Consider the following 57671-nt stretch of genomic DNA (forward strand, 5'->3'; position numbering starts at 1 on the left):
ATTCACTGCTTTTTGTCCTGATCCTGCTTCTTCAATCAGGGAAGGCAAACTTCTATACGCATCCGGACCTACCACAATATCCACCAGTTTCTCTTCTTCCAGTAACTGCGCTTTCAAACGCTCGGCCATACAACCCAGCATGCCGATGAGCAGACCGGGTGTTCTTTCTTTTATTTTCCGGAACTCGGTCAGTCTTTTGCGAACTGTTTGTTCTGCTTTTTCACGGATGGAACAGGTATTCAACAAAATCAAACTGGCTTCTTCCAGGTTGCGGGTGGCACCAAATCCTGCATTATTTAATATGGATGCGATGACTTCACTATCGGCAAAATTCATAGCACAGCCATAGCTCTCGATATAGAAATGTTTTGAATACCGGTTGGGGTCGTTTTCAAACGGGCTAAACGCTTCACCCTGACGTGCCTCATCATGTACTTTGTCTCCAATAGCCATTACATCCATGAACAATAGAATTTGTAGCTTGCAAAATTAACAAAATTGTCTGGTTTTTGTGTCAGTTTGACAGGCTTTAAGGCTTGAAAATTCTGTTAATCAATTAGTTTTGCAGCGAAAATGCCCCCTACACATGAAGAAATGGTTCTACTGGCTGCTTTTCCTTTTATTGAATTCCGCAGCTTTCTCCCAGGATATTGTGGTGAACAAGCTCAGAAGCGAAACCTCCCGTACCATCAAAAAAGAAGCAGATACCAGTAAATGGACCTGGAAAAGAGGGGGTTTATTAAGTGCTAACCTTTCGCAGGGTTCTCTAAGTAACTGGGCTGCAGGGGGTGATAATTTTTCACTGGCCGTGAGTTCCTATTTCAATTTTTTCTATTTCTTCAAAAAAGACCGCCATAACTGGGATAACAATTTCGATATGAACCTGGGTTACGTTCAAACCACCAGTCTTGGCGGCCGTAAGAATGATGACCGTTTTGATTTCCTGAGTAAGTATGGTTATAAAATGGACAGCACAGGAAAAATATTCTTATCAAGCCTGTTCAACTTTCGTTCACAGTGGTTTGATGGTTATACTTTTTCGGGTGGTGTTCCTTCTTTTTCGTCTTCCTTTTTATCACCGGCATATATTATTCTTTCCGTGGGTTTTGACTACAAACCCAATGATAAACTCTCTGTATTCGTTTCGCCCTTAACATCGAGATGGACAGTGGTGGCGAACAATACATTGTCGGGGCAGGGTAAATATGGGGTTCCTGCGGGTAAGACTTCGATTAACGAGATTGGTACTTTTGCTACCGTGAACTATAATAATGCGATTGCAAAAAACGTAACCTATAAAGGGAGGCTCGATATGTTCTCCAATTACAATAACAGGGCGCAGAATATCGACTTCTTTATGACCAATCTTTTTTCTTTCAAGATCAATAAATTTTTCTCCGCAACCTATAGTCTTGATCTTATTTATGATGATGATGTACGCCTCTTCGGCCCCAATAAAACATCACCGGGCCTTCAGACCAAAAGCCTGATCGGCATTGGCTTTCTGAAACCATTGAATGTAAAGAAAGGATAGGAGAATGTAGGATGTCAGATGGCAGATGTCGGATATAAAAAACAAATCAGACATCTGCCATCTGACATCTGACACCCTACATCTCTTATTCTGCTTTTATCTTTAAGAGATGCTTAATTTTATTGGCTTTATGTGTAAGGTCCTGGTAGTCTTTATGCATGATGGTTACATGGCCCATTTTACGACCGGGTTTGGTTTGTAGCTTGCCATAGAGGTGCACAAATACATTGTCAATTTTTAATACTTCTTCGAGGTTTTCATAAACGGCATTACCTGTATATCCTTCTGCACCCAACAGGTTTACAATGGCAGATGGGAGAATGGCATCCGGATTACCCAATGGGTAACCGAGCATAATGCGCCAAAGCATATCGTACTGACTTGAATAATTGGCTTCAATGGTATGGTGTCCGCTGTTATGTACCCTTGGTGCTGTTTCATTAACCAGTACTTCTTCGTTTTTATCAACAAACAATTCAACAGCAAACAGTCCAGGACTTTTCAATGCTTTTACCACACGTAAGGCAATGGCTTCAGCTTTCCAGAGTACCTGTTCAGGAAGTTGGGCCGGACTTACCTGGTAATCTAGTAAGTTCAGTACAGGATCAAATACCATTTCGGCTGGCGGATAGAGCGTGGTTTCTCCTTTTTCATTCATGGCCACGATCATGGCGATTTCTTTTACAATCGGAACCATTTTTTCAAGTACCGCCGGAGCATCAAATCCTTTACTGAAGTCTTTTTCGTCGAGGATAACCTGAACACCTTTTCCATCATAACCACCTTGTCCGATTTTATGAACGGCCGGCAGCAGTGCACTGTGTTGCTGTAATTCTGCTAATGATTGTGTGATAACAAAAGCCGAAGAGGGGATATCATTATCCTGGTAAAATTGTTTCTGTAATATTTTGTTTTTGATGGTGCGGATGGCAGATGGTTTAGGAAACACTTTTACACCTTCTGCTTCCAGTTTTTCAAGCGCATCTACATTCACTGCTTCAATTTCAATGGTCAATACATCCAGGCCTTTTCCAAACTGGTAAACGGTGTCGAAATCATTGATATTACCCTGTACAAAATGATGGCATAGATGTGCGGCAGGGCATTGCGGATCATTTTCGAGTACATATGTTTCAACCGTATAATTGGCGGCCGCCTGTAATAACATACGGCCTAACTGGCCGCCTCCGAGGATTCCTGCTTTCATAGTGCGAAGATACGTTGGGAACAGAGAAATAAGGAACGGCAGAATAAGGAATATGGAAGTGTTTTTTTGTGGATGACCTAACAGGAGTGATAATCCCTTAATTTTGTTACATGCTTCCTGATTATCCTCATAAAATATTTGGCGACAAGCGTTTTTGCTATTGCCTGCTGATGGAAGCCCTTGCCATGGATACGACTGGTTGTTGATAACGATCACCTTGTCTTATTTTCTTCTATTATCCTTTTAAACATATTGTATGGAAACGATTACCAATACTGTGGTATCATCGAACTCAACAAACGATTTTCTTCCTTTGCAGGGAACAGATTATGTAGAATTTTATGTGGGTAATGCCAAACAGGCCGCCCATTTTTATAAAACAGCATTTGGCTTTCAGAGTCTCGCATATGCAGGACCAGAAACGGGTATAAAAGACAGGGCCAGCTATGCAGTAAGACAGCATAAACTCACTTTTGTATTTACTACTGCATTACGCACCGATAATGCCATTGCTGACCATGTGTATAAACACGGCGATGGTGTAAAAGTACTGGCACTAAAAGTAGAAGATGCTACCGATGCCTGGAAGCAGACTACTTTGAGGGGCGGTAAAAGTTATATGGAACCACAAAAGATGACCGATGAACATGGTGAAGTAGTCATGAGTGGCATACATACCTATGGCGATACCGTTCATCTTTTTATAGAAAGAAAAAATTATGCCGGTACATTTTTACCCGGTTTCAGAAAATGGGAAAGTCATTATAATCCAACAGACACCGGTTTATTGTATGTAGACCATTGTGTAGGTAATGTAGGCTGGAACCAGATGAATCCATGGGTGAAATTTTATGAGGATGTGATGGGCTTTAAAAATATCCTCACTTTCGATGATAATGATATTTCTACCGAATACTCTGCGCTGATGAGTAAAGTAATGAGTAATGGCAACGGTTTTGTAAAATTCCCCATCAATGAACCCGCTGAAGGAAAGAAGAAATCACAGGTAGAAGAATACCTCGATTTTTATAATGGGGAAGGTTGTCAGCACGTAGCACTGGCGACCAGTGATATCGTACAAACAGTAACCGCCCTGCAAAACAGGGGTGTAGAGTTCCTGAAAGTGCCTACTACATATTATGATGACCTGCTGGACAGGGTAGGACATATTGATGAAGATTTGAATCCATTGCGTGAATTGGGTATCCTGGTCGACAGAGATGATGAAGGATATTTGTTACAGATTTTTACCAAGCCGGTAGAAGACAGACCTACACTTTTCTTTGAAATCATACAGCGCAAAGGCGCCAAAAGCTTTGGTAAAGGCAATTTTAAAGCCCTTTTTGAAGCCATAGAACGCGAACAGGAAAGTCGCGGGAATCTCTAATAACTGATACAGATCATCATGACATATCATAAAAATCATGATGATCTGTGTTCAATCTCCCACAATATTCGTTGACTGTCCTCGTTTCTTTAACAGGAAATTGAATCTTCCATATTGATCGTTTTGTTATTTTGCAACTATGAAGCGCTCCCTGTTATTTGTTGTGATCGGTTTACTATCTACTCAACTCATGGCCCAGACTGGTTTTATTGAAAATCAGCGGGTATTTCCACGTGTAGCTGGGGCCATTCGTTCTAAAGAAGACACATTAAAAAAACAGTTTGCCTCAGCCAAACTTCAGTGGCCTGCAAAAGACATGTACCTGCGTAGTTTCAAGTACGATAGCCAATTGGAAGTATGGGTAAGAAATACTTCAGCAGAACCTTATAAACTGTTCAAAACCTATAAGATATGTGCTTTGTCGGGTACGCTTGGACCCAAACGTATTGAGGGTGATTACCAGGTGCCGGAAGGTTTTTATTATATCAATGAATTCAATCCCAAAAGCACGTATCATCTGTCATTGGGGCTCAATTATCCCAATGCATCTGATCGTTTGTTGAGTGATTCTATCAAACCCGGTAGTGATATTTTTATTCACGGAAGTTGCGTTACCGTAGGTTGTATACCCATTCAGAACGACCAGATCGAGGAATTGTATGTACTGGCATCACATGCACGTAACCAGGGACAGGATTTTATTCCCGTACATATTTACCCCGTTCGTTTCAGCAATAACCGCAGCCAGGAATATCTGTCACGCAACAGCAAAGAAGACAGCGATTACCAGAAATTCTCCACCCGTTTGAAAGAAGTGTACGATTTCTTCGAGGAAAACAAAAAACTTCCTCTGATTTCGGTGAATAAAAAAGGAGAGTATATTATTTTATGATGTCTGATCTCAGATGTCGGATTTATTAAAGAAAAGAATACCCAAATCTGACATCATACATCTGACATCAGACATTTCTCTTCCATTTATTTCTCACCACTTCATACAACTGCATGGCATCTGGTGTTAGTTTGAGGTAGAAGACTCCACTGATCATAATGAGCGAGAAAACGCTTCCATTGAGTATGATGGAAGTCCAGCCGGTAAATTGGCCGAATGCAAAGTAACAGATAGCATAGGCTGAAAGTCCCAGTAAAATGGCATACACAGTTTTCATGTTAAATGGCTGCATATTAAACTTTCGCCGCAGGAACTCATACCTGATAAAATTGTACGTACCATAAGCAATCAATTCTGCAATGGCTGAGCCTAGTATGCCATAATTTTTTATGAGGTAATAGGTTAATGGTAATCGAAGCCCGATGAGTACAACACCGCTGATGAAATCAAAGCGCCATAAGGTAGATGTATTGATGACCATGGCGTTCAATCCCGTGCCGGCATCAATGATACGTACCATACTAAGTATGAATAAAACGGTCATGCCATCCAGATAATCTGCTTGTATATTAAGTACAGCTATGCCTTCTCTTACATTAAGCCAGATATTACCGAACAGAAATAGGGCCATCAATAAAAGGTTAATACAGGAGCGGGAATAAATACGGTTTATTTCTGCATAGTTTTTATCCTTCCATGCCCTCGATAAAAAGCTGGAGGAAACAGCCTGTATACTTCTTTGCGGCACCTGCAGTACATTGGCTCCGAACTGTGCGAATACAAAAATACCTACAGCCGTCAGCCCCTGAAATTTAGCAATGATAAAGCTATCAATGGTGGCCGCAATAGAGGCGATGATTGTACCACCATATAGTAAAGCCTGCATCGATAATATTTTCTTCCAGAATTTTCTGGTTACACGGCTGATGGTAAACGCAAAGGGAAGGTTACCCGAGCGTATCATATACACCAGTAAAAACAAAAAGATAGCCAGATACTGAAAGGCAAAAAGATGGATGAAGGTTTCGAAACTGATCAACTTGAAATAAAACAACCCAATCAGAATGCTCGTCAATATCCGCAGAATGGTTTCCTTCAGAAAATTAGAGACGATGGATAATTGTAGTGCCCAGCTAAAACCTTCGATGACAGAAAAGAATAAAAGTCCGATCGCAAACGGGAACATCCAGAAATAATACTGGACAATAAGCGGTGATCGCAGCTCATATTTATCAATAAAAAAGGGTTGCAGCGCAAAACTGCTGATCAGCACAACTAAGAAGCCGATGAATGAAGCAACCATTGCCCAGCTCATCAGGTCGATTTTTTTAAATTCGAGGTTGTCTTTGTAATAAGGGTAGAACTTATAGATAACAGGAATGACGCCCATGGCTCCAAAAGCTGTCATGTTTTGTGCAAAATCGAAAAAGATACGGGTGAGCCCAAATTCCCCGGGTGTGAACGATCCGTTACGCGTATAAAAATACTGGTTCACAAAGCCAATAAGGAAGCCGATATAAATCAGCACACTTGAGATAATGGTTTGCTTCCTGATACTTCCCATGCCCGGTTAATGGTTTAATTGGTGTTGGTTTTAAGCCACCATACAAAAAGCATTTCTTTAATACCTGAAATACCGCTTTGTATTCATCGGCTAAAAATAGGATATTCGGGGCAGGATGAAAGAATTGAAAATTATAAAAAATAAATCAATCCTGTTTTGCTTACTGGCATGCTGCTCCACTTTTTGTATTGTGGGATGTGGTAAGAAAGCAGCATCAGATAAAACCGTTTTTTATTACAATGAGTCCACCGGCATAGCCACCCTCGACCCTGCGTTCGCCAAAAACCAATCCATCATGTGGGCCATTCACCAGGTATACAATACACTGGTGGAAATAGACAGTAACCTCAATATTGTGCCCTCCCTGGCCAAAAGCTGGGATATTGATGCCGCAAGAACCACTTATACCTTTCATCTCCGCACCGATGTTTATTTTCACCACAATGAAATATTTCCAGGTGGCAAAGGGCGAAAAATGCGGGCGGATGATGTTGTGTTCAGTCTTAACCGAATCATCGATAAAACTACGGCGAGCAGTGGGGCATGGATATTTAACAACAGGGTAGACAGCCTGCAACCTTTCACTGCGCTTAATGATTCTACCTTTCAGTTAAAGCTACTCCGGCCATTTCATCCCATCATGGGTATCCTCAGTATGCAGTATTGCAGCATTGTACCAAGAGAAGCGGTAGAAAAATATGGGAAAGATTTCCGGCGCAATCCATGCGGTACCGGACCTTTTACATTTGTTTCATGGGATGAAGGTGAAGCATTGGTCATGCATAAAAATGAACAATACTGGGAGAAGGATGAGTCCGGTAAGCGATTACCCTATCTGGATGCTATTCAGGTAAGTTTTTTTGATAACAAAGCCACTGAATTCTTACAGTTTCGACAGGGTAAACTGAGTTTTGTTAATGATATAGATCCTTCTTTTAAAGACGAATTGTTAACCAAAAAAGGAACACTCCGGCAAGAATGGGAGGGGAAGCTGCAGCTCAATAAAACCCCTTATCTCAACACAGAATATTTCGGGATACTGGTAGACGAAAAAAATCCTTTGGTACAAACATCACCAACAAAATTAAAACTGGTGCGGCAGGCAATGAATTATGCCATTAATCGTCCACAGTTGATGATGTATATGCGTAATTCGATTGGTATTCCGGCAGAAGCAGGTTTTGTACCCGGTGGTCTTCCTTCGAAAAATGTTGAATGGGTAAAGGGATACAGGTATGATCCGGTAAAGTCAAGACAATTGCTTCAGCAGGCAGGGTTTGGTGACCGTAAAGCTATTCCGGGCATTAAACTACTGACCATTCCCATCTATGCAGATATTGCCAGCTTTGTGGCCAAGCAGATGGAAGAAGTAGGCATACCCGTTCAGGTGGAAGTAATACAGAAAAGTTTATTACTAGAACAAACTGCCAAATCGCAGGCTTTGTTTTTCAGGGGAAGCTGGATAGCAGATTATCCGGATGCTGAAAATTATATGGCCATGTTTTACAGTAAAAATCCGGCGCCACCTAATTATACAAGGTATAAAAATCCGGATTTTGATCAACTGTATGAACAGGCGCTCCTGGAAACAAATGATTCGTTGCGTTTCGATCTTTACCGGAAAATGGATCAGCTTGTCATTAACGACGCACCTGTTATTCCCATCTGGTACGATATGGCCATTCATTTTGTACAACCCAATATCAGTGGCTTTAGGGCGAATGCTTTAAACCTGCTGGAACTACGTAGGGTAAGATTGAGATGAGGGGTAGAAGTAATAAGCCATTAGCTATTAGCTAATGGCTTATTACTCAGCATTCACGAAATCATCCCTTCTGCTTCAATTTATCCTTAAATACTTTCTCGAATTTTTCCAGCTTAGGTCTGATCACAAATCGGCAATAACCCTGGTTGGGATTGTCATTATAATAATTCTGGTGGTAGTTCTCTGCCGGATAAAAGTTTTTGAAAGGTTCAACAGTTGTTACAATGGGAGCATCCCATGCCCCGCTTTTTTCGAGCAGAGCCTTATATTTTTCTGCTTTTTCCTTTTGAACATCATTGTGATAATATACTACACTGCGATATTGTGGGCCAATATCATTACCCTGCTGGTTTGGCGTAGTAGGGTCATGTGTTTTCCAGAATACTTCCAGTAATTCATCATAACTGATCTTCTTTGGATCAAATACAATCCTGGCCAGTTCCACATGTCCTGTATTTTTATCACAAACCTGTTCATAAGTCGGATTTTCCACAAAACCTCCTCCATAACCACTGATGACTTCCAGTACACCATCCAGGCGCTGAAAAAAAGCTTCCGTACACCAGAAACAACCTTCTCCTAAAGTGGCGGTATCGGTCTGAATGCCTGCATAATTGATCTTTTTATCCATTTTCTTTGATTTTGTTGTGGGTTGCTGTGCACAGGATACAAGGCTCATGCCCAGTACCAGTAAACTCATGACGATTCGCATATTTCCCTGTTTATATAAAATTACGTAATTGATACTATAACAGTTTAGACTGTTGTAAGGTTCTGTACTTACAAAAGAGTTGTTAATCTTTGATTTTGTGATCTTTGATTTTAGGGAGAAGACCAAATCAAAAATCAAAGACCAAACATTCCCCCAAGAGGCACTTCGAACAAAGATTCTCTCCCTTACCTTTGCGGCTTATGCGTTTGTACCCAGATACGGCCCTTACACAACTTGAATTCGATAAAGTACGTGCTTTACTTGAAGGGCATTGTAAAACCCTTTATGCCAAGCAGAAGGCAGAACAATTACGCATACATACCAGAAAAGAATACATTGAACTGGAACTCAAACAGAGTTTTGAGTTCAAATCGATCTTGCAACAGGCGCAATATTTCCCCAACGATTTTACACAACCCCTTCACAAAGAAATTAAGTTACTCGGTATACAGGGGGCATTGATTACAGGAGAGCAGTGGTTGCATATCAGAAAACTGGCAGAAAACACAGCCAATATTTTCCGCTGGTTCGACCAGGAACGCCGGCTCGCTTTTCCTGCCATGTCCAAAGTGGTAGAAGGAAGTTATTATGAAAAGGCCATCATTGAAATGATTGATGAAGTGATCGATGAACAGGGAAATGTAAAAGACAATGCATCGGCCGACCTGCAAAAGATCAGGATGAGTTTATTCCGCAAACGGAGTGAACTCAGACGCATGTTTGAAAAAGTCATCAGCAAACTCGCCAAAGCCGGCTATACAGCAGATATTGATGAAAGCTTCAGCAATGGCAGAAGGTTAGTAGCTGTTTTTTCAGAACACAAGCGTCAGGTAAAAGGTATTTTACATGGCGAAAGCGACAGCCGTAAAACCGCTTTTATAGAACCCGAAGAAACCATCGATCTCAATAACCAGGTATTTACGCTGGAGAATGAGGAAGCCAAAGAAGTACAGCGCATTTTACGTCAACTCACGGCGCGTATATCCGTTTATGCATCTTTATTGGAGCAATACCTTTCGATTGCTGGTGAGTTTGATTTTATCAGGGCCAAAGCAAAACTGGCTATTGACATGAACGGGCAATTGCCTGAATTATCCGATAAAGCACATATTCACCTCATCAATGCCTATCACCCTTTATTGTATCTGTATAATAAAACGGCAGGTAAGACCACCATTCCGGTAACGCTTACCCTTGACGACAAAAACAGGATACTGGTGATCAGCGGCCCGAATGCCGGTGGTAAAACGGTGACCATGAAAACTATTGGCCTGAACCAGCTATTGCTGCAAAGTGGTTTATTGGTACCTGTTAGTCCCGATTCCCAGATGGGAATTTTTAAACAGTTGTTTATTCATATTGGTGATACACAGAACCTCGAATTTGAGTTAAGTACCTATAGCAGCCATTTGCTACACATGAAATATTTTATTGAATCGGCCAATGGTAAAACCATGTTCTTTATTGATGAACTCGGCAGTGGCAGTGATCCGAACCTGGGTGGCGCTTTTGCGGAAGTAATCATGGAAGAGCTCGCAAGACGTCATTCATTTGGGGTGGTTACCACGCATTACCTGAATCTTAAAGTGATGGCCAACCGTACACAGGGCATCATCAACGGCGCCATGCAGTTTGATGAGGTAAACCTGCAGCCCATGTACAAACTTATTGTTGGTAAGCCCGGTAGCTCCTACACATTTGCCATTGCAGAAAGAATTGGATTACCACAACACCTGATTAACCGTGCCAGAAAACTGGTAGATGAAGATCATTTCAAACTGGATCGGTTATTGAACCGTACTGAGCAGGATCTGCAACAACTGGAACAGGAGAAAAAACAGTTGCATAAACTCCTTCGTGAAAATGACCGTTTGAAAAAAGAGATGGAAACGGTGATGGATAAGGAAAAACATCGTCAGCAGGTAGAATTGCTCAAAAACCAGAATAAAATTACCGAAGAAAGACTCGTATACCTGAAAGACATGGAACGAAAATTAAAGCAGGTAGTGTTAGACTGGAAAAAGACAGAGAACAAACAGGATGTTATCAAGAACCTGCAAAACCTCCTGTTCAAACAGAAAGAGGCGATTGTAGTGAATAAGCTTGCCAAAAAAGTAGATCAGAAATACAAGGAACTCAACCAGCATATCGAAGTGGGCTCATTGGTAAAACTGAAAAAGAATTACCAGGTAGGGGAGGTAAAGGAAATCAGAGGAAAGAGAGCCATTGTGCAAATTGGCATTCTGCCTATGAATGTTGATCTCGTTGATCTCGTGGTAGTGGAAAAACTTACGGAGCAAGCATCGAAATAGTGAGTAGTGAGTGGTCAGTAATGAGTATAATACTCCAGCCTCACTACTCACTACTGACTACTCACTTCATAGTTATCCCTTTTTGTAAACCGCTTTTGTTTCAAAATCACCCTGAGGTGTTGTGAGATTGGTTTTGAGGCTCATTGTTTTTCCATCTGCACTGATTTCCCATTTTTCATTACCCTTCATTTCGAAACTCTGTCCGCCGAATTCCATAGAGAGGGTGAATTCCACTTTAAAACTTTGTTCACCATCCCAAGAGAGTTTTCCGGTTTTTTTACTGTTCATCAGACCGGTGTTCTCAGTGTCTTTACCCACGGTATAATTTTCGGTAACATCTGCAGCGCTACCATCAAAACCTGTGTTTGAACGGATCATTTTAAAGGCTTCGGCCGATTGTTCAATGACAATTTTTGAGGAAGCAGCCCTAGCGCCGAATTGTCCGAGTTCACTTGCACTTTCATCCAGGTTCCAGATGCCTGAAAAATTTGCGGCTTTATAAGAAAAAGAGAACAGGAGCGAAAGGCTCATAAATGCGGTGGCGAATAGAAAAAGTTTACGGGTCATGATTGTTAGATTTTCATAAAAATAGGGAAATAACATATTGTTTTAAATGATCAATAGTAGTTTATGGATGAATGGACGGGGCAAAACTATCAGGCAATATCCCAGATTGACCCTTTGGGGTATAGATAACTGCCTGTAAACAAATGTATGAGAAATGTTTTTAGGGCTGTTATCTGCTTCTGTTTGCGTTATAAAAGAATAGACTGCCAAATTTTATTATCTGCGACTGGGAAAACTGTTTCCAGAACTTACTTGTTTATGGCAGCATGGTTATTGCTGATTTGATTTGTACCAGCTCACCTAAAAGCCTGGTTTCTTTCGATAACTCACTCTCATTGTACTGATCAGCAATCCGGGCAATTGTCATATTGAATGTATCGATTTCAGTTTTTCTTTTGTTAATGATATCCTGATAGGTGGAAATGAGCTGACCGTCTGAAGTTTTGCTGATGAGTAGCAAACGTTCCATTACCATTTCAGTGTTTAACAAAATACCTTCTGTTGCAGCAACAGCAATACATTCACCTATGATTCTTTTGGCTAAATTCAATGCATTTTCGTTTCGAAAAAAAATGCCGTTGTCAATTTCCAACAAGGGGCATATTGAATTAAATACACTATTGATGATGGTCTTTGTCCAAATGACTGGCTGAATATTTTCTTCTGCTTTAAAAACCAAATAGGGGTTATCTAAACTTTCAATAATAAAAGCCAGATTTTTCGCATTGCCTTTGATACGGCCAATAGGAGAAACCGAAGCTGGTTTAAACCGCAGTTTATTGTTTTCTGTATACTGCGATGAAGCAAAAAGAACGCATCTGTAAATTTCCTGAAAGGAATGATTGATGAAAGACTTTTCTACATGTAATCCGTTTTGCAAAACAACAATGGGTGAGTTACCTGTTTTGCCCATCAGGCATTCTGCAATCTGCTGGTTGCCATATGATTTAGTCGTTATAACAATGACGCCATTCAAAATGGGATAGTTAATCAAACTACTTACAAGAATATCCGTTTTTAAAATTTCGCCACTTTTTAATTCAACTTCAATATTTTCAACGTGTTCGGGTTGATCAGTGATATGACCGCGAAGCAAAACAACATCTTTTCCAGTTTGTTTGAGGAATACCGCTAATGCCTTTCCGATGGCACCTGCACCAATAACATAAATTGTCGTATTCTTTTCTTTCATAATCGGATTAGTTTATTTCTGCATGGAAATAGTTTTCTTTTTTAATCTTATTGCCATGCAAGCCGTTTAGCATAGCTATTTGTCCAATGTGCGTCAGCATATCTGAAATGGGCCCCTGTAATAATTTTTTACTTAGCTGTATATCGATTTGTATTGAACTAATAGCCAATTGCAATCCCTCCAATTCAATCATAAAACGTTTTGTTTCATTGGTGAAGTCAAGTTGCTGATAGGAGGAAACGGTGAATTCACCGCTTTGCACCATGCTTTTTGTTTTGGTTGCAAGGTCGAGCATATGATGTACTATTTCATTGGGAGATCTGGTATGCTCATTCAGCTTAAATGTCCCGAAATCATCTTTTGAGCCAGCTGTAGCCTTACTGAATCGATAGTGTATCGTTTTTATGATATGACTCAGTACAGGATTATAAGTTTCCATAGTTTGAGTAATTAAATAAAATTATTTTTTATATCATCCCATTCAATTTTCAGGATGCTGTAGCAAAATGTATTTCTTCTAAATCCGTCAGGCATAACCATATGCTCGCGAAGTATACCCTCAAATTTTCCACCAATTTTTTCGATGGCCTTTCTGGATTGCATATTTCTTTCGTCGGTTTTAAATTCCACCCTGTTGGCGTTAAGTGTGTCAAATGCATACTGTAATAAAAGATATTTACACTGCTTGTTTAAGCCAGTCCTATGAAATGATTTACCTATCCAAGTTGCGCCAATTTCAAGCCGGTCATCTGCATTCGAAATATTTAAAAAGGCAGTGCTGCCAGCATAACAATTGTCTTTTTTTGAAAAGATGCTGAAAGAATACCTTGTTTGGTTATTTCGCAATTCGATGGCTGTTTCGATATATGTAGCCAGTAGTTCCTTTGTATATACCTGCCTGGGAGAAAATTGAAGTAAGGTTTTATCAACAGTAGCAACAGTCAACAGGTTACTGCAGTCAGCTACTGATAAAGGTTGTAAAAGCAGACTCTCGTTTTCGAGAACAATATCTGTGGTAAAGTTGAAGTTCATCTTTTTCTTGTATTATCTATCAATCAGGCGTCTGTGGTAATTAATTTGACCCAGATGATATGTTAAATGTGTAGTAAGGTGTACCAGTAAAAAACCAGTGGATGTTTTCTCATCGAATACTAGAATGGGATATTCATTTTCCAGTTCGGTGTCAATAATTTTATCAAGTGAGTCGCTTACCATTTTTATGGTCTTATTGACCTGGTCCAGCAGTTGTGCTCTTGGGATATCTTTTAAAGAAAATTCGTTCTCTCTGTTCCTCATATAACCGGTTTGGCCGATTTCTTTTCCAATATAGGTATTCAGATTTCCAATGAGATGAAGGCAAAGGTTCCCTGCTGAATTTGCAATATGCTTTTCAGTTTTCCAGATGGCCGCTTCATTTTTATACAATTGTATCTCATTGTATAATCTGTTTAAATCCCTTACAAATAATGTTTTTAGTGTTTCTACTATCATATTGTACGTATTTCAGGTAATTGGTTTTTCCAATAAGGATACATGCAGATTTCTGTGTTGTACCGGCAAGTCTTCAGTTCCGGAAGTTGTATACTGCTCAATGAACGAAAAACCATAACTTTTATAATAGGTAATGATTTTTTCATTTTCAGCCCAGGTATCCATTCGCACATAATGGAGACCCTTGTTTTTGGCGAATTGTATTGTCCAGTCAAGTACTTTCTTAAACAATTGTTCGCCGGTGAATTTTCTGTTTAATACTACTCTGTGGAGATAGATTGCATCACCGTTTTCTTTTTCACGCCATATTAATTCATCGGTAAAACAAATACTAAAAATACAGACTATTTCATACTCATTAACAATCTTAAATAAAAGCCTGTTTTGAATATCAGCTTGTATAAATTCTTTATCGTAGCTGTTCCATCCAATATAGTTGTTAGCTTTCTGAAAGCGGATGGCTTCCTCGAAAAGATGATAGATAACTGGCAGATCATCAATAGTGGCATTTGTGATTTTATAACTCATAAAAATTTATTTATGCAATTTTGTTCAGTTTGCTGTTTTTGGCACTATAGAGGAAGTAAATGCTGATGCCGATAAGACTCCACACAAGTAATCTTAGCCATGTTGATTGGTCAAGGCTGAACATGAGCAGCAGATTGAATACAAAACCAAGGCTGGCTACCACAGGGAGGTTTTTCACTTTGAAAGGTCTGTGGAGATTTGGTTGCTTCATTCTGAGTATTAAAACTGCAATGCAAATCATAGCAAAGGCGAACAGGGTGCCGATACTTGTCATTTTAGTGGCTTTTTCAATCGGTGTGAATGCTGCTACGACGGAGGAAATAAGACCCAGGAGAATGGTACTTTTCCACGGAGTTTTAAAGCGTGGGTGAATAGCCCCGAATACCTTTGCAGGCAACAAACCATCTTTAGCCATGTTTAGAAATATTCTGGTTTGTGAAAGAAGCATAACAAGCATCACGGAAATCAACCCAATGACAGCAGCAATAGTGATTAATAACGATGCCCATTTAAGTCCGACTGCGCTGAATGCAGATGCTACCGGGGCGCCAAGATCAAGGTCTGTATATTTTGCCATACCTGTTAAGGTGAGCGAAACGAGTATGTAGAGTGTTGTGCAGATAATCAATGAAGCAATAATAGCAAATGGAATATCCTTGGTTGGGTTTACCGCTTCCTGAGACTGTGTTGAAACTGCATCAAAGCCAATAAAAGCGAAGAAAACGATTCCTGCTGCAGTTATTACACCAGAGATCCCAAAATGGCTGAGGCCTGCATCATCAATAGTTTCAGCGGGTATAAACGGTTGCCAGTTGGCTGGGTTTATATATGCTACGCCTGCTACTATAACAAACAGCACTGCGGCAACTTTTATTGCAACAATGATATTATTGGCTTTTGCAGATTCTTTTATGCCACGAATAAGTATGTAAGTAACCACCCAAACAATGAGTGCAGCAGGAAGATTAATAGAAAAGGAGGGAGGGGCTATACCCAGCTTTAAAGCCTCTTCTCTGGCTGTTACGGGATCGTTTGTTAGCCAGGCAGGTATGTTATTAATACCGATAAGGTTCAACAATTTTATAAAATATTTTGACCAGCTAACAGCTACCGTTGTGGCGCCCATCATATATTCCAATATGAGATTCCATCCTATAAACCATGCAAAAAATTCTCCAATGGTACCATACGAATAGGCATAAGCTGAACCCGATACGGGCAATATGCTTGCAAATTCTGCATAACAAAAAGCAGCAAGTAGACAACCTATACCTGCCAATACAAATGACAATGCTAGTGCAGGGCCAGCGTACTGGTTGGCTGCAACTCCGGTCAAAACAAAAATTCCGCCGCCGATTACGGCACCAACACCAATAGCGGTAAGTTCCCATTTGCCAAGTGTTCTTTTTAACTGGCTTGTTTTAATGTCGTCGTTGTATGCTTCAAGTGGTTTCTTTCGGAATAATTTAGTCAGGTTCATGAATGCTGGTTTATTTAGTTGTTTGATAATGCAAAATCTACTGCGGCTTGTGCATGGATAAGTGTGGTGTTAAACACTGGTACTGAAACATCTTGCTGGTGAATGATGAGTGGAATTTCGGTACAGCCTAAAATGATACCTTCCGCACCTTGCTCAATAAGTCTGTTGATGATGGCTAAGTATTCTTGTTTTGTTTGAGGGAGAATAATCCCTTTACCTAATTCATGTACTAGTGTTTCTTCAATGAAGTCTATTTCAGCCTTTGTTTGTGGGATTAAAATCTCTAAGCCTTCTTCTGAAAGTTTCTGTTTATAAAAATCTAATTCCATTGTATAAACAGTGCCTAGCAATCCAACTTTTTTCAGCTTCTTTTCATGAATTGCTTGAGCAGTGACTACCCTGATGTCAATAAGTGGCAAGCCCACTTTATCACTTATTCTTTCTGCTACTATATGTGCTGTATTTGCGCCAAGTATGATTAAATCAGCTCCAGCATCTTTCAGTTTAAGAGCAGCATTGGCTAATAAGTCAAAAGTGGCATCCCAATTATGTGCTGCATTGTAATTCCTGAAATGTTCAAAATTTACCGAGTAAATAATACACTCAGCAAAATTTAAACTGCCCAGTGCCTTATTGGTTTCTTCATTTAAAAACCTGTAGTAATCTACAGTAGAGGTCCAGCTTGTGCCGCCAACCAATCCGATTTTTTTCATGGTATGTTTATTTAAGTATCCCAAGGAAAGCCATTAATGGCCCTACTTCGCTTTTATATTGTTTGGCCATGATTCTTGTTATCTGTGAAATATGTCCAAGATCATGGGGCGCCCATGTGGCTAGTAGTTCCTGTAGTGTAAGTGTACCAATGACAGGATGAAAACCAGTTTTTTGCAAATCAGGATCTGTTAAATGGAGTGCTTGAAGTTTTTGGATATTCTCCTTTCTGAGCTGTTCAAATTCTTGCAGAAGCTGATCTATATTCTTCCCTTTACCCCATTCAAAATGGGCATTCATGTCAATTGGCTTAAGCGTTTTGTTTTCAGTGTCTGAAAGAATAATTTCTGCCCGCGGGATAAAGTCGGTTTTTTCGCATACGATCAAATGACCCACCACATCAAAAACACTCCATTTATTTTCTGCTTCCCTGCTATAAATCCATTCTTCGGAAACGCCGTTCAGTAATGTATGCAGTACAGCAGGAGTGCGTTCTATGATCTGTATTGTTTTTTCTAAGTTAAATTTCATCTTCTTGTCTTTTTGCGATAAATGTTCCGTCTTCAGCAATCAGGTAAGACTGAGCTATTTTTTCTGATAACGTTTCAAAATCCTTACCATCTACTTCCTTTGGCTGATAGTAAGGGGTGGAGAATGTGCCATAATGAATGGGCACAAGTTCTTTCGCGTGTAATAATTTAGCAGCATTAAAAGCCTGTTCCAGTGTCATGGAAGCAGGTATGGTACTGTATTCGAGACCAATTACCTGAAAGTTTACGATAGCTCCGTTGATGGGAAGAAAAGCAAAGTCGATACCAGGGTTTTCTTTTCCGAGTTTCCAAAATTGATTGTGCCATATACTGTCACCTCCGTGGAATATTTTGGTATTATTACCCTCAATAATCCAGGCTGTTTGTTCTTCACCGATACCGTCTAGCGAATAAACTGATTTGATTAAAACGCCATTGTCTTCGAAAATTTCACCATAATCAAGATAAATCACTGGTTTATGGAGTTTCGCAATATGCTGCTCCAGTCTTTTATAAGCAATGATTTTGCCATCAGGCTTCAGACATTGTTCAATCACAGAAATATCAAAATGGTCTAAATGAAGATGTGTGAATAAAATATAATCAGCTTTTGTTGTAGCTGAAAAGGAGACCAGTGGGGTCTTGGGGTTTCCCAATACAGTGAAATAAGGTTTAAAATTTTCAACTGCGTCGATCAAAATGGTTTTGTTATTACATTCAATCTTAATACCTGCCCAATTTAATTTCTGAATTTTCATGCGGATCAATTGTGGTTTTATTGTTTGTGGTAGAAAACCAACGAAGCTTTTTGGATCAGATGCTGGGATAAATAGAACCCCACCAATGCAGGGTTAGCATCTACATCGAGCCCCAGTTTTTCTGTATCCAAAGCATATACCGTAACGGTATATTTATGAAAACCACTACCTGGTGTTGGGCATGGGCCACTATAGCCGGGTGTTCCAAAGTCAGTTTTGCTTTGTACGCTATTGTCAGGTGCGTTTGGTGTTTTTATATTTCCGGCATCAGGCCTTAGCTGAAGGATATTTTTATCAATGTCAAAAATGAGCCAATGCCACCATCCACTGCCAGTTGGTGCATTCTCATCATAAATCGTCACAGCAAAACTCTTGGTTCCTGCAGGTGCATTTTCCCATGTTAATTGCGGGGATTTATTTTCTCCTTTGCAGCCAAAACCGTTGAATACCTGTTTACTGTGTGCCTGACCACCCAGTTCAGTACTTTTCAAAGTGAATGTCTGGGTTTTCCCGAGCAGGGCCATCATTATGATGGCCGCAAGAATTATTGTTCTCATTTTCTATTTTTTACCTGTTTAATTCTTTCTTCAAAATCAATGGTTGTTTCAAGCGGGTTTACGACCTGTTCAAAGAGGTTCATTAATTCTTCGGCATGTGTTTGACTTTTCTGCTCTAAAAGGTTGTAGTGAACGAGTTTTGTCCACATAACAGCCTTCGCAATTGACTTATCACTGTTCCACATGATGCCTTCAAGTTGCAGGCTTTTATCTGTGTATTGCAACAGCCTTGTTTCTATGGTTACTTCTTCCATTAGCAAGGCCGGATTTAGATATGATATCTGTGTATAAGCTGCTACCCAGGCTCTTTGTTTTTTCTGCGCGAGTTGATAAATATCGAAGTGATAATTCTCCAGTAACTGATCGCCCCTTGCGGTAACGATGTAATCAATATACCTGGAATTGTTTAAGTGGTTAAATGGATCGCAATCAAGAAAGCGAATTTTCATTTTGCTTTCTAAAGTTTTCTTATACATGTCTGTGGTATTGTTTTATAATATACCGATCGGTATATTATTGGGTAAAAAAATTAAACTTTTAGGTTCCGTATTATTTTTTCAAGGTAATCCATTGCTATTTTCAATTCTGTTGTTCTACCGGTTACCTTCGCCTGCATAAATGCACCTTCAATCAGTGATATCAGGATGACTGTAATTTCAGTAGGGTTTGTATCGGCTTTTATTTCAGCTCTTGCAATACCCCGTTTTATTTGATTTTCTACCGCCCGCTTCCAGAACATAAGCGCATTGGCTGCTTTTTCCTTTAATAGGGGGTGTGTATCGTCGGCTTCTGTTGCCGTATTTAGAATTGGACAGCCTGGTTGAAGAAAAGGAATTTTGAAGTAGTTACGATAGACTTCAGGATACACCAGTAAGCGATCAATTGAATTTTCTGTTTGTAACAATTTAGCTTTAATATATTCTGTAACCTTATTGTGATTGTAATCGAAAACAGCCAGGGCAACTTCGTCTTTATTTTCAAAATTCCCATAAATACTTCCCTTTGTCAAACCGGTCGCCTTTGTAAGATCATGCATTGATGTACCAGCATACCCTTTTTCGTTAAAAATAGAGGCCGTTTTTTCAATGATAAACTGTTTTGTTCTGTCCGCTTTTGATAGTGTAGTACTCATGATGGGGTAAAATTAATAAAATAATACCAATTGGTATATTTTTATTTCCATTTTCTTTTCAAAGCCATTTTTCGATCAGTCTGCCTCTTTTTTTATTAAATATCCTCTTAACCTAACCTGTGTTTGAAGTCTGTTTTCAATATCAGACGTATGACGATAATAGTACCTATTATCTGACAAGCTTTTTAATATGTATGTATAATAGGGCATAGGTCAGTGCATAAAAAAAGCCTAAGTATTTATCATACTTAAGCCTTTCAGCGGAGAGAGAGGGATTCGAACCCCCGGACCTTTGACAGTCAACGGTTTTTCCAAAGGATCCTGCGGGCAAGACCACCGTATTCGACACTATAAAATATTGTTTGACTTTAAATAAACCTTGCCCTCAGCTGATTTAAAAAATATTTCCTGACGATAAGCCTCGGATTTTGAATCAAAGACTTCAAAATAATGAAGTATAAATGGAACCCTAGACTTTGTGCTTCTTACTTTTTTACTATTGTGTGTTTGAAGTCTGTTATCAATATCAGACGTATGACCATAATAGTACCCATTATCTGACAGGCTTTTTAATATGTATGTATAATAGGGCATAGGTCAGGGCATAAAAAAAGCTCAAGTATTTATAATACTTAAGCCTTTCAGCGGAGAGAGAGGGATTCGAACCCCCGGACCTTTGACAGTCAACGGTTTTCAAGACCGCCGCATTCGACCGCTCTGCCATCTCTCCGCGGCAAAAGTAAGGGTTGAAATATTTCTACCAAAAAATATTCTACATGATGGGAAAAATGAGCAGATATACAATCTATTCGGAAGGTTTTTGCCTGTTTCTACAGTTCGAATACAATATTTCTTGCTTTGTCAGCATCTTTGTCGTGTCATGGATAATTTTCAGTCTTTCATTCATTATTTTTTCCATTTTGGCTTTCCGGTGTTGATTGCCCTCTGGTTTTTCAGGCCAAAATGGAAAAAAGCAGTTATAGTTCTTTGGCTTACTATGTTGGTCGATCTCGACCATCTGCTGGCAATACCAGTATTCGATCCCTGCAGATGTAGTATTAATTTCCATCCACTACACAGTTATCTGGCCATAACTGGTTATATATTGCTGTTACTGATTCCTAAGTGCAGACTGATTGCCATAGGGCTGTTAATGCATATGGCTACCGATCAGTTAGATTGCTGGTTGAATGCGAAATTATGTGGCTGATTAAATAAAATAAGCTTAAAAGCGGCTAGGGCTTATTTCACATATAGGGTCATCTCTTCACAATCATGTTCGGCAATGTAAAAGATAAAAGGTGCTTTTTTGATAAATGAAAGTTCCCCCGCATCATCCATTTCTCGTATGGCTTTGTGTAGAAACAGTCGGGACTGGTATTGATAATACATCATCAAATGACTGCCGAGGTTAAGGAGATCATTGTCTTCATCTTCTCTTTCAATAAGGTCACCACAATCGGGCCATACTTCAGAAAAATCGGGGCCTTTGGCAAAACCGTCGTAATGATCGGGTGGAAGTTCCTGGTTCAGGTAACGCGGTTCAAGAATAATAGGATAGCTGAACTGTTCTTTGAAAAAATTGATACCGGAATCATAATGAAAATACCAATCGTATGAAAAAGAGATGGCGCCAGATTTGGCAAACTGCTGAATAGCTGCTTCTTCAGTAATACAGGACCTGAGTTCATTTTTAAGATAGGCAATAGCTTTTATTTCGTCTGTTGAATTTGCTTCCATAAAAGCTGCATAGTCATTGGTCGCACCAATATCATTGGCTTTTTCTGTCAGTAATTCATCTATACCATCTGAATCGGAAAACATCACACGGCCCTCATTGTGCATCTTCAGTAATTCTGCGTACTGCTGAAAAACAGGTTTTGTTAGCTTCTCTTGTATTGCTGCCAACTGTTCTTCCAGCTTTTCATAAATAAGTCCGTTCAGTGATTCGTTTGCCATATTGTTTATTTAGCAGACAATTGAAAGGAAAAAAACGCTGTATTGTTTATTTCAATGGAAGAAAAACCTCTGCCATCATGCATCTTGCACTTCCACCACCATTGGTTTCAATGGTTTTGATATCGGAATGTATAATCGGGTTATATTTTTCAATAGCTGTAACCTGTTCTCTTGTTAAACTATTGAATGCCTGACTCGACATCACAAGAAAGGCTTGCCCTTCTCTATTATGTACCTGGAGCATATTGCCTGCAAACCGGTTCATCTGGTCGAAGCTGATGCTGATGAGTTCTTTCCCTGTATCTGAGAGCTGTTGAATAACATTTTCGCGTTCAGTTAGATCTGGTATAGAATCAAGACAAATAACAGCATACCTGTCGGCCACACACATCATTACATTGGTATGATATATAGGCGCATTTTTACTGTCAACTGAAACAAATGAAACGATTGTATACCCGGCTTTTGAAGCCCAGTCTTTCAATACTTCAGGAGCAGTTCTGGGAGATAAACAGGCATAGGCAATTTTATTTGTCCGATCCAGTACCATACTGCCTGTGCCTTCCAGGAATAACTGCTGCGCCTCATAACCGCTCAGGTCAACAGTGTTGTTTACCTGAAATTTTTTACCGATGGCTTCCAGTACATGTGGTTTCCGTTCCAGCCTTCTGTTGACGGCAAACATCGGGTAAAGGAATACAGTACCATCCTGGTGAAAAGATACCCAGTTATTCGGAAATACTGAATCAGGTGTATGTGGTTCTGCTGTATCTGGCACCACCGTTACATCAATACCGGCATGGGTTAATTTGGTGACAAACTGTTCAAATTCTGCCGTTGCTTTTTCCGCAACAGCTTCATCAGCAGAAGCCTGCTGAAAACTGTTATTCACTGCCGTTTCTGCATTAAAACTGAAACGAACAGGTTTTATCATCAGGAGGTGAGAAGTGGTTTGCATAGTTAGATGATGAGATTTGTAATGATTGGGAATAGTGAGAAGTGAGTAGTCAGTAGTAAGTGGTAGGAGTCATTTCACTCACTACTGATTGCTCACTACTCACTAAATCTCCTCCCTCCACAAAGGCATACTCATACAATGAAATCCGCCACGGGCACGGGATAATTCGGCCGAGGGCATCAGTATCAAGGTATCGGTCATAGTTTGGGGAGAGATGGTGCCGGCTTCGAGTTGCTGCAATAATTCTTTTACATGAACAATATTAAACCCTGCTTTTCTGAATGCTTCTGTTGTTTTATCGTTCCGGTCATAGCCTAGTACAACTCCTTCTTTTAAGGCCAGCAGGTTACAGGAATCTGTCCATTGTTCGCGGGCATTGTATGGGAATTCGTTATTGCCGGAAAAAATAAAACGCACTTCATTCTCACAATGCAGATCGTTGACACTGATGTCCAATAATAAATCTTCCAGACTATCGAAGAATACTGGATTATCCGGACATTTTTTATGAAACTGGGTAATCTTTATTTTTTCTTCTTTTTTAACCTGTAGTATCCGCTCCACCGCATTATCATCTTCATGTTTCACTGCCTTACGTGAAAAATTACCCAACATTACCCATACATCTCTTTTAACCTGTGTAAACACGGTATCGATATGCATGTAATCACGTTTCTTAGGAATACGGATGATGGTTACTTTATCCATCAATCCTTTTTCAAACATCACATTGGTGATCATGGCAGCGGCTTCTGCGGATGTTCTTTCACTTACGCCTACGAGTAAATGATTTGGACTTACCACCATAATATCGCCACCTTCCAGTGTTGTTTTACGGTCATCTTCTTCCTCTTCAGGCATCAGGAAACTCTGGTTGGAATCGGTCAGTTCAATGATATTCTTTTTCCATTCTGCAAACATGGGATGGTAAAAGAAAATGTATTTGGAAAGCAAGGCTTCTCTTGTACGTGCTTTCTTTGCTGGTTTATTGAGCAGTACATGATCTTTGATGGTGATGCCAATATCTCTGGTGAAAATAAAATTCGGGATAGGCGCAAACAACAATTGTTTATCCATGGATGTTCCCGAAATAAACGTTTTAGACAGCTCATTGGCCGGATAATCAAACAACTGCTGCTGTATTTCAAAAGTGCATCCTTCAATGGCAGATACAGAGGCAATAAGTTGTGAACGTATGTCCGTATTCTCCAGCACTTCTGCCAGTAACCATTGTAATTCCACCACTTTATCTGACCGGTAAAATTCCGGTGCATCTGGTTTAAAAAAATTGCGGTCGTTCTGGTCAACCTTATCCAGCTTACCTTTTATTTTTTCGGGGTCCAGAAAATAAAGTAAGAGTTTGGTATAGTAGTCGTACTCATCTTTTCTGATGGTATCCAGGTGAACAATGTCTTCAAACAACCAGTCCTGTGCTTTTGATGGCACTACTTTGCCCAATCCGCTGTCGGGACTATGTACCAATAATCGTTTCAGTGTACCTATTTCAGAGGTAACATGTAATGTATGTTCCATACAAGAATTGTAATTAAATGAATTGAATGTGGTCTTCAGATGAAAAGAGGATAACCGGTACTCAGTGATCGGGCATGGAGTTCAGACCACGGTACATCCATGCAAAATGAGCGGTGAGCAATGATATGGTCGAGCAATGGTGCATTCGTACCACAAAGTTAAGGATTTCTGGCCAAGGGGTCTTTTCCCCTTAAACTACCTTCATTTTCAATGATTTGGAAACGAACAAACATTTCTTCACTGTACCAGTTTTCCTGTCGGGTTTTACGCACCACATCTGCATGTTCCTTCATGCGGTAAGCAAAATTTTTCATGGCTTCTTTTGATTCCCATATGCTGAATGTAGCCTGTTTGATCAAGGGAACTTCTCCGATTCCGACAGATGTAATAAAACCGGGACTGGTATTCATTTTTTCTGCAACACGATCTACCTGTTTCCAGAAATGCGATAATCGGTTAATGCGAATGCTGGCCCTGGTAAGTATGGCAATGGTTCCGTTATAGTCGGTTTGTTTGGGTAAAACACCAAAAACTTCTTTTCCATCCCATAAACCATGTCCTTCCAGCGGTTTGAGTAAGACTGTCCATTTTTCACAACCAAAGAACCACCAGTATTGTTCAATGATATTGGGGTGTTGATGAGCATCTATGCTATCATCCCATACTTCCAGTAAGGCCCATTGACGCCAGTCAGGCGTTTTATCAAAGCTTCCGTTTCGTCCACAGCCCATCAGTTTCCAGAAAACATTTTTTTTCTGTAGCCATAAGGGTAAACGAAAGAAAGCCATGGATAAAAAACCTGCCCATCCCAGCCATACCGGATATCTTACTATTGTTAGTCTGGCAATCACTTTTGATAATAAAGTTTAGAAATCAATCTAAGATACAGGATGAAGGGTTAATCACATCCCGCGACTTAAATCCATGTCTTGGATTAACGTTTTTCCTTAATTTGCTGTTATGACCGATTTGTTACTCACCAACATTCATCAGCTCATTAATGTTCGAAAGCACCCTGAATTATTAAAAGGAGAGGCATTAAAAGAATTACCGGTACTGCACAATGCATGGTTGCAAATCATCAATGGTCGTATTGCAGACTATGGTTCCATGGATATTTGTCCAGAAGCTTCGGAAGTATTAAACCTCCACGGAGCCAGTGTATTGCCTTGCTGGTGCGACAGTCATACCCACACAGTATTTGCTGCGAGCAGGGAAGATGAATTTGTTGATAAACTGAAAGGACTCACTTACGCCGAAATAGCAGCGAAAGGAGGTGGTATTTTAAATTCTGCCCAAAAACTGGCGCTTACTACCGAGGATGTATTATTTGAACAGGCTAAAAAAAGGATACATGAACTGATGGCATTGGGTACAGGTGCTATTGAAATTAAAAGTGGCTATGGCTTGTCGCTCGAGGCTGAACTGAAAATGCTGCGTGTTATTAAACGACTGAAACAAAGTCTGCCCATACCTGTTAAAGCTAGTTTTTTAGGTGCCCATACTTATCCTGCGTTGTTTAAAGAAGATCATGAATCGTATATAGATATCATCATCAATGAAATGTTACCGGCTATTGATCATGAGCAACTGGCTGATTATATTGATGTGTTTTGTGAGGAAGGATTCTTTAGTGTTGAAGAAACCATGCGTATTTGTGAAGCGGGGAAGCAATACGGACTACGCCCCAAAATTCATGCAAATCAGTTGCATCTTTCCGGTGGGGTACAGGCAGGTGTTCAGTTGAATGCTGTATCGGTTGACCATCTGGAAACCATGGATGCTGCGGCTATTCAAACATTGGCCTCCTCCAATACCATCGGAACTTTATTACCAACCGCCGCTTATTTCCTGCGTATGCCATTTCAACCTGCAAGAGAGCTCATTAGTGCAGGTGCAGCCATTGCACTGGCTTCAGATTTCAATCCTGGTTCCAGTCCAAGCGGCAATATGAACACCGTGGTTTCCATGAGTTGTATACAAATGAAAATGCTACCCGAAGAAGCCATCAATGCTGCCACATTAAATGGCGCATTTGCCATGGGTCTTGAAAAAGAAGCAGGCAGCATAACCATCGGCAAAAGAGCTAACCTGATCATCACCAGGCCCATTCCATCGATTGCCTATATCCCTTACGCTTTTGGCACGAATTTGATTGACAGGGTGTTGATTAATGGTAGGGAATGGTGAATCGTCAATGGTGAATGGTCAATAGTGAGTAATCGATGTAAAATATATTATTCACCATTCACCATTGACGATTCACTATCTCACTAATTCCGTATATTCAAGCAACAAAACCTAACGCTTTGCAACTGCCACATCTGAAAATTTATAATAAGCAGGATGTCCTGTCTGTTACCCGTATCCGTCGTTTTGAAACCAAAATCGGAGAGCGTGTACAGGTGCTGCATCATACTGGTGATCTGGAAGCATCCATTCGCCAGTCGAGTGCACCCTTTGTGCTGGTAGGTATTCCGGAAGATATTGGTGTATTAGCCAATCAGGGTGTAGGTGGTTGCGATTCAGCCTGGATTGCTTTTTTACAGGCATTCTTTAATACACAGAGTAATGATTTTTTTGAGGGAAGCAGTATCCTGGTAATAGGTCATTTTGATTTTAATGATGCCAAACAACTGATTGAAAACAATGCCCAGAGTTACGATGAAAAGATTGCCGCTTACCGTCATGCAGTAAATATGATTGATGATGAAGTGGAGCAGTTGATTCATATGATTACCCAAAACCAGAAGATTCCGATTGTGATTGGGGGTGGACATAACAATGCTTATCCCTGTATTAAGGGCGCTGCAAAAGGATTGTATAAGGCGGGACAAATACCCCTTGCACAAATCAATGCCATTAACCTGGATGCGCACGCAGATTTCAGACCCATGGAAGGCAGACATAGCGGAAATGGTTTTTCGTATGCTGAAGCCGATGGTTACCTGGAGAAATATTGTGTACTCTGTTATCACGAAAACTATTTGCCACAGAATGTATGGATGGATATGGTGAACAATCCATTTATTGATTGTATCAGTTTTGAAGACATTTTCCTGCATGAAAAAAGAACCTTCCTGCAGTCAGTGGCACATGCCACCGGTTTTACAGAAGATACTTATTGTGGTATTGAAGTAGATCTCGATGTTATTGAAAATAGTATCAGCAGCGCCTCGAGTCCGGCAGGTATTTCGCTGGCTCATGCAAGACAGTTCATTAATTTTACCGCTACAGACAGTAAAGTAGCTTATCTACACATTTGTGAGGGCGCCATCCAGTTATCAGATGGCCGCAGTGGCCATACAACCGGTAAAATGATCAGTTATCTGGTTTCTGATTTTGTAAAAGCGATGTTTACAAGCAGATGAGGAGAATAAGTGAGTGAGGAGTCAGTAGTGAGTGAAGGGAAATATAATACTGACTACTGACTATTCACTACTCACTATTCCTTCCCACCTCGTATTTTTGCCTCAAATTTCATGTATGTCGATTAATGTGGAAATGTATCAGCAGATCAATCGTGAACTTGCTGCCAGCAAGGTAACATTGGTAGCAGTGAGTAAGACCAAACCTGTGGCTGATATTGAAGCATTGTATGCTTTGGGACAAAGAGATTTCGGAGAGAATTATGTACAGGAACTGGTGGATAAACAGGCGATACTTCCGGCCGACATTCGCTGGCATTTTATTGGACATCTTCAATCTAATAAGGTAAAATATATCGCGCCTTTTGTACACCTGATACATGGGGTTGATAGTCTGAAACTACTGAAAGAGATAGATAAACAGGCTGCCAGAAACAATCGCATCATCCATTGTTTAATACAGATTCATATTGCCAGTGAAGAAACCAAATTTGGTATGGATGAAAATGAATTAAAGGAGGCGTTGATGCAACTGGATTCATTCCCCCATGTAAAAGTTTGTGGTTTAATGGGGATGGCTTCTTTCAGCGATGATGAAAAAAAAGTACGAGAGGAGTTTAAAACACTTCGGCAACTTCTGCTGAAATCCAACATCAGCGATGCCACATCAGCCATTCTCAGTATGGGTATGAGTGGCGATTACAAAATGGCCATTGAAGAGGGGAGTACGATGGTAAGAATTGGAAGTTTGTTGTTTGGGGCAAGGGTTTATCAATAATCTCTTAAAAACTTTATATAAACTGCATAGTATCTATCAATATATAAAACCTCCGTGCTACTCTGTGTAAAACTCCGTGTAACTCTGTGGTTATAAAAAACGCAAATATTAAACCACAGAGTTACACGGAGTACAGGACGGAGTTTCGCAGAGGTTAGTTCTTCGCTTTCGCATAGTCAAATACCAACTGGCAGAAAGCTTTTACGCCTAAATCAAATCCGCTTTCATCAATATAGAAATCAGGCGTATGGTGTAGCGACGCTTTGGCGGGATCCATACCTTTTGGCATACCACCCAGATAAAAGAAGAAGCTGGGAATATTAACACCATAGTAAGAGAAATCTTCTGCTCCTGTATCCCAATCTCTTTCTACCACATTGCCTTTACCTGCTGCTTTTTCGAGGAATGGTAAGGTAAGTTTTACAAGTGCGGGATCATTATAGGTAACCAGTGTTTTTGTATCTATAAATACATCTGCTTCTGCACCTGAACTGGCTGCAATATGTTTTACTGTATTTCTTATTCTTTCATGTACTTCTTTCTGCATCTTACTGTCGAGCGTGCGAATAGTTCCCAACATTTCACATTCTTCCGGAATGATGTTATTTCTTACTCCGGCGTGAATTGAACCTACACTAATCACAACGGGTGCTTTCGTTAGTTCCATCTGGCGGCTTACAATCTGTTGTAAGCCCTCAATGATATTCGCAGCAGCAGCGATAGGATCCACACCAGTCCATGGTTTTGATCCGTGGGCTCCCTTACCTTTTACTTTTATCCTGAACCAATCCGAAGAAGCCATAAATGAACCAGACTTATATTGTAACTGACCAGCTGGTACTTCCGATTTAATATGCATGCCAAAAACGGCTTCTACTTTTGGATTCGACAACACACCTTCTTTTACCATTAAGGAAGCACCACCTTCTTCATTATCTGGTGCGCCCTCTTCAGCAGGCTGAAAAAGAAATACCACGGTGCCGGGTACTTCCTGTTGCATTTTCTTCAAAACAGTAGCGGTACCCATCAGGATGGATGTATGTGAATCATGCCCACAGGCATGCATAACACCTACATTTTGCCCATTAAAGGCTGTTGTGACTTTCGATGCAAATGGAATGTTGACACGTTCCGTAACAGGAAGGGCATCAATATCGGCACGCAATGCTACCACCGGACCGGGTTTGCCACCTTTGAGTATGGCTACCACACCTGTTTTCGCCACATTGGCTTTGACTTCATAGCCAATAGAACGTAAATAATCTGCGATATAGGCACCCGTTTTAAATTCACGGTTCGATAGTTCGGGGTTTTGATGGAAATGTCTGCGCCATTCAACCAGTTTGGGTGTAATATCTTTTACCAGTTGAGGATAGGCAGCAGGCATATCCTGTGCTTTTGCAAAGCTGATGATAGCTAAAGCAGTACTAAGTAGAATCGTTCTCATGAAATTACCGGCAATTAAATGGTCAATGAATATTTTGGTAAAAGCAATATACGGAGAGATAATGACCTTTCAGCAATTCTGGAAAAAGGCTTATATTCAACACTAAATCCAAATTGCATATGAAAAAAATCATGACCCTTTTATTGGCTGCTGGACTTGGCTTTTCTGTTCAGGCCAGTGTGGTTACTGATCTTACGACTGGTCAGTCTACCACCACAGTTGTTACTGCCCCTGTTTTAAACGATGTAATTGTGGAAGATGCTCTCCGAGAATTTAAAAGTCTTTCCCGTACAGAGCGTAAAACAAGGATGAAAGAAGTGAAGAAAATGGTTCGCGAATTCAAAGCCACTAAAAAGGCGGGCGGAGATGTAAGCACCAACCAGGTATTATTAGGCATACTTTGTGTAATACTACCTCCATTGGCCGTAGCGCTTCACCAGGGCGAAATAAACGGTAAGTTCTGGCTAAGCCTCCTCCTTACGCTACTCTTCTGGCTGCCAGGCGTAATTTATGCGTTGATTGTGGTATTTGGTTAATTTGAAAATTTGAAAATGTGCTAATTTGAAAATGAAAAGTGTTGATCTATTGTAGAGAGCCTTCAAATATCTGCACCATTTTTTGCAAAGCAAAAGACCCTGTTTTTATTTTTGAATTAGTACATTTTCAAATTTTCAAATTGTTCTCCAGTCCCAAACCACAACATTCCATTCATCCATATGATCATGATAAGTGCGTATGGTTTTAAAACCCACTTTTTCATGGGCTCGCATGGAGCGGTGATTGGAGGTGGATACTTCTGTGAGGAGAATATCGAATTGATGGCTGTACACAGTACGGTGATGCTGGTATAATTTTTCAAATAAACCTTTGCCACGATGCTCTTTGGCAATGCATATCTGTCCCATCATATAATAACGATAATCGTTCATCGGGCGACCCTGATAGGAGAGCGTTGAGAGGTTGTCGAGCATTAGTTTCATTTCCTGATGAACGCCCGACATGGCATGGGTAGCTACCAAGGCATAACCCACAACATGGTCTTCATAAGTGGCAATAACACTTGGTGCAAACGTATGCATAGCTTCTAATAAATGGGGAGTGTATTCCCATGTAAGAAATCCCTGCTCGTTTTTGGTATGCTCATCTATTACAGACCTTAAATTCTCGGCAGACAGTTTTGCTATTTGCTGTATTTGTTCTGTGGTAGTAACAAGTTCAATACGATACATCTCTTTTTATTGAAATTCTCCAAATTCTTTTCGCAGGGTATCTGCAATTTCTCCCAGTGTAGCATATCGCTCAACGGCTTCAATAACCAACGGCATCAGGTTTTCTCCAGTAGTGGCTGCTTTACCGATAGCAGTAAGAGCAGCATCAACCTGTTCCTTGTTTCTTTTGCTCCTGAGTGCTTTCAGTTTATCTGATTGTATCTGTCTGATGCTGTCATCAATTTTAAATACAGGTGTTGAATTGGTTTCATCCACCTGGAATTTATTTACACCTACAATGATTTTTTCACCACTTTCAATATTGCGCTGGTATTCATAGGCACTTCGGGCTATTTCATCCTGCATAAACCCTTCTTCAATGGCGCTGACACTGCCTCCCATGGCATCTATTTTATGAACGAGCTGCCAGGCTTTTTCTTCTACTTCATTGGTCAGGTTCTCTACAAAATAACTTCCGGCCAGAGGATCTACTGTTTCAGGTGCACCACTTTCAAATGCCACAATCTGTTGTGTGCGCAATGCAATACGGGCAGCTTCTTCTGTTGGCAGACTCAGTGCTTCATCATAACCATTGGTATGTAAACTTTGTGTGCCGCCCAATACGGCTGCCAGTGTTTGAATGGTAACACGACAAATATTATTCAATGGTTGCTGTGCCGTTAATGTAGCCCCACCTGTTTGTGTATGAAAGCGTAACATCAAAGCTTTTTCATCTGTGGCTCCCAGTTCTTTCATCATCTGTGCCCACATTCGTCTGGCAGCCCGGAACTTGGCTACTTCTTCAAATAAGTGATTGTGTGCGTTGAAGAAAAAGGAAAGGCGTTTGCCAAATACATTGATGTCTAACCCTTTTTCCAAAGCCGCTTTTACATAAGCTTTCCCGTTGCTGAGGGTAAATGCAATTTCCTGAACGGCTGTACTGCCTGCTTCGCGGATATGATAACCTGAAATAGAAATGGTATTCCATTTTGGTAGCTCTTTACTGCACCATTCAAAAATATCGGTGATGATGCGCATGGAAGGTTTGGGGGGATAGATATACGTACCGCGGGCAGCATATTCTTTTAAAATATCATTCTGTATGGTGCCGGTAATTTTCTTCAGGTCGGCTCCCTGTTTTTTGGCAAGCGCCACATAAAATGCCAGGAGAATAAATCCGGTTGCATTAATGGTCATGGAAGTACTTACCTGCTCCAGTTGAATGCCTTTGAACAGGGTTTCCATGTCTTCCAGGCTGTCAATTGCCACACCAACTTTACCCACTTCTCCTTCTGCAAGTGCATGATCACTATCGTACCCGATCTGGGTGGGCAGATCAAATGCTACACTTAAACCCATTACACCTTGTGACAATAAATAATGGTAACGTTTATTGCTTTCTTCTGCTGTAGAAAAGCCCGCGTACTGCCGCATCGTCCATAACTTACCCCGATACATATCGGGCTGTACACCTCTTGTATAGGGAAACTCACCCGGTTGTTCTATGTTCTTTGCAGGATGATCGGATGGCTGGTATACCTGCTTTATTTCTATTCCGCTGTCGGTGGTGATCTTTTTCATGGCAAGGAGATTTTGAGAGTGAGTAGTGAGTAGTCAGTAGTGAGTTGGATATTATTACTCAGTACTGACTACTCACTACTCACTCATTACGTTACAACAATTTTTTTGCTTCATACCCAAGTGCTTCGCTGACGATTTCATGGAGATTCGATTTTGGATCTTGCAGGAGGTATTCGAGAATGGCTCGATTGAGTGCAGAAGCAGGAGCAACACTGGAAACGGATGAACCTACCTGGTGAATAATAGACAGATTGTATTCTTTCAGGTTACGGATCGCATTCCATACCTCGGGTGAAACATAGATCTGTTGGGAAATATTGTAATCAAATTCATCTTTGATATGCTTACTCAGTAAAAACTGCATTTCGCTGGCAGATATGTCCGGGTTGCCTAATCTGCTGATTACATTTGATAGAGCAATCCGGTCTGTTAATAAAGTCAGTCTTTCATAGGCCTGCAAACGGAGCTGTACAGATCCGTTTTTATCCTGCTGTTCTTCCCGCTGGTTTTTTCTTTGCAGGTAAAACAGGTAGCCTGCGAAACCGGCAATCATCAAACCAATAACCACTGTCAACAACGTCGTAATATCAAGCATGGAATCGAATTTTGACAAAAGTAAGGTCTATACAGTGAATTGAGACAGTGTTGAATCAAAAGAAGGAATAGCGGTTTTCCGGGTATCGAAACCCGGTAAAACAGGCGATATTCAAATCATTTGTATTTTTGTATCGTAAAAGCAGATGTATGAGTACAATAACCAGTACCCCGGTGAGTTTAACAGAAGGAGCCATCAATGAAATACGAAGACTGATGGCAGAAGACGGATTTAACCACTCACAGCTATTGCGTGTAGGTGTGAAAGGTGGCGGATGCAGTGGTATGACCTATATACTGGGTTTTGATGTGCCTACTGAGGAAGATGAACATTTTACCATTGAGGGCATACCCTGTATAATGAATAAAAGTCACCAGTTATACCTCTATGGAATGGAGGTTGACTGGCAGGGTGGATTAAACAGCAGAGGCTTTACTTTCACCAATCCTAATGCCAGTAAAACCTGTGGTTGTGGAACATCTTTTGCGGTATAATTTTTTATTATTTTTTGCATAAAAAAACTCCTGACTAAATCAGGAGTTTTTTTTATGTCTTGTAGTGACAATTTATTTCTTGTCTTCGGCGGCTTTACCCAGTGGTTTATTTTTTGCAAAATCTACCAGAATAGGTGCTGCTACAAAGATGGATGAATATGAACCGGTGATTACACCAATCAACATGGCGAAAGAGAAACCTCTTGTTACTTCTCCACCAAAGATGAAGAGGATCAACAATGTGAGGAATACCGTTACAGATGTCATAATGGTACGGCTCAATGTTTCATTGATCGCTTTATTGATGATGAAGCCATTGCTCTGACCTCTCAGTATACCGCTGTCTTCACGTATACGGTCATATACGATTACAGTATCGTTCATTGAGAAACCGATTACCGTAAGTATGGCCGCAATAAAGTGCTGGTCAATTTCAAGTGGGAACGGTACAAAGTTACGGGCATAGCTAAACACGATCAGGGTTACGAATACGTCGTGCATAAGCGAGAAAATGGTACCCAGTGAATATCTCCAGTCACGGAAACGGATAAAGATGTACAGACAGATCACCAATACTGCCAGGAAGGTAGCTTTTGTAGCACCTGCTTTCAGATCATCAGAGATCGTAGGCAATACAGTTTGTGAGCTCTGTTTGTATTTGGTTTCAAAATCACGGAAAGAAAGTCCGGCAGGTAATTGTTTCTGCAAACCAGCAAATAATTTCTGCTCTACTTCAGCATCAACCGTATTACCGGTTTCTTCAATTTTATAAGAAGTAGTGATATTTAACTGACTGTTGCTGTTAACGGTTTTAATGATGGGTGATTCACCAAAAGTTGCTTTCAGTTGATCACGCACTTCTTCTACATTAACCGGCTTGTCGAACTTGATGGTATAACTGCGACCACCAGAGAATTCCACACCCTGATCAAATCCGTTGAAGAAAGTAGAAATGCCCAATACAAAGATTACGGCTGAAATGATATAAGCCACTTTTCTGTATTCAATAAACCTGAATGCAGCTTTCTGGAATATTTTCTTAGACAGATCGGTAAAGTAATCGAAGTGACGGTTTTTATTGGTGTACCAGTCAGTGATCAAACGCGATACCAGAATACCGCAGAACAACGATAACAGGATACCAATGATCTGTGTGGTAGCAAAACCTAACACAGGACCGAGACCAAAGTAGGCAAGGATAATAGCCGTTAACAGGGTGGTGATGTGACCATCTAGTACAGGTGCCAGTGAACGTTTGTAACCATCGTTTACTGCTGCCTGGTAACCTTTACCCTTTGTTAACTCTTCCTTGATACGTTCAAAGATGATTACGTTGGTATCTACTGCCATACCAATGGTTAGTACCAGACCGGCAATACCAGGTGCGGTTAAGGTAAAGCCTAAAGCACTCAGGATACCGATGGTGAACAATAAATTCAGGATCAGGGCAATATTGGCAACCCATCCGCCGGTATTGAAATATACCAGCATGAGTATAAAGATCACAAGGAATGAAATACCAAATGATAAAGCACCGCCTTTGATAGATTCGCTACCCAGGGTAGGACCTACCTGTTGTTCCTGTACAATTTTAGCAGGAGCAGGCAGTTTACCACTTTCGAGTATTTCAGACAGATCCTGCGCTTCTTTCAGGGTATAGCTACCACTGATTTGAGAATTACCTGTTGTAATTGGATCGTTTACATTCGGAGCAGAATACACAAAATTATCCAGCACAATAGCAATAGGCTTGCCCACGTTACGGGTAGTCATTTTAGCCCAGATATTGCTACCTACTTTATCCATATTCATTTTAATAGCAATACGGCCACGCTCATCAAAATCCTGAGAAGCGCTGGAGATATGATCACCTTCCAGTTCCGCCTGACCATTGTCTAAGGTCTTAATGGCATAAAATGCAAGAATATCTCTCATGCTGGCTTCAGAAGATTCTGTTTTACCATACATGAATACCAGGTTAGAAGGGAATTTTGCTTTTACAAAATCCAGTTTCAGGTAATCGTTCAATGTACCTGTGTCTTTCGACTGTATATAACCCAATGCAGCAGGGAAGATGGTTCTTCCTGATGCCTGGTCAGCATAAGGCTGAGCAAACTGAATTAAACGAGCAATCGGGTTTTGGTTCAGGCTGTCTTTAGGAACATTGTTCTTGGCTGCAGCTGTTGCAGTGCCTTTATTTAAACCAGACAGTGTTGCTGTTTTGGTGGTATCGGTTGATTCTTTTACCGCTGCGGTTGCAGTGGTATCTACTTTACCGGCACTGGTATCAGCGGGCTGAATACCATTCAGGTAATTCTGTACTGCTTTATCTGCAGCAACAAGTCCTTCCTGTAAATCGCGGCTTTCAAAAGTATATACTTCAAAAAACTGGAGGTTGGCGGTAGATTGTAAGTAAGCTCTAACACGTTCTTTGTCGTTTACACCAGCCAGTTCAATGTTAATAATGCCCTTGGCAGGATCAGGATTGATGGTAGGAGAAGCCACGCCAAAACGGTCGATACGCGTACGAAGAATACGGAAAGTATTATTAAAAGCCGCAGTTGCCTGGTCTTTCAAATAATTACCTACTGCATCATCTGAAGCGTCAAACTTTACTTTGCCCGCACTCCGGGTAGCAAAGAAAGGCGCCAGGTTACCAGATGGATTCAGTTTCTTGTATTCTTCACGGAAAAGCGTGATGAGGTCGGCGCCACTATTTGCTTTGCGGGCAACAGCAGCATCCAATGCTTTATTGAATACGGGATCTTTTGTATAATTAGAAAGCGATTTAATCAGACCATCCAATCCCACTTCCATGGTTACGCTCATACCGCCCTGCAGGTCGAGACCCAGCATCAGTTCTTTTTCTTTTGCACTGCGGTAAGTGGTCAAACCAAAAGCCAGCTTGGTGTCTTTGGTACTATCCAGTAAACGCTGCAGACGGTCTTTTTTTACTTCTGAAAGACTGTCAGCGTAAATAGCCTGTAGTTCTTTGTTACCGGGGTATTTTTGTTCCGGAGAAGGGAAACGGGCAATCCAGGCCTGGGCCTTGGAATCCATGGCTTTTTCATGACTGCGCACAAACCAGGTAAAGGATAACTGGTAGAGGCAGATTAAAATCAGGGCAATCGCAAAAAATCGCACTAAACCTTTCAGTTGCATATTAGTAAGGGTTTACAAAAAATTTTAGAGCGGCAAAGATAGGGGAATGGTAATGAAATTTACCAGTTCTGCCAAGTTTGGCTTTTGGGGTTCAAAAAAAGAGATAACTGCTTATCTGACAAGCATTTGAATACACTGTCACAGGCGGTTTTCCTTGTCTTATGCACAGATGTTATAAAAAAGCCGGATAAGCATGGCTTATCGGGTCTATTTAACATCTGTCAATGTTACATCAAAAAACAGGGGGCTATTGGGTGGAATAGAACCCGATCCTGAACAACTGTAGGCCAGTGCAGAAGGGATGACCAATAAAATACGGCCGCCTTTTTGAATAAGAGGGATACCAATTTTCCAACCCTCAATAACACCACTCAAGGGGAAGCTGATCGGATTGGCAGTAGCATCGAAAGTGGTTCCGTTTAGTAATTTACCGGTATATACAGTAGATACGATGTTATTTACATTTGGCGCATTACCAGAACCCTGGTTAATCACCTGATAGAGAATACCACTCGAATGTTCTGTATAGCTAATACCATTGGTTGTACAATAAGCTACCATATCAGCTTTCTCAGAAGCGGGCGTTTTGGGCTGACAACCTGATTCCTGTTTGCCACAGGAAAGAAAAAGACTGGAAATTAATACACTGAGTAAAAGCAAGGTTCTTTTCATGGATAAATTCATCTGTTTGCGTTATAGACCATTTTTTAGCCCATGGGGCTGCTTATAAATTATTTTTTTCATGTGACTTTTTTCTGGCCAGCAACTCACGGTACTGCTGTTCTTTAGATTCCCACCGGAATTTGCGGTATATAAAAGCCATAAAAAACGAAATGCCCAGTATAGCTATTAAAAACACCACTGAACTCATCCTCGAATTGGCCACCATATTGGCTCTTTCATACCAACCAGAAAAAACAACTGCAATCAGACTTACACCTAATACAAAACCTGCAGACAAACCAATCATGAATGGGCGTGTACTGTGTTTTTGCTGTAAACTGTTTTTCTCCCAGTAGCGGATAAAAGCTTCTTCGTCCTCCGTTAACATTTGGCAAATGTAAGTGAGCTATGTAAATATTGTTTCAAAAAGCAATCTATAAGAGGTAACTACGTCTCAAAAAACAGTGTTTATCTTTTGCACTTTATGATTGCTGTAACATCCATTTATAACAAAACAGCAGATACATCATTGTATGGCTTTAATTTTGTTACCAAATCGGCCATATTAGTGAAGCATCTTTCCGCAGTCAATAAATATTTTTGGAAATACAGGTACCGTTTCTTTCTCGGAATATTATTCGTTTTACTTTCCAACTACTTTGCTGTGCTGGCTCCCCAGATCACAGGTTATGTGGTAAATGCGGTACAGCAGCAGCTTCCCGGTGCCAGGACAGCAGCCAATAAACCTATAAACGATGAACTCGTTGCCATTTTCATACAGTGGGTGAGTCATGCCAAATTCAGTTTTACCGGTCTGGTGGCTATATGTAGTATCACGATATTAATATTGGCTGTCCTGAGAGGAATCCTGATGTTCTTTATGCGGCAAACCATCATTGTGATGAGCCGGCATATTGAATACGATCAGAAAAACGAGGTTTTTCAGCATTATCAATTGTTAGACACCGGTTTTTATAAAACGCATAGTACAGGAGATCTGATGAGCAGGATTACAGAAGATGTTAGCCGGGTAAGGATGTATACCGGCCCAGCCATTATGTACCTGATTAACCTCATCAGTCTGATTGGTTTTTGCGTGGTAAGTATGCTCCGTAAAGATGCCATGCTAACCCTATATGTATTGGCACCTTTGCCAATTTTAGCGATTACGATTTATTGGGTGAATAGTATCATCAACCGAAAAAGTGAACGTATCCAGGCATTACTGGCTAACCTGACGACCAATGCGCAGGAATCATATTCTGGCATCAGGGTCATCAAATCTTTTGTACAAGAGAAGGCAATGTTGGGATTTTTTCAGAAAAACAGTGAATCCTATAAGAAAAATGCTATTGGTTTAGCCAAAGTAGAAGCTATTTACTTTCCAAGTATGGCACTCATGATTGGTTTGAGTACCCTCGTAACCATTTTTGTAGGAGGGATGCAGGCCCTTCAGGATCCGACAAAAGTCGGTTTGGTCGTTGAATTTGTCATTTATATAAACATGCTCACCTTCCCGGTGAGTGCCATAGGCTGGACGGCTAGCATGATTCAAAGAGCGGCAGCTTCACAAAAGCGACTGAATGAATTCTTACAAACCAAACCGGTGATCGGAGATGAGGACGTGCTGAAAGAGGAGAAAATAAGTGGTGATATCGTCTTTAACCAGGTGTCTTTTACCTATCCGCACACAGGTATCCAAGCCATCAGAAATCTGAACCTCACTATACGAAAAGGTGAGAAGCTGCTGGTTTTGGGAAAAACAGGAAGTGGAAAATCGACATTGGCCCAGTTATTACTTCGATTTTATGACCCTACCGAGGGTTCAGTTAACGTTGGAGGAAGACCAATAAAACAGATCCCTCTACAGCAATTACGATCACAAATCAGCTTTGTGCAGCAGGATGTATTTCTCTTTAGTGACAGCGTGAAAGATAATATTGGTTTTGGCTTGAATGAACCTGCTACCTTAACGATGGTAGAAGAAGCTGCCGGTTTTGCCAGCGTACACAAAGAAATTCTTGGGTTTAGTAAAGGCTACGATACCATGATTGGTGAACGTGGGGTAACATTAAGTGGCGGACAAAAACAAAGAATATCCATCGCCAGAGCATTGATTAAAAATCCGGAAATAATTGTATTTGACGATTGTCTGAGTGCAGTGGATGCAAAAACAGAATTCGAAATCATTAGTAATCTTTATAAGTTCTTACATGATAAAACGGCCATTATCATCACTCACAGAATTTTTTCCAGCTTTAAATTTGATAAGATCATTGTACTCGATAACGGAAGCCTCAGCGAGTCAGGTACCCACGAAGAACTGATGCGGAAGAATGGTTATTATGCAGAATTATACCGGCTGCAGTTAACTGATGTCAAAGAGGATGCACAGAAGGTACAAGTGCTGGAAAATAAATAATCCGGGTTTTGCTCTTATGGTTTAAACCAACTGAATACTGTTAAATGTAGCCAACGTAAGGAGCTCGAGGCTTGTCGCTTGTAGCCTGTAGCTTGCCTTTTCATTTAGTTTTCATAAAATTTTGGTAATTCCCAAACATCCCTATATTTGTCAGGCATAAAAATAAGAAAACCAAAAAACAACAACTGTGGCGTACGAGAACAACGACAAAAAAATGGAAAGTGTTTACAGCAAGCGAATCAGGGCTGGAAAGAGAAGAACCTATTTTTTTGATGTAAGGGCTACTCGTGGTAATGATTATTACCTCACTATTACCGAGAGCCGTAAGCGTTTTGATAACAATGGTTACGACAGACACAAAATCTTTCTGTACAAAGAAGATTTTAACAAGTTTATCAAAGCATTGGGAGAAGCTATTGATTATGTGAAGACAGATCTGATGCCTGATTTTGATTTCGACGCATTCAACCATGAATACGATGATGCAGAGGGCGGAGAAGGTCAGAACGACAGCTATGCGGCTGCCGAACCTGAAACGGAAGAAGTAAGTGCTGCTGCTCCTGTAGCAGTTGCTGCAACCCCCATTACCGACGCTGCTGCTGCATCAACCACTGCTTCCGAAGAAGTAGATAAATGGTAAAACAACCAAAACCAACTGTAAAAGCCGGTCTAAGACCGGCTTTTTTAATATGGAATAAGGAATAAGAAACATGAAATCAGAAAGTATATATCATGTCTTCACTTTCTGATTTCATGTTTCTTATTCCTTATTTATAGTTTCTTGATCATCCAGATATCGCAGCCATTGTGTCCGCTATTACCCATGGGGCCATTAAGATAGCTAAAGCCGAATTTCTCGTAAACACTAACTGCTTTTTTCAGTTCCGGCATGGTCTCCAGGTATATTTGATGGAATCCTTTTGCTTTGGCAGCTTCCATACATTTTGCAATCATCGATCTTCCCAAACCCATACCACGTGCAGTGGGGGAGAGATACATTTTAACCAGCTCGCAAGTGCCTTCAGGTAACGCATCAGTTGGATAGATACCCGCGCCACCTAATAAAACTCCATCTTTTTCCGCCACAAAATATTCGCTCAATGCCGATGCCTGAAACAATTCAAATAAATGATCAGTGCTATCGTCATAATAAACAGTCCCAGGTTTATTGGCTCCAAATTCTTCCAGTGCACGCCGAATAATTGCTGCCATGGCAGCATTGTCTTTTGCTTCGATATGTCGTACAAGGATGCCTTCCATTATCCCTTTCTGAATTGTTTATAGGCATTGATCAGTCCATTGGTGGAACTGTCGTGTGAACTGATGTCTTCTTCATTCGATAATTCCGGTAATACACGATTGGCTAATTGTTTACCCAGTTCAACACCCCACTGATCAAAACTGAAAATATTCCAGATAACACCCTGTACAAATATTTTGTGTTCGTATATGGCTATCAGTTGACCAAGGTTGAATGGATTGATCTCTTTAATAAGTAGAGAGTTGGTGGGTTTATTGCCCTCAAATATTTTAAAAGGACTCAGTTTTTTTATGTCTTCCTGGCTTTTATCCTCCTTCATCAGTTCTATTTTCACTTCATTCTCCGATTTGCCATTCATCAGTGCTTCTGTTTGTGCAAAGAAATTGGACAATAGTTTCTGGTGATGATCTCCAATCGGATTATGGCTGATAGCCGGTGCTATAAAATCGCAGGGTACCAATGGAGTACCCTGGTGCAACAACTGGTAAAAAGCATGCTGACCATTTGTGCCGGGTTCACCCCATATCACAGGCCCGGTGCTATAGTTTACAGGATTACCACTTCTGTCGATGCTTTTTCCATTACTCTCCATATTTCCCTGCTGAAAATAGGCCGCGAAACGATGCAGGTACTGGTCATAAGGCAAAATGGCTTCACTCTGGGCACCAAAAAAATTGCTGTACCAGATGCCCAGTAATGCCATCAGCACAGGAATATTTTTATCAAACTTCTCTTTCCTGAAATGTTCATCTGTAGCAGATGCTCCTTTGAGTAATGCTTCAAAATTGTCGTATCCAATGGTTAAAGCAATTGATAATCCAATTGCACTCCACAATGAATAACGGCCACCTACCCAGTCCCAGAACTCAAACATGTTTTTCTTATCAATACCAAAAGCGGTTACTTCTTTTTCATTGGTACTGAGTGCCACAAAATGTTTGGCAATATGTTTTTCGTCCTCGGCTTTTTCCAGGAACCATTTCCTCGCCGTATGGGCATTGGTCATGGTTTCCTGTGTGGTGAATGTTTTGGAAGCAATGAGAAACAATGTTTCTTCCGGACGAACCAGTTTCAGCACTTCGCTGATATGTGTACCATCAATATTGCTTACAAAAAAGGTTTCAATGCCTTTTTTCCAGAAAGGTTTCAGGGCTTCTGTAACCATGACAGGACCAAGATCGCTGCCTCCAATACCAATGTTGACGATAAAGCGGATTTTTTTTCCGGAATATCCTTTGTGTTTTCCGCTATGCACTTCTTCACAGAAGGTTTTCATATGTGCCTGTACTCTCTGCACATGCGGCATAATGTCTTTACCATCTACCAGAATAGGCGTATCGGAAAAATTACGCAGTGCAGTATGTAGTACTGATCGTTGTTCTGTTTCATTGATCTTGATGCCGGCAAACATTTCATGAATGGCCTCTTTTAACTTGCAATCTTCCGCCAACTGTAATAACAGTTGCAGGGTTTTCTGGTTGATGATGTTTTTGGAATAATCAAACAGTATATCACCTAAACGAAGAGAGAATTTTTTAAAGCGGTCTGTATCCGCGGCAAACAAATCGCGCATATGTCTGCGGTTCATCTCTTCCTCATAATGTTTCTGCAACAGGAACCATGCCTGGGTATTCGTAGGGTTGATCTTCGGTAACATTTGCTTGCTTGCTCTTTTTATTTCGTTTAATCCTGGCTTATACTACAACCGTTCTAAAGGGATTTCAAAACATTTAGTGTATCCTGAATTTTGGCAGGAGTAATATCCAAATGCACCACGAGCCTGATCTGTGTAGGAGATATAGCTATGGCAAGGATATTGGATCGTTGGAGGATAGTCACCAGATCGGGGGCAGTAAAGCGTCCCTTCACTTCAAAAATAATGATATTGGTTTCAACAGGGAGAATTTCTCCTACAAAATCTTTTTCTTTTAATGCCTGAGCCAGTATTTGTGCATGTTCATGGTCTTCTTTCAGTCTTGCAACCTGGTGCTCCAGTGCATACAAACCTGCGGCGGCTATATAACCAGCTTGTCGCATACCACCTCCAAACACTTTACGGTAACGTCTGGCTTTTCTGATAAAATCGCCTGGGCCTACCAACACACTTCCAACAGGTGCCCCCAGTCCTTTGCTTAAACAAATAGAAATAGTATCAAATACATCTCCATATTGTTTGCAGGTTTCGTTTTTAGCCACCAATGCATTGAATAAACGTGCTCCATCGAGGTGCAGTTTCAAATTATGTTTAATGCAAACTTCTTTAATGGCTTCTATATCACTGAACGCATAACAACTGCCACCACCTCTGTTGGCGGTATTTTCCAATGACACCAATGTGCTCACCGGTTTGTGAACATCATCGGGATTGATGGCAGCAACAACCTGTTCAGCAGTAATTCTTCCACGGTCACCAGACAACAACCTCACAGAACAACCTGAATTAAATGCAATGCCACCTCCTTCATACTGGTATACATGCGAAAGATGATCACAAATCACTTCATCACCGGGTTGGGTATGACATTTAATGGCGATCTGGTTGGTCATCGTACCACTCGGACAAAACAATGCAGCTTCTTTACCAAAAAGAGCGGCTGACAATTTTTCCAGTTGATTTACGGTAGGGTCTTCATTGAAAACATCGTCTCCCACCGGGGCTGAAAACATTGCCTGCAACATAGCGTGAGTAGGCCTGGTAACTGTGTCGCTTCGAAAATCGATCATAGGTCTCAAAGATAAGGTCTTGAATATTGAGGGCAGAAATTGATTGCTCCGTTCATCCAAATTATAACATAAAAGCAAAAATAATGTTGCAACTGTGAATTTTTCCTGTTTAACTTTACTGGCTCATTGTATAAAAAGAACTATTTTTTGTACAACAGTTGAACCCCATGTGCTGCAAATAAACTACCGGTTGCCATATCGCCATACCTGAAAAGCGAAAAGAAAAATTATGATGTTATCAATCCGATCCTGGTGCAGGATCAGCTCAATATATGCGTTGATATTATTGAGTTGTTACTGTACCGCACAAACCAATACCGACAGCAGTGTTTTACGAAATGCTTCGCTTGAACAGGTAATTCAATATGCATTGCAGCACCAGCCTGCATTGCGGCAATCAGTAATTGATGAACAGATTGTTGAAACCACACTGAGAAATAAACTCTCTGCCTGGTATCCACAATTAAACTTCAATTACAGCCTGCAACACAATTTTCAGGTGCCTACCAATATTATTGGAGGTAATCCGATCAGACTGGGTGTAAATAATACATCAAACGCACAACTGGCTTTTTCACAGAATATATTTAACCGCGATGCCTTACTGGCCAACAGAAGTAAGGATGATGTAAGAACACAGGCCAGGCAAAATACCGGCATCAATAAAGTGGAAGTGGTAAGCAATGTATCCAAAGCATTTTATGATGTACTTGCCACCATACAGCAGATTAAAGTATCAGATGAAAATATCATCCGTATACAGAACAGCCTTAAGGTTGCCACGAGTCAGTACAAAGCCGGTATTGCCGACAAAACAGATTACAAACGTGCCACCATTTTGCTGAACAATACCAAAGCAACAAGGGCTTCTAACCAGTCGGTACTCGATGCCAAAATGAGTTACCTGAAAAACCTGATGGGCTATCCGGACAGTGTTGTACTTAATATTAGTTACGACAGTTTATTACTGGAAAAAGAAATCGGCCTTGATACCATTCAACAACCCGATATCAGCAAAAGACCAGAGTTTGGTTTTCTGCAAACACAACAGAAATTACTGAATGCAAGTTTGCAATACGAAAAATGGGCATTCCTGCCACAGGTGAGTGTGAATGGTGCCTATAATTTCAATTACCAGAACAACCAGTTTGGAAAACTGTATAGTAATAATTTTCCCAGTTCTTTTGCAGCACTCACACTTTCATTTCCTATATCGCAAGGCGGCAAAAGAAAAGCCAATATAGATCAGGTGAACTGGCAGATCAAACGAAATGCACTGGATATACTACAGTTTGGTCAAACCGTAAATACACAATATGCACAGGCTCTGGCAGCCTATAAAAGTAATTACAGTAATTACCTGGCCCTGAAAGAAAACCTGGAACTGGCAAAGGAAGTGTATGGCGTGATTGATCTTCAGTATAAGGCAGGTGTAAAAACCTATCTCGAAGTAATAACGGCAGAAACCGATCTAAGAACTTCCCAGATCAATTATTACAATGCGCTTTACCTTGTATTAGCCAGTAAAGTGGATGTGAGACGTGCATCGGGACAAATCAATTATTAATTCATTTTTCAACTTCATACTATGTTTTCCAGTTACAAATCATATTTCATTGGCATAACTACTTTGGGTTTTATAAGTGCCTGCAGCAATCAACAGCCTGCTGCACCGGCAGGGCCGCCGCCGGCAGTTGCAGTAACCATTGATACGGTTGAACAAACAGCCGCCGTATACCATGATGAATATCCGGGTACGGTGGTGGCATTGAACCAAACCGATATCAGGGCACAGGTGAGTGGTTATATTACCGGTATCTTTTTTCGGGATGGTGATAAAGTGCAGAAAGGACAAAAACTTTACTCGATAGACGCACAGGTGTACAATGCGAATTATCAGCAGGCGCAGGCCAATCTGCAGGTACAGGAAACCAATCTTTTAAAAGCACAGAAAGATGCCGATCGTTATCATGAGCTCGATAAAAATGATGCCATTGCCAAACAACAGGTTGATTATGCCGATGCAGCACTGGCAGCTGCCAAAAAACAGGTAGAAGCAGCCAAAGCAGCACTGAACAGTGTAAAAAGTACGGTGAATTTTGCTACCATCTATGCGCCGTTCTCCGGTACCATTGGTATTTCACAGGTGAAAGAAGGAACAGCGGTAGTGGCCGGACAAACTATTCTGAATACTATTTCAACGAATGATCCTATTGCAGTTGATTTTGAAGTGAACCAGCAGGATCTGTATCGCTTTATTCAATTACAGCAGCAGGCAAATCTTGATTCTACATTTACACTTGCTTTCGGAAATGATATCTATCCTTTCTCGGGAAAAATCAGCCTGATCGACAGGGCGGTGAATCCGCAAACTGGTACCATCAAAACAAGGTTAAGTTTTGCAAATGGAAAAGACATGTTGAAACCAGGTATGACCACTTTGGTGTGCGTGCTGAATAAACAAAATACAGCAGCAGTTATTATTCCTTACAAAGCTGTAACTGAGCAGTTGGGTGAGTTTTTTGTGTATGTAGTATCAGACAGTAATACAGTGAACCAACGAAAACTGAAGCTTAGTAAGCAGATCGGTAAAAATATTATTGTAACAGATGGTCTCACAGCAGGAGAGAAGATTGCAGTAGAAGGTGTGCAGAACCTGCGTGAAGGTGCGAAGATTGCGGTACCGGCTAAACAATAAGCATATCCTTTAAAACAAAAAGAATGATCGCAGATATATTTATTAAAAGACCGGTTACTGCCATTGTGGTATCCATTGTAATTGTACTGGTGGGATTGATCTCACTCAGCACATTACCGGTGGCCCAGTATCCGGATATTACACCACCTACGGTTGCCATCAGCGGAAACTATTTTGGTGCCGATGCACAAACAGTAGAACAAACAACGACTACCGCCATAGAATCGCAGGTGAATGGTACACCGGGTATGACTTTCATTAACAGTAACAGTACCGGTAGTGGGCAAAGCAGTATCACTGTTACATTCGATGTTGGTACCAATATTGATCTTGCCACACTCGATGTTCAAAACCGTGTGGCAGTAGCAGAACCAGGTTTACCCGATGCGGTTAAACGTCTTGGCTTAACCACCCGTAAGAGAAACCCAAGTATCATGATTGCCCTTGCTTTGTATTCTCCCAATGGCACTCATGATGCATTGTTTCTGGGCAACTATGCCAATATATACCTCAAAGATGCTTTGCTGCGTGTGAAAGGTGTGGGTGATATTGTTGCGCGTGCCGATGATTTTGGTATGCGCATCTGGCTCGATCCACAAAAGCTGGCGGCATTATCGCTTACGCCAGCCGATATCAATGCAGCATTAACAGAACAGAACTTACAGATTGCAGCAGGAACTGTTGGTGGTAATCCACAACCGGGTACACAGGTATTTGAATACAATGTGTTGACCAATAGTCGCATCAATACCAAAGAACAGTTTGAAAAAATTATCGTTAAAACGCAGCCCATCAATGGTAGTATTGTGTACCTGAAAGATGTGGCGCGTGTTGAACTGGGTAAATTCGATTATTCAACAAATGCATTTGTAAATGGTAAACCCTGTGCTTTTGTACTCATTTACCAGGCACCCGGCGCCAATGCACTCGACACCTATAATGGGGTAGTAGCTGCGTTGGAAAACATGCGCAAAACATTTCCAAAAGATATCGACTATCTCATGCCACTTGAAACTGCATCGGTGGTAAAAGTATCGATCAGTGAAGTATTGGATACATTGATTGAGGCATTGTTCCTGGTGGTATTTGTAGTCTTCCTGTTTTTACAGAACTGGCGTGCTACCTTAATTCCGGTATTGGCCATTCCTGTATCGCTGATTGGTACATTTATATTCTTCATTCCATTTGGTTTTACCATTAACACGCTCACTTTGTTTGCCTTTGTGCTGGCGATTGGTATTGTGGTAGATGATGCCATTGTGGTAGTGGAAGCAGTACAACACAATATTGACCACGGAAAAATGTCGCCTAGAGAGGCGACAAAAAAAGCCATGAAAGAAATTTCAGGGCCTGTTATTGCCATTGCTTTGATTCTGGCAGCCGTATTTATTCCCGTTGGGTTTATTCCCGGTATCGTGGGAAGACTGTACCAGCAGTTTGCCATTACGATTGCCGTTTCGGTGCTTATATCGGCATTTGTGGCACTTTCCTTAACACCGGCATTGTGCAGTATTATGCTCAAGCCCTCGAAAGCGGAAGGTGCTAAGAAAAACATATTGGATCGCTTCTTTGCCAGCTTCAACAAAGGTTTTGACCGTGTAACCAGAGGTTATGGAAGAAGTGTGGGTAAATGGATCAAAGCCACACCTTATGTGTTGGTAATGATGGTTTGTTTATTCGCAGGATTGTACATCATGTTTAAAAACAAAGCTTCCGGATTCATTCCCAATGAAGATGAAGGACGTTTATTTGTTACCTATGAAATGCCGGAAGGAACGTCTACCACACGCAATATTGCGATGATGAAAGAATTGCAGGCAAGAATCACATCTATTCCGGCAGTAAAAGTAGCAGGTGGATTGGCTGGTTTAAACTTTATCAGCTTCTCCACTAAATCGAACACGGGTACTGTATTCGTAAGTCTCAAACCTTGGGATCAGCGAAAATCGAAAGAACAACATGTGCAGGGTGTGATTGCAGACATTCAGAAAAAAGTGGCAGACATCAAAGAGGCAAGAATTATTCCTATTGCTCCACCTGCCATACCTGGATTGGGACAAACTTCTGGCTTCAGTTTTGCATTACAGCAAACCACCAGCACCGATAATATCCAGCAGTTTGAAGCAGTGGCCCGGAAATTCATCGGTGCACTGAACCAGCGTCCGGAAGTTGGTTCAGCCTATACTTTTTTCTCTACCAAAACACCGGGTTATAAAGTAGATGTTGACAAAGAGAAGGCTAAGAAAATGGGTGTGTCCATTGCAGAACTCTATGCTACCATTTCTACTTTATTGGGAAGTACCTATGTGAATGACTTCAATATTTATGGAAGAAACTTCAGGGTAGTGGCTCAGGCCGACAGTAGTTTCAGGTCATCCATCGGTCAGTTATCGAACTATTATGTAAGGAATAACCAGGGTAGTATGGTTCCGGTGTCTTCACTGGTAACCACAACAGTAATAGAGAACCCTACATTGATTAACCACTTTAACCTGTACCGCTCAATAGATATCAATGGCACACCTAAACCCGGTTTCAGTAGCGGACAGGCTATTCAGGCCATCCAGGAACTCGCTGCAAAAGAATTACCCGCAGGGTATGGATATGAGTTTACAGGCATGAGTCGGGAGGAAATAAAAGCAGGCGGAAGCAGTACTTATATTTTCGCGATTTCGATTGTATTTGTGTTTCTTTTCCTTGCTGCTTTATATGAAAGCTGGTCCATTCCGTTCTCGGTATTATTTGCCGTACCGATTGGTGCTTTTGGATCGATATTGACACTTACTTTCCTGACATCAATAACCAATAATATCTATGCACAGATCGGTTTGATTACATTGATTGGTCTGGCAGCCAAAAATGCCATCCTGATTGTGGAGTTTGCCAAAGAAAGGGTTGATAAAGGGGTAGAAGTGGTACATGCAACCTTACAGGCTGTTGAATTGCGTCTCCGACCTATTATTATGACCTCATTTGCGTTTATCCTGGGCGTATTACCCCTGGTATTTGCCAGTGGAGCAGCGGCAGAATCAAGGAAAACGATTGGTTGGACGGTGTTTGGTGGGATGCTGGCAGCTACAACGCTGGCCATTTTTGTGGTACCGGTACTATTCGTGCTGTTTACCAAATTAGCCTATGGTCGTAAGCTGAAGCGGTTAAGGGAAGAGCATAAAACGGAAGAGACTGTTGATCAATCGATTGCAGAGGGCAGGATAAGTTAAAATGCAGGATTTTTTGCCCATTTATGTAAGTTTTTCCACAAAAACTGGCATATTCGGAGCTTGCGTCGTACTTTTGCACGCTTCTGAAAGCGGGTTTGCTGCTAAATTTTAACGAAACAGTTGACAGCTTTTATGCAACATTCAGGGTCTAATAGTCGTTTATATAAATAGATAATAGCACAACATGAGGCAGCTCAAAATTGCAACACAGATTACCAATCGCGATTCCCAAGCCGTTGAGAAGTACTTACAGGAGATCTCAAAAATTCCGATGATCACACCTGAGGAGGAAACTACGCTGGCACAAAGAATCAAAATGGGTGATCAGCGAGCACTCGACAAACTGGTGCAGGCCAACTTACGTTTCGTGGTATCTGTTGCTAAGCAGTACCAACACCAGGGCCTTTCTCTTAGCGATCTGATCAACGAGGGTAACCTCGGTTTGATAAAAGCAGCCCAGCGTTTCGATGAAACCAAGGGTTTTAAGTTCATCTCATACGCCGTATGGTGGATTCGCCAGTCCATTTTACAAGCGTTGGCAGAGCAGGGCAGATTGGTCCGCTTGCCTCAAAACAAAATTGGCACTTATAACAAAGCTAATAAAGCCTATATGGCTTTTGAACAGGAACATGAGCGTGAGCCTTCAACCGAAGAGCTGGCCGAAATCCTGGAAATGAGCGAAACCGAGATCAACAACATCTTCCAGAGCAACACCCGTCACACTTCACTCGATGCACCTGTGCACGAAGCAGAAGACGTAGCCATGGGCGACCTGTTGGAAGGTAGCGATGATACCGATGATGATGTGATGAAAGACTCACTGCGCGAAGAAATCCGCCGTGTACTCAAATCACTCAGCCCACGTGAAGCCGAGATCGTAAATGCGTATTTTGGTCTCGACGGTGAAAATGGGGTAACCATTGAACAGATTGGTATGAAATACGATCTTACCAAAGAACGTATCCGCCAGATCAAGGAAAGGGCCATCAAACGTTTACAGAAAGCGCGTTACAGCAACGCACTGAAAGCGTACCTCGGTTAATTCAACCCAACATTGACGAAGCCCCGACAAAAACGTCGGGGCTTTTTTATAACATTTAGATCACGCTATTTGAAATAAATTTGTACCATGAAACGCTGGACAGGATTTTTTCTGCTGATGATTTTACTGACTGGTTGTGAAAGAGATATCGCCATCACACCCAATACCGCTGCACCCAAACTCGTAGTAGATGCCGAAATAGAAAACAATCGGCCTCCCATCATCCTATTGAGTAACTCACTCAATTTCTTTTCCAGCATTGATTCTGCAGAACTGGCCAATTCTTTCGTTCACAATGCGGTGGTAACCATCCAGGAAGGGAATACGGTGTACCCAATGAAAGAATTTGAAGTGAGAGGTGCCAATGGTAATCGAATTTTTTATTACAGTAATGACCCGCTCTATCCGCAACCATTGATAGGGCAACTGGGTAAGCAATATAAACTCAGCATCGTTGTAAATGGGCAGACTTACAACAGTGAAACAGCCATACCGCTGTTAACCAAAACAATGGATTCAATCTGGTGGAAAAAAGCACCCAATAATGAAGACAGTACAAAAGTAGTGATCATGGGTCGTGTGAAAGATCCACCCGGATTAGGCAATTATATCCGTTATTTTACCAGTGTCAACAACCAGCCCTTTTTACCAGGCGGCAACAGTGTGTTTGATGATAATATCATCGACGGAAAAACCTATGAAATACAGATCGATAAAGGTGTGAACAGGAATGAAGAGATTGATTTTGAGGAATATGGATTCTTTAAAAAAGGAGATACTGCCACTATTAAACTCTGTAATATTACCAAACCAACCTACGATTTCTGGCGCACCTGGGAATTCAATTTCCAATCTGTCGGAAATCCTTTTTCATCACCAGGTAAAGTCATTGGCAACATCAGTAATGGGGCATTGGGTGCATTTTGTGGCTATGCAGCCCAGTATCGTAGCCTGATTATCCCCAAATAACCCCTGATTGTGTAAAACACAAACCCATTAACTGCAAGGGTTGTATAAATTTGTTCGTCTAAATAGTAAAACAACAAGTATGGCAAGTGAAGCAACAGAAAAAGTACATGTATTGATTATAGGTTCAGGTCCGGCAGGGTATACCGCAGCTATTTATGCTGCCCGTGCAAATATGAAACCTGTTTTATACCAGGGTATACAGCCCGGAGGTCAGCTCACCATTACCACTGAAGTAGAAAATTATCCCGGTTATCCGGATGGCATACAGGGGCCAGAAATGATGGTTCATTTTGAAAAACAGGCCGCCCGTATGGGAGCCGATATCAGGTATGGACTCGCTACCAAAGTAGATTTCAGTAAACAGCCTTACCGGGTAGAAATTGATGAAGAAAAATGGATTGAAGCAGACGCTGTTATCATCAGCACCGGTGCATCGGCAAAATGGCTGGGACTGGAAAGTGAACAGCGGCTGAATGGTTTTGGTGTAAGCGCATGTGCAGTATGTGATGGGTTCTTCTTTAAAGGAAAAGAAGTGGCCATTGTAGGCGCAGGAGATACAGCCGCAGAAGAGGCTTTGTATTTATCGAAACTCTGTACCAATGTACACATGTTTATCCGTCGCGATCAGATGCGTGCCAGTAAGGTCATGCAGGATCGTGTACTCAATGCCCCCAATATCAAAGTTTACTGGAATACCGATACCGATGAAATACTGGGCGAGAAAAAAGTAGAAGCTGTTCGTATTAAAAACAATAAAACCAACGAAACACAGGAGATACCTATAAACGGATTTTTTGTGGCCATTGGTCACCAGCCCAATAGCGATATTTTCAAAGGCTGGATCGATATGGATGAAACCGGATATATTAAAACCATCCCGGGTACAACCAAAACCAATCTGGAAGGGGTCTTTGCTGCGGGTGATGTGCAGGACAAAAATTACCGCCAGGCTGTAACCGCAGCCGGTAGTGGCTGTATGGCAGCACTCGATGCAGAACGTTACCTTACTTCAAAAGGATTAGCCTGAAAAACAGAGAAACAGAGAAATAAGGAACATGAAATAAGGAAGTGATGATCTATATTGTCATTACAACATTCCTCCTTATTTTTCATTCCTTATTTCTTATTCCTTATTTCATATTTTTTCCCTATGTTCTCTATTCATCTTCATCAGGTACAAATACACGCATACCATGGGTTGTATGAGGAGGAGAAACTGTTGGGTAATGATTTCGTGATTGATCTTACGGTTAACTATCATCCTGCAAGTTTACCTGTTAAGCATTTGGAGCAGACCATCAATTATGTATCGTTGTACGAATTGGTTCAACAACATATGCAGGTGGCAACCCCTTTACTTGAAACGGTGGTGTCAAATATCGCCATCGATATTCTGGCACAATTTTCTCTGTCTGAAGAGGTGTATATTTCTATCCGGAAGTTGCATCCGCCAATTGCACAGTTTACAGGGGCCACTGGCGTATCGCTTTCACTGAACCGAAAAGACCTATCGTTATGAAAAGAAATTTGCAGTCATACATCCTGATTTGCTGTTTGTTTTTTGGTAACCTGTTATTTGCACAGGATATCAATATCCTCCTCAAAGAAGCCAGTAACCTGGAAAGGGTACAGAAAGATAATGAAGCACTGGAAAAATATAAGCAGGTTTTATCTATTGAGCCATCACATCTCAAAGCGCTTGTTAGATCTGCAGAACTGAGTGCATCTATTGGAGGCAAACAGACCGATAAAAACGGTAAACGTCTGTATTATGAAACTGCATTGGCTTATGCAAAAAGAGCCTGGCAATCAGACAGTAACCAGGCCGATGCTCCATATGCCATGGCCATGGCTGCCGGTAAAATGACCGATGTGGAAACGGAGAACAAACAGATTGTAGCGTATGTTAAAGATATCAAACAATATGCAGATAAGGCTTTAACACTGAATGCCAATCATGCAAAAGCCAATTACACCATGGGCAAATGGCATTATGAAATGGTAACATTATCGGGACTGAAAAAAGCCGCAGTTAAACTATTGTATGGTGGGTTGCCTCCAAGTGATCTGGACAAAGCCATTGAATACATGGAAAAATGCAGAACACTTGATCCATATTTTGTAGCCAACTATCTTGATCTTGCAAAAGCCTATAAAGAAAGCCGTCAGCCTGCTAAAGCCATTGAAGTACTGAATAAGCTCGTGAAATTACCTACCCGCACCGGAGATGATGTTGCACTAAAAGCAGAAGGGGCCAAATTATTGGCATCGATGTTATAATCTTTGATTGGTTGATCTGTGATTTTTCGAGTGAATAAAGGATAAGTCAAGCAATAAAGTGTCTCCTAATCAATTCAATGAATAAAAAATAAAACCCATGTCATTACAGGAATTATTTACCGCAGCCGTAGCTAACAGTAAAACTTTAACGGAAAAACCGGATAATGAAACTTTGCTGAAATTATATTCGCTCTACAAACAAGCCACTGAAGGTGATAATACGGGGGCAGCACCGGAAAATATGTTCGACTTTGTTGCCAAATTCAAACATGAAGCATGGGAGAAATTGAAAGGAGTAACAAAAGATGCTGCCATGCAGCAGTACATTGATTTAGTAAATAAACTAAAAGGATAGAAAAAGCCACTACTTGTAAAACAGTAGTGGCTTTTTCTCTTTTTAGCGGATAAGATACCCTACACCAACAGCTAAATTATTAAATGGCGTTCCAGAAAATCCTCCTGTAAAATTCACCTGGTTACTCCTAGTTTCCATAGTTACCTGTCCTGCTAAATTGTAAGATTTAATACGTGCCTGGCTGTAAGCTACCTGACCCAGTGAAATTATATTGGCCATAAATACCCATCTTTTCTTGGTCTGATAAAGAAAACCCATACTGGCAGATACACCGATTGCGAGCGTATTGCTTGATGACGATAAAACACTATTATTTTTATTCTGTCCCTTCCCAACAGTAAACCCACCAGTAAATGGTACGCTCAGATAAAATCTAGATGCAAGGGGTGTTAGAATTGTATGACCAAAAGCAAGACCTAACTGGTTACTCGTAAATCTGCTCACATTACCAATACTGTTGTCTTGCTTATTCATGGTATGGTTGTACGAAAGTTGTATACTATTGTACCGTGTGTTCGAAGAAAAACGAGATACTGAAAGATTAAAACCAGCACTTAGTCCCGAGATTTTTGTATTGCCGGTAATATTTTTCTCATTACCACTATTGAAATTTAACTGACCTGCTAACAATCGGTCATTCCTTTGAAACTGGGCAAAGCAAACAGATGTGCAAATGATCCCTAGAATCAATAATTGTATTTTTCTCATAGTCTTATTTTTTGCTAAGAAATGTTATAAACAGTATTCAATACAATGTATTAGTATTTTTTAACAATTGATTATCAGGCAAGTGTTACATATGATGTGATTTCCATCGCCCACTTTTCATGTACCATAATGAAGGTACTAATAAAGTGATCCAGTAAATGCCTTCACTGGCCCAACCCCATTCGATGGAGAGCTGTAACTTTTCAAGAACAATATAAACGTAAAGACAATACAGTATAATCGCTGCAAATTCACTGAACAGGTTCACTTTTGTATTTCCTGTTCCGGTAACTGCATTCAGCCAGATAACAGAAACAGACATGAGTACCAATGCAAAAGAAACAATACGCATAACGGGTATAGCTGCTTCAATAAATGCTTCCCCCTGACCATACACTGATAAAAACGCATGTGGAAATAGATTCAGTAATCCACATACGATGATGGCGAATCCCACACTCCATTTCATGATCTTGTTTACCAGTTCTGTTACGCGGTGTTGGAGGCCCTGACCAATAATATTACTGACCATACTATTGGTAGTGGCTCCAAAAGCCCAGGTAAAGCAGCCAAAAAAGCCAAAAATATTCCGCATGGTATTCGATACGGCAAGGTCGAGTTCACCATGGTGTTCTATCAGAATATAAAAGAATTCCCAACTAATGATACTAATGGCCAGTTGCAAAATAACAGGAGAGGAGATGCGTAAAATCAGTTTAATGTTTTGCCAATCATAGCCGATATTCCTGAATAGATCAAGTCGTTTTCCAATACCCTGCAGGTGTATCACCAGAAAAATAACAATCAGTCCTGCAAATTCTGCTATGATAGAGGCATAAGCTGCACCATTGAAACCCAGTTCGGGTAAACCCAGTTTGCCATAAATCAATCCATAATCAAAATAAATATTGGCGATGGCTTCTACGGCTGTCCCAATAATAAGGAAACGGCTTTGATTGGTTCCTACCAGTAAGGCATTACGCATCTGGTACACATATAAAAAAGGAAGACCCAATATGCGGATGTTCAGAAAATCAACCGCCATTTTTACCCGTTCTGTATCATGTAATGCAAAACGAAATAAAACAGGCGCCAGAAACCAGGTAAGTAATATGCCAAGTATAGCAAATACCAGCGATATCCTGATACCCTGTGCAAAAAGGTTACCGATCTGGTCAACCCGGTTCTCACCCGCACGTCGTGAAATAAGTGCCTGTAAACCATTATTCAGTCCATGACCAATCACCGCAAAAACCAGGTAGTATACACCTGTAATACCAGCAACGCCCAGTTCTTTCTGGCCAAGTCCACCCAGGAAAATATTATTGGTAATGAAATTGATCTGAGGAACCACAATAGAAGCCGTAATCGGCAGGGCAATACTCAGTATCTGCCTGTTGGTAATAGATACCTGTAAATTGATATTTGCGCTATTGGATGCCATGAACGGTCGCAAATCTACTATTTAAACTCTTGTACAACTCAGTGGCTTTTTTTATATCATTGCAAACAATATCTACCTTATGGCAAGAAAAACAATGGCATTCTATCCATCCACACCCCCAACCGGGGAACAGGGGCGTAAACTACGTGTGGAAATAGGTCCATTGTATGTTGCCTGTTCGCTCACAGAACAGGATCAGCCCGGTGCATTTGAGTTTTTTGAACTGGATAACGATATCAATGACTGGAGTGATGTATTTTTTGAAATCAAAAACAATTCACAATTACTCAAGAAGCATACAGGGAATGTTGATATTGTGTACAATTTTCCAGAAGTGTTATTGGTACCAATGGAAAAACTGAGTAGCGCTGCGGCATCCGATTATCTCACACTGGTGTATGGCGATTCGGCCAAACATGAAATAAAACACGATAAACTTTCCGACCAGTTGGGTATGATTGCTATATACCGGGTAAAAAATA

At 40.9% G+C, this 57671-nt stretch carries 57 protein-coding genes and 1 tRNA gene (2 of these 58 running past the window's edge); 23 read left to right on the forward strand and 35 right to left on the reverse strand.

The window, feature by feature from the left end; all coding sequences use genetic code 11:
• On the reverse strand, nucleotides 1-462 hold the start of the coding sequence (miaB, locus tag ACH3Z1_RS12650; RefSeq protein ID WP_490822338.1) for a tRNA (N6-isopentenyl adenosine(37)-C2)-methylthiotransferase MiaB. The gene continues 963 nt to the left of window position 1, outside the view; 462 of the gene's 1425 nt are visible here — the first part of the coding sequence; its start codon is at nucleotides 460-462; its stop codon lies off the left edge, out of view.
• A gap of 124 nt (nucleotides 463-586) precedes the next feature.
• Here miaB and ACH3Z1_RS12655 point away from each other — a divergent pair, with 124 nt between their 5' ends.
• A complete protein-coding gene (locus ACH3Z1_RS12655) occupies nucleotides 587-1534 on the forward strand; it encodes a DUF3078 domain-containing protein (protein ID WP_490822339.1) in 948 nt (315 codons plus the stop codon).
• 85 nt (nucleotides 1535-1619) lie between these two features.
• Here ACH3Z1_RS12655 and ACH3Z1_RS12660 read toward each other — a convergent pair whose 3' ends face one another.
• Nucleotides 1620-2741, reverse strand: coding sequence for a 5-(carboxyamino)imidazole ribonucleotide synthase (locus ACH3Z1_RS12660; RefSeq protein WP_490822340.1), 1122 nt, complete (start codon nucleotides 2739-2741; stop codon nucleotides 1620-1622).
• 256 nt (nucleotides 2742-2997) lie between these two features.
• Here ACH3Z1_RS12660 and hppD point away from each other — a divergent pair, with 256 nt between their 5' ends.
• A complete protein-coding gene (hppD, locus tag ACH3Z1_RS12665; RefSeq protein ID WP_490822341.1) occupies nucleotides 2998-4128 on the forward strand; it encodes a 4-hydroxyphenylpyruvate dioxygenase in 1131 nt (376 codons plus the stop codon).
• A gap of 139 nt (nucleotides 4129-4267) precedes the next feature.
• Complete coding sequence (locus tag ACH3Z1_RS12670; protein WP_490822342.1) at nucleotides 4268-5020, forward strand: L,D-transpeptidase family protein; 753 nt, start codon at nucleotides 4268-4270, stop codon at nucleotides 5018-5020.
• 67 nt (nucleotides 5021-5087) lie between these two features.
• Here ACH3Z1_RS12670 and ACH3Z1_RS12675 read toward each other — a convergent pair whose 3' ends face one another.
• Entirely contained in the window at nucleotides 5088-6584 is a 1497-nt protein-coding gene (locus ACH3Z1_RS12675) for a lipopolysaccharide biosynthesis protein (RefSeq protein WP_490822343.1), read from the reverse strand.
• 115 nt (nucleotides 6585-6699) lie between these two features.
• On the opposite strand from ACH3Z1_RS12675, the gene ACH3Z1_RS12680 reads away from it, so the two are divergent.
• Nucleotides 6700-8349: an ABC transporter substrate-binding protein gene (locus ACH3Z1_RS12680; RefSeq protein WP_490822344.1), complete on the forward strand. Its 1650-nt coding sequence runs from the start codon at nucleotides 6700-6702 to the stop codon at nucleotides 8347-8349.
• A gap of 61 nt (nucleotides 8350-8410) precedes the next feature.
• On the opposite strand, the gene msrA is transcribed toward ACH3Z1_RS12680, so the two are convergent.
• Entirely contained in the window at nucleotides 8411-9061 is a 651-nt protein-coding gene (msrA, locus tag ACH3Z1_RS12685) for a peptide-methionine (S)-S-oxide reductase MsrA (protein ID WP_490822345.1), read from the reverse strand.
• A gap of 200 nt (nucleotides 9062-9261) precedes the next feature.
• Here msrA and ACH3Z1_RS12690 point away from each other — a divergent pair, with 200 nt between their 5' ends.
• Nucleotides 9262-11373, forward strand: coding sequence for an endonuclease MutS2 (locus ACH3Z1_RS12690; RefSeq protein ID WP_490822346.1), 2112 nt, complete (start codon nucleotides 9262-9264; stop codon nucleotides 11371-11373).
• Nucleotides 11374-11445: 72 nt separating this feature from the next.
• Here the strand turns inward: ACH3Z1_RS12690 and ACH3Z1_RS12695 are convergent, their stop codons facing one another.
• The 15 genes from ACH3Z1_RS12695 to ACH3Z1_RS12765 form a co-directional block, all read right to left on the reverse strand.
• Nucleotides 11446-11940, reverse strand: a complete 495-nt coding sequence (locus ACH3Z1_RS12695) for a hypothetical protein (RefSeq protein ID WP_490822347.1) — start codon at nucleotides 11938-11940, stop codon at nucleotides 11446-11448.
• 256 nt (nucleotides 11941-12196) lie between these two features.
• Nucleotides 12197-13132, reverse strand: coding sequence for a ketopantoate reductase family protein (locus ACH3Z1_RS12700; protein WP_490822348.1), 936 nt, complete (start codon nucleotides 13130-13132; stop codon nucleotides 12197-12199).
• A gap of 7 nt (nucleotides 13133-13139) precedes the next feature.
• Nucleotides 13140-13571, reverse strand: a complete 432-nt coding sequence (locus ACH3Z1_RS12705) for a hypothetical protein (RefSeq protein ID WP_490822349.1) — start codon at nucleotides 13569-13571, stop codon at nucleotides 13140-13142.
• 11 nt (nucleotides 13572-13582) lie between these two features.
• On the reverse strand, nucleotides 13583-14164 hold the full coding sequence (locus ACH3Z1_RS12710; RefSeq protein ID WP_490822350.1) for a GNAT family N-acetyltransferase: 582 nt from the start codon (nucleotides 14162-14164) through the stop codon (nucleotides 13583-13585).
• Between the two features lie 12 nt (nucleotides 14165-14176).
• Nucleotides 14177-14623: a DinB family protein gene (locus tag ACH3Z1_RS12715; RefSeq protein ID WP_490822351.1), complete on the reverse strand. Its 447-nt coding sequence runs from the start codon at nucleotides 14621-14623 to the stop codon at nucleotides 14177-14179.
• Nucleotides 14624-14635: 12 nt separating this feature from the next.
• A complete protein-coding gene (locus tag ACH3Z1_RS12720) occupies nucleotides 14636-15151 on the reverse strand; it encodes a GNAT family N-acetyltransferase (protein ID WP_490822352.1) in 516 nt (171 codons plus the stop codon).
• A gap of 10 nt (nucleotides 15152-15161) precedes the next feature.
• Entirely contained in the window at nucleotides 15162-16631 is a 1470-nt protein-coding gene (locus tag ACH3Z1_RS12725; protein WP_490822353.1) for an APC family permease, read from the reverse strand.
• 14 nt (nucleotides 16632-16645) lie between these two features.
• On the reverse strand, nucleotides 16646-17344 hold the full coding sequence (locus tag ACH3Z1_RS12730) for an aspartate/glutamate racemase family protein (RefSeq protein ID WP_490822354.1): 699 nt from the start codon (nucleotides 17342-17344) through the stop codon (nucleotides 16646-16648).
• Nucleotides 17345-17351: 7 nt separating this feature from the next.
• Nucleotides 17352-17873 (reverse strand): DinB family protein, encoded by a 522-nt coding sequence (locus tag ACH3Z1_RS12735; protein WP_490822355.1) that lies wholly within the window; start codon nucleotides 17871-17873, stop codon nucleotides 17352-17354.
• Nucleotides 17863-18630: an MBL fold metallo-hydrolase gene (locus ACH3Z1_RS12740; protein WP_490822356.1), complete on the reverse strand. Its 768-nt coding sequence runs from the start codon at nucleotides 18628-18630 to the stop codon at nucleotides 17863-17865. Before ACH3Z1_RS12740 ends, ACH3Z1_RS12735 begins: the two co-directional genes overlap by 11 nt.
• 17 nt (nucleotides 18631-18647) lie before the next feature.
• Entirely contained in the window at nucleotides 18648-19187 is a 540-nt protein-coding gene (locus ACH3Z1_RS12745; RefSeq protein WP_490822357.1) for a YbhB/YbcL family Raf kinase inhibitor-like protein, read from the reverse strand.
• A complete protein-coding gene (locus ACH3Z1_RS12750; RefSeq protein WP_490822358.1) occupies nucleotides 19184-19663 on the reverse strand; it encodes an acyl-CoA thioesterase in 480 nt (159 codons plus the stop codon). The genes ACH3Z1_RS12745 and ACH3Z1_RS12750 overlap by 4 nt, the downstream gene beginning before the upstream one ends.
• A gap of 53 nt (nucleotides 19664-19716) precedes the next feature.
• Nucleotides 19717-20319: a TetR/AcrR family transcriptional regulator gene (locus tag ACH3Z1_RS12755; protein ID WP_490822359.1), complete on the reverse strand. Its 603-nt coding sequence runs from the start codon at nucleotides 20317-20319 to the stop codon at nucleotides 19717-19719.
• Nucleotides 20320-20667: 348 nt separating this feature from the next.
• A complete protein-coding gene (locus ACH3Z1_RS12760; RefSeq protein ID WP_490822360.1) occupies nucleotides 20668-20913 on the reverse strand; it encodes a GIY-YIG nuclease family protein in 246 nt (81 codons plus the stop codon).
• Between the two features lie 51 nt (nucleotides 20914-20964).
• Nucleotides 20965-21049 (reverse strand) — tRNA-Ser (locus ACH3Z1_RS12765).
• A 150-nt stretch (nucleotides 21050-21199) separates the two neighbouring features.
• Here ACH3Z1_RS12765 and ACH3Z1_RS12770 point away from each other — a divergent pair.
• The gene (locus tag ACH3Z1_RS12770) at nucleotides 21200-21529 is read left to right on the forward strand and encodes a DUF6122 family protein (RefSeq protein ID WP_490822361.1); all 330 of its coding nucleotides are present in this window, start codon (nucleotides 21200-21202) and stop codon (nucleotides 21527-21529) included.
• A gap of 32 nt (nucleotides 21530-21561) precedes the next feature.
• On the opposite strand, the gene ACH3Z1_RS12775 is transcribed toward ACH3Z1_RS12770, so the two are convergent.
• From ACH3Z1_RS12775 to ACH3Z1_RS12790, 4 genes are all read right to left on the reverse strand, one after another.
• A complete protein-coding gene (locus ACH3Z1_RS12775) occupies nucleotides 21562-22278 on the reverse strand; it encodes a hypothetical protein (protein WP_490822362.1) in 717 nt (238 codons plus the stop codon).
• A 46-nt stretch (nucleotides 22279-22324) separates the two neighbouring features.
• Nucleotides 22325-23236, reverse strand: coding sequence for a citrulline utilization hydrolase CtlX (gene ctlX, locus ACH3Z1_RS12780; RefSeq protein WP_490822363.1), 912 nt, complete (start codon nucleotides 23234-23236; stop codon nucleotides 22325-22327).
• A 102-nt stretch (nucleotides 23237-23338) separates the two neighbouring features.
• The gene (locus tag ACH3Z1_RS12785; RefSeq protein WP_490822364.1) at nucleotides 23339-24769 is read right to left on the reverse strand and encodes an arginine deiminase family protein; all 1431 of its coding nucleotides are present in this window, start codon (nucleotides 24767-24769) and stop codon (nucleotides 23339-23341) included.
• Between the two features lie 158 nt (nucleotides 24770-24927).
• Nucleotides 24928-25620 carry a DUF3291 domain-containing protein gene (locus tag ACH3Z1_RS12790; protein WP_490822365.1) on the reverse strand — a complete coding sequence of 231 codons (693 nt, stop codon included), beginning with the start codon at nucleotides 25618-25620 and terminating at the stop codon, nucleotides 24928-24930.
• Nucleotides 25621-25729: 109 nt separating this feature from the next.
• Between ACH3Z1_RS12790 and hutI the strand changes: the two genes are divergently transcribed.
• From hutI to ACH3Z1_RS12805, 3 genes are all read left to right on the forward strand, one after another.
• The gene (gene hutI / locus ACH3Z1_RS12795) at nucleotides 25730-26959 is read left to right on the forward strand and encodes an imidazolonepropionase (protein ID WP_490822366.1); all 1230 of its coding nucleotides are present in this window, start codon (nucleotides 25730-25732) and stop codon (nucleotides 26957-26959) included.
• A gap of 119 nt (nucleotides 26960-27078) precedes the next feature.
• Nucleotides 27079-28140: a formimidoylglutamase gene (locus tag ACH3Z1_RS12800; protein ID WP_490822367.1), complete on the forward strand. Its 1062-nt coding sequence runs from the start codon at nucleotides 27079-27081 to the stop codon at nucleotides 28138-28140.
• Nucleotides 28141-28255: 115 nt separating this feature from the next.
• Nucleotides 28256-28915, forward strand: coding sequence for a YggS family pyridoxal phosphate-dependent enzyme (locus ACH3Z1_RS12805; protein ID WP_490822368.1), 660 nt, complete (start codon nucleotides 28256-28258; stop codon nucleotides 28913-28915).
• A gap of 154 nt (nucleotides 28916-29069) precedes the next feature.
• Here the strand turns inward: ACH3Z1_RS12805 and ACH3Z1_RS12810 are convergent, their stop codons facing one another.
• Nucleotides 29070-30362, reverse strand: coding sequence for an amidohydrolase (locus ACH3Z1_RS12810; protein WP_490822369.1), 1293 nt, complete (start codon nucleotides 30360-30362; stop codon nucleotides 29070-29072).
• Nucleotides 30363-30481: 119 nt separating this feature from the next.
• Between ACH3Z1_RS12810 and ACH3Z1_RS12815 the strand changes: the two genes are divergently transcribed.
• Nucleotides 30482-30898, forward strand: coding sequence for a YqaE/Pmp3 family membrane protein (locus ACH3Z1_RS12815; protein ID WP_490822370.1), 417 nt, complete (start codon nucleotides 30482-30484; stop codon nucleotides 30896-30898).
• A gap of 135 nt (nucleotides 30899-31033) precedes the next feature.
• Here ACH3Z1_RS12815 and ACH3Z1_RS12820 read toward each other — a convergent pair whose 3' ends face one another.
• The 3 genes from ACH3Z1_RS12820 to ACH3Z1_RS12830 form a co-directional block, all read right to left on the reverse strand.
• On the reverse strand, nucleotides 31034-31591 hold the full coding sequence (locus ACH3Z1_RS12820; protein WP_490822371.1) for a GNAT family N-acetyltransferase: 558 nt from the start codon (nucleotides 31589-31591) through the stop codon (nucleotides 31034-31036).
• A 6-nt stretch (nucleotides 31592-31597) separates the two neighbouring features.
• A complete protein-coding gene (locus tag ACH3Z1_RS12825) occupies nucleotides 31598-33151 on the reverse strand; it encodes an acyl-CoA mutase large subunit family protein (protein ID WP_490822372.1) in 1554 nt (517 codons plus the stop codon).
• A gap of 91 nt (nucleotides 33152-33242) precedes the next feature.
• Nucleotides 33243-33746: a DUF7935 family protein gene (locus ACH3Z1_RS12830; RefSeq protein ID WP_490822373.1), complete on the reverse strand. Its 504-nt coding sequence runs from the start codon at nucleotides 33744-33746 to the stop codon at nucleotides 33243-33245.
• A 149-nt stretch (nucleotides 33747-33895) separates the two neighbouring features.
• Here ACH3Z1_RS12830 and ACH3Z1_RS12835 point away from each other — a divergent pair, with 149 nt between their 5' ends.
• Nucleotides 33896-34240 carry a HesB/IscA family protein gene (locus tag ACH3Z1_RS12835; protein WP_490822374.1) on the forward strand — a complete coding sequence of 115 codons (345 nt, stop codon included), beginning with the start codon at nucleotides 33896-33898 and terminating at the stop codon, nucleotides 34238-34240.
• Nucleotides 34241-34312: 72 nt separating this feature from the next.
• Here the strand turns inward: ACH3Z1_RS12835 and secDF are convergent, their stop codons facing one another.
• From secDF to ACH3Z1_RS12850, 3 genes are all read right to left on the reverse strand, one after another.
• Nucleotides 34313-37402 (reverse strand): protein translocase subunit SecDF, encoded by a 3090-nt coding sequence (secDF, locus tag ACH3Z1_RS12840; RefSeq protein ID WP_490822375.1) that lies wholly within the window; start codon nucleotides 37400-37402, stop codon nucleotides 34313-34315.
• A 207-nt stretch (nucleotides 37403-37609) separates the two neighbouring features.
• Nucleotides 37610-38074 (reverse strand): FKBP-type peptidyl-prolyl cis-trans isomerase, encoded by a 465-nt coding sequence (locus ACH3Z1_RS12845; RefSeq protein ID WP_490822376.1) that lies wholly within the window; start codon nucleotides 38072-38074, stop codon nucleotides 37610-37612.
• Between the two features lie 52 nt (nucleotides 38075-38126).
• Nucleotides 38127-38453, reverse strand: coding sequence for a hypothetical protein (locus ACH3Z1_RS12850; protein WP_490822377.1), 327 nt, complete (start codon nucleotides 38451-38453; stop codon nucleotides 38127-38129).
• Nucleotides 38454-38549: 96 nt separating this feature from the next.
• Between ACH3Z1_RS12850 and ACH3Z1_RS12855 the strand changes: the two genes are divergently transcribed.
• Together ACH3Z1_RS12855 and ACH3Z1_RS12860 are read left to right on the forward strand one after the other, a co-directional pair.
• Nucleotides 38550-40487: an ABC transporter ATP-binding protein gene (locus tag ACH3Z1_RS12855; RefSeq protein ID WP_490822378.1), complete on the forward strand. Its 1938-nt coding sequence runs from the start codon at nucleotides 38550-38552 to the stop codon at nucleotides 40485-40487.
• Between the two features lie 187 nt (nucleotides 40488-40674).
• Complete coding sequence (locus ACH3Z1_RS12860) at nucleotides 40675-41127, forward strand: DUF3276 family protein (RefSeq protein ID WP_490822379.1); 453 nt, start codon at nucleotides 40675-40677, stop codon at nucleotides 41125-41127.
• Between the two features lie 131 nt (nucleotides 41128-41258).
• Here ACH3Z1_RS12860 and ACH3Z1_RS12865 read toward each other — a convergent pair whose 3' ends face one another.
• From ACH3Z1_RS12865 to ltaE, 3 genes are read right to left on the reverse strand one after another with little or no spacing between them, the layout of a single operon-like run.
• Complete coding sequence (locus ACH3Z1_RS12865; protein WP_490822380.1) at nucleotides 41259-41747, reverse strand: GNAT family N-acetyltransferase; 489 nt, start codon at nucleotides 41745-41747, stop codon at nucleotides 41259-41261.
• A complete protein-coding gene (gene pgi, locus ACH3Z1_RS12870; protein ID WP_490822381.1) occupies nucleotides 41747-43405 on the reverse strand; it encodes a glucose-6-phosphate isomerase in 1659 nt (552 codons plus the stop codon). Before pgi ends, ACH3Z1_RS12865 begins: the two co-directional genes overlap by 1 nt.
• A 53-nt stretch (nucleotides 43406-43458) precedes the next feature.
• On the reverse strand, nucleotides 43459-44472 hold the full coding sequence (gene ltaE / locus ACH3Z1_RS12875; RefSeq protein WP_490822382.1) for a low-specificity L-threonine aldolase: 1014 nt from the start codon (nucleotides 44470-44472) through the stop codon (nucleotides 43459-43461).
• 229 nt (nucleotides 44473-44701) lie between these two features.
• Between ltaE and ACH3Z1_RS12880 the strand changes: the two genes are divergently transcribed.
• From ACH3Z1_RS12880 to ACH3Z1_RS12920, 9 genes are all read left to right on the forward strand, one after another.
• On the forward strand, nucleotides 44702-46039 hold the full coding sequence (locus ACH3Z1_RS12880; protein WP_490822383.1) for a TolC family protein: 1338 nt from the start codon (nucleotides 44702-44704) through the stop codon (nucleotides 46037-46039).
• 21 nt (nucleotides 46040-46060) lie between these two features.
• Entirely contained in the window at nucleotides 46061-47170 is a 1110-nt protein-coding gene (locus ACH3Z1_RS12885) for an efflux RND transporter periplasmic adaptor subunit (protein ID WP_490822384.1), read from the forward strand.
• Between the two features lie 23 nt (nucleotides 47171-47193).
• Entirely contained in the window at nucleotides 47194-50391 is a 3198-nt protein-coding gene (locus ACH3Z1_RS12890) for an efflux RND transporter permease subunit (protein ID WP_490822385.1), read from the forward strand.
• Nucleotides 50392-50575: 184 nt separating this feature from the next.
• Nucleotides 50576-51433, forward strand: a complete 858-nt coding sequence (locus ACH3Z1_RS12895; protein ID WP_026770093.1) for a sigma-70 family RNA polymerase sigma factor — start codon at nucleotides 50576-50578, stop codon at nucleotides 51431-51433.
• A gap of 87 nt (nucleotides 51434-51520) precedes the next feature.
• Nucleotides 51521-52402: a DUF4249 domain-containing protein gene (locus ACH3Z1_RS12900; RefSeq protein ID WP_490822386.1), complete on the forward strand. Its 882-nt coding sequence runs from the start codon at nucleotides 51521-51523 to the stop codon at nucleotides 52400-52402.
• 79 nt (nucleotides 52403-52481) lie between these two features.
• The gene (gene trxB / locus ACH3Z1_RS12905) at nucleotides 52482-53429 is read left to right on the forward strand and encodes a thioredoxin-disulfide reductase (RefSeq protein ID WP_490822387.1); all 948 of its coding nucleotides are present in this window, start codon (nucleotides 52482-52484) and stop codon (nucleotides 53427-53429) included.
• Between the two features lie 123 nt (nucleotides 53430-53552).
• On the forward strand, nucleotides 53553-53921 hold the full coding sequence (locus ACH3Z1_RS12910) for a dihydroneopterin aldolase (RefSeq protein ID WP_490822388.1): 369 nt from the start codon (nucleotides 53553-53555) through the stop codon (nucleotides 53919-53921).
• Nucleotides 53918-54682: a tetratricopeptide repeat protein gene (locus ACH3Z1_RS12915; RefSeq protein WP_490822389.1), complete on the forward strand. Its 765-nt coding sequence runs from the start codon at nucleotides 53918-53920 to the stop codon at nucleotides 54680-54682. The genes ACH3Z1_RS12910 and ACH3Z1_RS12915 overlap by 4 nt, the downstream gene beginning before the upstream one ends.
• 97 nt (nucleotides 54683-54779) lie before the next feature.
• The gene (locus ACH3Z1_RS12920; protein ID WP_490822390.1) at nucleotides 54780-55037 is read left to right on the forward strand and encodes an acyl-CoA-binding protein; all 258 of its coding nucleotides are present in this window, start codon (nucleotides 54780-54782) and stop codon (nucleotides 55035-55037) included.
• Between the two features lie 42 nt (nucleotides 55038-55079).
• On the opposite strand, the gene ACH3Z1_RS12925 is transcribed toward ACH3Z1_RS12920, so the two are convergent.
• On the reverse strand, nucleotides 55080-55745 hold the full coding sequence (locus tag ACH3Z1_RS12925; protein ID WP_490822391.1) for a hypothetical protein: 666 nt from the start codon (nucleotides 55743-55745) through the stop codon (nucleotides 55080-55082).
• A gap of 85 nt (nucleotides 55746-55830) precedes the next feature.
• A complete protein-coding gene (locus tag ACH3Z1_RS12930; RefSeq protein ID WP_490822392.1) occupies nucleotides 55831-57201 on the reverse strand; it encodes an MATE family efflux transporter in 1371 nt (456 codons plus the stop codon).
• A 67-nt stretch (nucleotides 57202-57268) separates the two neighbouring features.
• Here ACH3Z1_RS12930 and ACH3Z1_RS12935 point away from each other — a divergent pair, with 67 nt between their 5' ends.
• Nucleotides 57269-57671: the 5' portion of a DUF3822 family protein gene (locus tag ACH3Z1_RS12935; protein ID WP_490822393.1), read on the forward strand. It continues 434 nt past the right edge of the window; only the first 403 of its 837 coding nucleotides appear in the window; it begins with the start codon at nucleotides 57269-57271; the stop codon falls past the right edge of the window.

It is taken from the genome of Sediminibacterium sp. FW305-C-49 (assembly GCF_058231085.1).

Excerpts from the sequence above, each read along its gene's own strand:
- ACH3Z1_RS12805 (WP_490822368.1), top strand. The coding sequence starts at position 28,256 with ATGTCGATTAATGTGGAAATGTATCAGCAGATCAATCGTGAACTTGCT.
- ACH3Z1_RS12710 (WP_490822350.1), bottom strand. The coding sequence starts at position 14,164 with ATGAACTTCAACTTTACCACAGATATTGTTCTCGAAAACGAGAGTCTG.
- ACH3Z1_RS12830 (WP_490822373.1), bottom strand. The coding sequence starts at position 33,746 with ATGCTTGATATTACGACGTTGTTGACAGTGGTTATTGGTTTGATGATT.
- ACH3Z1_RS12675 (WP_490822343.1), bottom strand. The coding sequence starts at position 6,584 with ATGGGAAGTATCAGGAAGCAAACCATTATCTCAAGTGTGCTGATTTAT.
- ACH3Z1_RS12670 (WP_490822342.1), top strand. The coding sequence starts at position 4,268 with ATGAAGCGCTCCCTGTTATTTGTTGTGATCGGTTTACTATCTACTCAA.
- ACH3Z1_RS12750 (WP_490822358.1), bottom strand. The coding sequence starts at position 19,663 with ATGTATAAGAAAACTTTAGAAAGCAAAATGAAAATTCGCTTTCTTGAT.
- ACH3Z1_RS12705 (WP_490822349.1), bottom strand. The coding sequence starts at position 13,571 with ATGGAAACTTATAATCCTGTACTGAGTCATATCATAAAAACGATACAC.
- ACH3Z1_RS12715 (WP_490822351.1), bottom strand. The coding sequence starts at position 14,623 with ATGATAGTAGAAACACTAAAAACATTATTTGTAAGGGATTTAAACAGA.
- ACH3Z1_RS12755 (WP_490822359.1), bottom strand. The coding sequence starts at position 20,319 with ATGAGTACTACACTATCAAAAGCGGACAGAACAAAACAGTTTATCATT.
- ACH3Z1_RS12690 (WP_490822346.1), top strand. The coding sequence starts at position 9,262 with ATGCGTTTGTACCCAGATACGGCCCTTACACAACTTGAATTCGATAAA.
- ACH3Z1_RS12740 (WP_490822356.1), bottom strand. The coding sequence starts at position 18,630 with ATGAAAATTCAGAAATTAAATTGGGCAGGTATTAAGATTGAATGTAAT.
- ACH3Z1_RS12810 (WP_490822369.1), bottom strand. The coding sequence starts at position 30,362 with ATGAGAACGATTCTACTTAGTACTGCTTTAGCTATCATCAGCTTTGCA.
- ACH3Z1_RS12660 (WP_490822340.1), bottom strand. The coding sequence starts at position 2,741 with ATGAAAGCAGGAATCCTCGGAGGCGGCCAGTTAGGCCGTATGTTATTA.
- ACH3Z1_RS12735 (WP_490822355.1), bottom strand. The coding sequence starts at position 17,873 with ATGAAATTTAACTTAGAAAAAACAATACAGATCATAGAACGCACTCCT.
- ACH3Z1_RS12655 (WP_490822339.1), top strand. The coding sequence starts at position 587 with ATGAAGAAATGGTTCTACTGGCTGCTTTTCCTTTTATTGAATTCCGCA.
- ACH3Z1_RS12895 (WP_026770093.1), top strand. The coding sequence starts at position 50,576 with ATGAGGCAGCTCAAAATTGCAACACAGATTACCAATCGCGATTCCCAA.
- ACH3Z1_RS12865 (WP_490822380.1), bottom strand. The coding sequence starts at position 41,747 with ATGGAAGGCATCCTTGTACGACATATCGAAGCAAAAGACAATGCTGCC.
- ACH3Z1_RS12890 (WP_490822385.1), top strand. The coding sequence starts at position 47,194 with ATGATCGCAGATATATTTATTAAAAGACCGGTTACTGCCATTGTGGTA.
- ACH3Z1_RS12880 (WP_490822383.1), top strand. The coding sequence starts at position 44,702 with ATGATGTTATCAATCCGATCCTGGTGCAGGATCAGCTCAATATATGCG.
- trxB (WP_490822387.1), top strand. The coding sequence starts at position 52,482 with ATGGCAAGTGAAGCAACAGAAAAAGTACATGTATTGATTATAGGTTCA.
- msrA (WP_490822345.1), bottom strand. The coding sequence starts at position 9,061 with ATGCGAATCGTCATGAGTTTACTGGTACTGGGCATGAGCCTTGTATCC.
- ACH3Z1_RS12850 (WP_490822377.1), bottom strand. The coding sequence starts at position 38,453 with ATGTTAACGGAGGACGAAGAAGCTTTTATCCGCTACTGGGAGAAAAAC.
- ACH3Z1_RS12725 (WP_490822353.1), bottom strand. The coding sequence starts at position 16,631 with ATGAACCTGACTAAATTATTCCGAAAGAAACCACTTGAAGCATACAAC.
- secDF (WP_490822375.1), bottom strand. The coding sequence starts at position 37,402 with ATGCAACTGAAAGGTTTAGTGCGATTTTTTGCGATTGCCCTGATTTTA.
- ctlX (WP_490822363.1), bottom strand. The coding sequence starts at position 23,236 with ATGCAAACCACTTCTCACCTCCTGATGATAAAACCTGTTCGTTTCAGT.
- ACH3Z1_RS12760 (WP_490822360.1), bottom strand. The coding sequence starts at position 20,913 with ATGCCCTATTATACATACATATTAAAAAGCCTGTCAGATAATGGGTAC.
- ACH3Z1_RS12745 (WP_490822357.1), bottom strand. The coding sequence starts at position 19,187 with ATGAGAACAATAATTCTTGCGGCCATCATAATGATGGCCCTGCTCGGG.
- ACH3Z1_RS12835 (WP_490822374.1), top strand. The coding sequence starts at position 33,896 with ATGAGTACAATAACCAGTACCCCGGTGAGTTTAACAGAAGGAGCCATC.
- ACH3Z1_RS12820 (WP_490822371.1), bottom strand. The coding sequence starts at position 31,591 with ATGTATCGTATTGAACTTGTTACTACCACAGAACAAATACAGCAAATA.
- ACH3Z1_RS12825 (WP_490822372.1), bottom strand. The coding sequence starts at position 33,151 with ATGAAAAAGATCACCACCGACAGCGGAATAGAAATAAAGCAGGTATAC.
- ltaE (WP_490822382.1), bottom strand. The coding sequence starts at position 44,472 with ATGATCGATTTTCGAAGCGACACAGTTACCAGGCCTACTCACGCTATG.
- ACH3Z1_RS12815 (WP_490822370.1), top strand. The coding sequence starts at position 30,482 with ATGAAAAAAATCATGACCCTTTTATTGGCTGCTGGACTTGGCTTTTCT.
- ACH3Z1_RS12910 (WP_490822388.1), top strand. The coding sequence starts at position 53,553 with ATGTTCTCTATTCATCTTCATCAGGTACAAATACACGCATACCATGGG.
- ACH3Z1_RS12770 (WP_490822361.1), top strand. The coding sequence starts at position 21,200 with ATGGATAATTTTCAGTCTTTCATTCATTATTTTTTCCATTTTGGCTTT.
- ACH3Z1_RS12885 (WP_490822384.1), top strand. The coding sequence starts at position 46,061 with ATGTTTTCCAGTTACAAATCATATTTCATTGGCATAACTACTTTGGGT.
- ACH3Z1_RS12700 (WP_490822348.1), bottom strand. The coding sequence starts at position 13,132 with ATGAAAGAAAAGAATACGACAATTTATGTTATTGGTGCAGGTGCCATC.
- ACH3Z1_RS12695 (WP_490822347.1), bottom strand. The coding sequence starts at position 11,940 with ATGACCCGTAAACTTTTTCTATTCGCCACCGCATTTATGAGCCTTTCG.
- ACH3Z1_RS12730 (WP_490822354.1), bottom strand. The coding sequence starts at position 17,344 with ATGAAAAAAATCGGATTGGTTGGCGGCACAAGCTGGACCTCTACTGTA.
- ACH3Z1_RS12775 (WP_490822362.1), bottom strand. The coding sequence starts at position 22,278 with ATGGCAAACGAATCACTGAACGGACTTATTTATGAAAAGCTGGAAGAA.
- hutI (WP_490822366.1), top strand. The coding sequence starts at position 25,730 with ATGACCGATTTGTTACTCACCAACATTCATCAGCTCATTAATGTTCGA.
- ACH3Z1_RS12720 (WP_490822352.1), bottom strand. The coding sequence starts at position 15,151 with ATGAGTTATAAAATCACAAATGCCACTATTGATGATCTGCCAGTTATC.
- ACH3Z1_RS12925 (WP_490822391.1), bottom strand. The coding sequence starts at position 55,745 with ATGAGAAAAATACAATTATTGATTCTAGGGATCATTTGCACATCTGTT.
- hppD (WP_490822341.1), top strand. The coding sequence starts at position 2,998 with ATGGAAACGATTACCAATACTGTGGTATCATCGAACTCAACAAACGAT.
- pgi (WP_490822381.1), bottom strand. The coding sequence starts at position 43,405 with ATGTTACCGAAGATCAACCCTACGAATACCCAGGCATGGTTCCTGTTG.
- ACH3Z1_RS12920 (WP_490822390.1), top strand. The coding sequence starts at position 54,780 with ATGTCATTACAGGAATTATTTACCGCAGCCGTAGCTAACAGTAAAACT.
- ACH3Z1_RS12915 (WP_490822389.1), top strand. The coding sequence starts at position 53,918 with ATGAAAAGAAATTTGCAGTCATACATCCTGATTTGCTGTTTGTTTTTT.
- ACH3Z1_RS12680 (WP_490822344.1), top strand. The coding sequence starts at position 6,700 with ATGAAAGAATTGAAAATTATAAAAAATAAATCAATCCTGTTTTGCTTA.
- ACH3Z1_RS12855 (WP_490822378.1), top strand. The coding sequence starts at position 38,550 with ATGATTGCTGTAACATCCATTTATAACAAAACAGCAGATACATCATTG.
- ACH3Z1_RS12785 (WP_490822364.1), bottom strand. The coding sequence starts at position 24,769 with ATGGAACATACATTACATGTTACCTCTGAAATAGGTACACTGAAACGA.
- ACH3Z1_RS12900 (WP_490822386.1), top strand. The coding sequence starts at position 51,521 with ATGAAACGCTGGACAGGATTTTTTCTGCTGATGATTTTACTGACTGGT.
- ACH3Z1_RS12845 (WP_490822376.1), bottom strand. The coding sequence starts at position 38,074 with ATGAAAAGAACCTTGCTTTTACTCAGTGTATTAATTTCCAGTCTTTTT.